The following is a 56,262-nucleotide window of genomic DNA, read 5'->3' as shown; positions in this document are numbered from 1 at the left end:
AAGGCTTTAACGACCTGTACGGGCACGGCGACGGTGATATCTGCATTCGGCGGGTCGCTGAATGCCTGATCGCCGGAACGCGCCGCGACCGTGATATCTGCGTGCGATATGGTGGCGAGGAGTTCGCCTGTATCCTTCACGCGACCAGCCTGCCAGGTGCGATCCATATCGCCGAGAAAATGCGGCAGGACGTGCAGGAGATGATGATCCCGCATTCCGGGTCCGAAATATCGGATTGGCTGTCGATCAGCGTCGGTCTGGTCAGCGGACGCGTCGGGCTGGATTTGCCGATGACCCAATGGCTGGAGCAGGCCGATCAGCAACTTTACCAAAGCAAGCATGGCGGTCGCAATCGCGTGACAGGCAGAGAACTGGCCGGTCGCTGATGCATGTGCCAGCCAGAACGCAGGCGCGCAGCGGCCCGCCTTTTGCGGTTTGGGCGAAGGCTGATCCTAAGCTCAGGTTTCAGCAAACTGCCTTGTGAGGATCGGGGCGCTTGGTTGCGTCGCCAACGATTTATGAGCCGAGCTGATATGCAGCACGCGCGCCAACCTTGCGGAGAGCTCGACGACGGCTGCGCAGAACGGATATTCTGATGAAACTGAAAGCCTCGGTTTCGCGACGGAATTGGCAATTCGGTGCCGCGGGGCACGGGCAGATACGCTGATATTCGCTGCGGCCGCGGGAAGAAGCGTGATCGAATTAGACATTCCGGCATGGCAATCGCGCATCGCGCTCGCTGTGGCGAAAATTCGCGGATCTGCCCGCGCGATCTCTTCACGAATGTGATGGAGCGTAAACGCGGCTTGGAATGCATCGGGGTGGCGCGGTATCTTCTGGCGAGCGCACTGGGCTGCGATATCCGCCGGTCCTCGGAACATTCTATTTGCTCACTGAAGGAAACTGAGTATAAATAACCGAACGGTCGGTCAAACAAACGCCAGAATTGGGCGTTGCCGGCCATGTTGGGGGGAGCCATGATTGACGCCTTTATCTGCGACGCGATTCGGACGCCGATCGGGCGGTATGGCGGGGCGTTGTCTCAGGTCCGCGCCGACGATCTGGCGGCGATTCCGCTGGCGGCACTGGTCGATCGCAACCCCGGTGTCGATTGGGCCAGCGTCGATGACCTGATCTATGGCTGCGCCAATCAGGCGGGCGAGGATAACCGGAATGTGGGCCGCATGGCGGCGCTTTTGGCCGGACTGCCCGTCGATGTGCCGGGAACGACGATCAACCGCTTGTGTGGATCGGGCATGGATGCAGTCGGCATGGCGGCGCGGGCGATCAAGGCAGGCGATTGCGATCTGGTGATTGCGGGCGGGGTCGAAAGCATGAGCCGCGCGCCTTTTGTCATGCCGAAGGCCGAAACCGCCTTTTCGCGCAGCAATGCGGTTTACGACACGACCATCGGCTGGCGCTTCGTGAATCCGAAGATGAAGGCGCAATATGGCATCGATTCCATGCCGCAGACTGCCGACAACGTGGCAGAGGATTTTGGCATCAGCCGCGAAGATCAGGACGCCTTTGCCGCGCGCAGCCAGGACCGCTGGCAGGCGGCGCAGGAAGCCGGTCGCTTTGCCGATGAGATAGTGCCGGTCAGCATCCCGCAGAAAAAGGGTGAGGCGGTTGTCGTCGATACAGATGAACACCCCCGTCCGGGCACAACGGCAGATAAGCTGGCGAAACTGAAGGGTGTGAACGGGGCAGAGAAAACCGTGACGGCGGGCAATGCGTCTGGCGTGAATGACGGGGCCTGCGCGTTGCTGATTGCCAGCAAGGAGGCGGCAGAAAAGAACGGGCTGACGCCCAAAGCCCGCATTATCGCCATGTGCGCCGCGGGGGTCGAGCCGCGGATCATGGGCATCGGCCCCGCGCCTGCCGCGAAGAAGGTGCTGGCGCGCGCCGGTCTGACCATCGACCAGATGGACGTGATTGAATTGAACGAGGCTTTCGCATCACAGGGGCTGGCCACGCTGCGCGAGCTTGGACTTCCCGACGATGCCCCCCATCTTAACCCGAATGGCGGGGCGATCGCGCTTGGGCATCCGCTCGGGATGTCGGGCGCACGGCTGGTCACGACGGCGATGTATGAACTGCAGCGCACCGGCGGCAGATATGCGCTATGCTGCATGTGTGTCGGCGTCGGTCAGGGCATCGCCATCATTATCGAACGCGTCTGAGGAGGAACTGCCATGTATGCACAGCTCGTCAAATCCGAAGGCACCTCTCGCGAGGACATGTCGCCCGAGGAGATCGCCTTTCAGGGGCGCATCGACCGGAACGAGAAGATCGAACCGAAGGAATGGATGCCCGAGGGCTATCGCAAGACGCTGATCCGCCAGATCGGCCAGCACGCGCATTCCGAAATCGTCGGCCAGCTGCCCGAAGGCAACTGGATCACGCGCGCCCCCACGCTGGAACGCAAGCAGATCCTGCTGGCCAAGGTGCAGGACGAGGCGGGGCACGGGCTGTATCTTTATTGCGCTGCCGAAACGCTTGGCGTCAGCCGTGACGAGTTGCTGGAGCGGCTGCATTCGGGCGATATGAAATATTCGTCGATCTTTAACTATCCGACGCTGACATGGGCCGATATGGGCGCGGTCGGCTGGCTGGTCGATGGGGCGGCGATCATGAACCAGGTGCCGTTGCAGCGGACCAGCTATGGCCCCTATAGCCGCGCGATGATCCGCATCTGCAAGGAGGAAAGTTTCCACCAGCGGCAGGGTTACGCGATCATGATGAAGATGGCGAATGGCACGCCCGCGCAGAAGAAGATGGCGCAGGATGCGCTGAACCGGCTGTGGTATCCCTCGCTGATGATGTTCGGGCCGTCCGACAAGGACAGCGTTCACTCCGCGCAGTCGATGGCGTGGAAGATCAAGATGAACACCAATGACGAGCTGCGCCAGAAATTTGTCGATCAGACCGTCCCGCAGGCCGAATATCTGGGCCTGACCGTCCCCGACCCGGACCTGAAATGGAACGAGGAAAAGGGCGGCTATGATTTCAGTGAACCCGACTGGGACGAGTTCTATCAGGTGCTGAAGGGCAATGGCCCCTGCAACAAGGAACGCCTGGGCGCGCGGGTCAAGGCGTGGGAAGACGGGGCGTGGTATCGCGATGCGATGGTCGCGCATGCGAAGAAGAAGGCCTCGCGCCGCCCGGTTGCGGCGGAATAGGCCGATGCCCCGGCTGAACCATGTCGCGCTGACCGTATCGGACCGGGAAGCTTCGGCCCGGTTTTATGGCGTGTATTTCGGCCTGAGCAACCGCGTGCATGACGATCCGCATCTGCTTATCCTTGCCGATGACAGCGGCGCCTTGCTGGCGCTGAGCGTGGGCGAGGTGCCGCAGGACCTGCCGCGCACGAACCACTTTGGCAGTCTGGTGGATTCGATCGCTGAAATCGACGCCATGCGCGACCGCTTTCGCGCCGATGGTGTGACGGAAACGGAATACAGCGCCGAAGGTCCGGCGCGCGTGCAGGTGCTGGACCCCGACGGATACCGGGTCGAGCTTTACGCCTATTGATTCATGCCCGGCGGGCTCGACCCGCGGGAAGGGAGGAACAGATGTCCAGCGAATGGCCCCTTTGGGAAGTCTTTATCCGTGGTCAGCACGGGCTGAACCACCGCCATGTCGGCAGCCTGCATGCGCCCGATGCCGAGGTCGCGATCAAGCATGCGCGCGATGTTTACACGCGCCGGAACGAGGGTGTGTCGATCTGGGTGGTGAAATCGGTCTATATCGCGGCGTCGAGCCCATCCGACAAGGGACCCCTGTTCGAGCCGTCGAATGACAAGGTTTACCGCCACCCAACCTTCTACGACATTCCCGATGAGATAGGGCATATGTGATGCCGTCGCTTCCCGATATCATGACCCCGAATGCCGAGGAATTGGCGAAACAGGATGGTGGCAAGGGCGGCCATGCGCCGCTGCCCGACGCCGATCAGGACGCGTTTTTCGAGTTTCTCCTGCGGATGGGCGATAACGCCCTGATCCTTGGCCACAGGAATTCCGAATGGTGCGGGCATGGACCGCAGCTTGAGGAAGACATTGCGATGTCGAACATCGCGCTCGATTTGATCGGGCAGACGGCGCTTTGGCTGGGGCTCGCAGCAGAGGTTGAGGGCAAGGGGCGCAGCGCCGACGATCTGGCTTATCTTCGCGACGTCTGGGATTTTCGCAATCTGCTGCTGGTCGAACGCCCGAACGGCGATTTTGGCGCCACGCTGATGCGGCAGTTCCTGTTCGACGCCTTCCATTTCCATCTGCTGCAGGCGCTGACCGGATCGGCCGATCCGCGCGTCGCCGAAATTGCGGCGAAATCGCTGAAAGAGGTCAGCTATCACCTTGAACGCTCGGCCGAACAGGTGATCGCGCTTGGCGACGGGACCGAGGAAAGCCGAAAGCGGATGCAGGCGGCGCTGGATGACCAGTGGTCCTATGCGCTGGAAATGTTCTTGGGCGACGCGACCGATGTGACCATGGCCGCGTCGGGGATTGCCCCCGATCCCGCCGGTCTGCGTCAGGCCTGGGACGACACCGTCCTGCCGGTGCTGGCCGAGGCGACGCTGGACGTGCCGGACAGCACATTCGCGCATAAAGGTGGCAAGCAGGGCACGCATACCGAACATCTGGGCTATATCCTGGCCGAGATGCAGTTTCTGCAGCGCGCCTATCCGGGGGCAGAGTGGTAACATGCGTCCCGCCGTCTCGACCATATGGGACTGGCTGGCCGAAGTCCCCGACCCGGAGATTCCGGTGATCTCGCTGACCGATCTGGGCATCATCCGCGATGTCGAGTGGCAGGGCGAAACGCTGGTGGTGACGGTCACGCCGACCTATTCGGGCTGTCCGGCGACGGCGGTCATCAACCTTGATATCGAAAACCACCTGCTGTCCAAAGGGGTCGAGCATGTCATGCTGCGCCGCCAGCTGACGCCCGCATGGACGACCGACTGGATCACCGATCAGGGCCGCGACAAGCTGCGCGATTACGGCATCGCGCCGCCCATTGACGGCACGGCGCCCGATGGCGATGTGATGGCGCGTGTCACCTCGCTGACGGGGCGGGGAAACATGGCGGTGCCATGCCCGCGCTGCAATTCCAACGACACGCGGCGGGTCAGCCAGTTCGGTTCGACCCCCTGCAAGGCCAGCTGGGTCTGCAACGCCTGTCTTGAACCCTTCGATTACTTCAAATGCCATTAGAGGAACCGTCATGGCTCGATTCCTTCCGCTTCAGGTCACCGATATCCGCCGCGACACCCGCGATGCGGTGGTGGTGACGCTGCAACCGCGCCCCGAGGATGCGGGCGCGTTCGATTTTACCCAAGGGCAGTATCTTACCTTCCGCCGCGATTTCGATGGTGAAGAGTTGCGCCGGTCCTATTCCATCTGCGCGGGTCGCGACGATGGCGCGCTGCGCGTCGGCATCAAGCGCGTCGATGGAGGTGCGTTTTCGACATGGGCGAATGAGGAACTGGCTGCCGGGATGGAACTGGACGCCATGGCCCCGATGGGGCGGTTTCACACCGAATTGGATGGTGGGGCGTCGAAGCACTACGTCGGCGTCGCTGCGGGTTCGGGGATCACGCCGGTCCTGTCGATTATCAAGACCACGCTGGCGCGCGAGCCGAAAAGCCGCTTCACGCTGATCTATGCCAACCGTTCGGTCAATTCGATCATGTTTCGCGAGGAACTCGACGATCTGAAGAACCTCTATCTTGGGCGGCTGTCGGTCATCCATATCCTGAAATCCGAAGGGCAGGAGATCGACCTGTTCACCGGCCGCATCGATGCCGAAAAGATGCAGGCGCTGTTCGATAACTGGATCGATCCGGCCAGCATCGACACGGCGTTTATCTGCGGGCCGGAAGGGCTGATGCTGACCGTGGCTGACAGTTTGCGCAAGGCGGGGCTGGATGATGGGCAGATCAAGTTTGAACTGTTTGCGTCCAGCCAGCCGGGCAGGGCGAAGAAGAAGGCGGTCAGCAAGGACGCAGCGCAGGCGGGCGATATGACCGAAGTCGTGGTGACGCTGGATGGTGCGACCCGGACGTTCCGGATGCCAAAGCAGGACGAAAACCTGCTGGATGCCGCGTTGGCCGCCGATATGGACGTGCCCTATGCCTGCAAGGCCGGGGTCTGTTCGACCTGCCGTGCCAAGGTGCTGGAAGGAGAGGCCGAAATGGCCATCAACCACGCGCTGGAAGATTACGAGGTCGCGCAGGGTTATGTGTTGACCTGCCAATGCTATCCGCTGACCGACCGCATCGTCGTCAGCTATGACGAATAGGGGGCGGTCATGGATATGAAGATCGAGGAGTATCTGGCGCAGGGCGGCAAGCTCACCTCTCCCGGCAATGTCCCGCCGCGCTATCGTGGGGAATTGCTGCGGCTGATGGCGTCATTCGTGGACAGTGAACTGGCGGGCGCTGCGGGCTTTGCCGATACGATCAATGATGCGCCCGGCATCAAGAACCGGATCGCGGCGGCAAAGATCACGCAGGAAAAGCTGGATCATGCGGGCCGCGTGCTGGGGGTGATGGGCGAATTCGGCGGCGATATGGCCGCCTATGATCGCAGCCATGACTGGGCTGCGCGCATGGATCGCGATGCCGATCTGTCGGCGGCGCGGCATGGCGACGACATGCGGCTGTCGGTCTTCCACTATCCCCTGCAGGGCTATGTCGATGCCGTTGTGCTGAATGTGCTGATGGGGCTGGCGACCGTTGTGCAACTGGATGAGATGAAGCGCGTCAGCTATGCGCCGCTGGCCGATACCTTCCGCGAGATCGCGCCCCGCGAGGCACGCCATGTCGAGTTGGGCCTGAACGGTCTGCGCCAGATTATCGAAAGCGATGACGGACGCGCGCAGGTGCAGGACGCCATTGCCTATTGGATGCCCAAGGTCGATGCGACCTTCGGGCAGTCGGCGTCCCAACGCTTTGACACGCAGGCGCGCTTTGGCCTGCGCCATACCACGAATGACAAACTGCGCGAGCTTTGGGCGCAGCGGGTGAATGACCTGCTGCTGCCGATGGGGCTGGCCTGAAAGGACATGCGATGAATGTGCAAACCCCTCGACTGCTGCAGTCTTATGTCTGCGGCGAATGGCGCAATGGGTCGAAAGACGGCAAGGAACTGCTGAATGCCGCGACCGGCGAGGTGGTGGCGCTGATCGACGCATCGGGCCTCGATCACGCCGCCGCGCTGGAATACGGGCGCGAAATGGGCGGTCGCGCGCTGCGCGATCTGACGGTCCACCAACGCGCGCTGATGCTGAAGGAAATCGGCCTGAAGCTGATGGAGATGAAAGAGGATTTCTATACCGAAAGCCTCTGGACCGGGGCCACGCGCGCGGATGGCTGGGTCGATATCGAAGGCGGTATCGGCACGCTTCTGACGTTGGCATCGAAAGCGCGGCGTGAATTGCCGAATGCGAAAGTCATTCCCGACGGCGCGGTTGAGCCGCTGTCGAAGGATAGCACATTCTCGGGCCAGCATATCCTGACGCCGCTGCAGGGCGTGGCGGTGCATATCAACGCCTTCAACTTCCCGATCTGGGGGATGCTGGAAAAGATCGCGCCGACCCTGATCGCGGGGATGCCGACCATCGTGAAGCCGGCCAGCCAGACCGCATATCTGACCGAACTGATGGTGCGGCGGATCATCGACATGGGCATTCTGCCCGATGGGGCGCTGCAACTGGTCAGCGGATCGGCGGGCGATCTTCTGGACCATGTGACCTGCCAGGATGTGGTGACGTTTACCGGGTCAGCCTCGACCGGGCGGATGCTGAAAACCTCGCCCGCGATCGTTGAAAATTCGGTGCGGTTTACAATGGAGGCGGACAGCCTGAATGCCTCGGTTCTTGGGCCGGATGCCGGGCCGGGGACAGAGGAGTTCGATCTTTTTGTGCGCGAGGTGCTGCGCGAGATGACCACCAAGGCCGGGCAGAAATGCACGGCCATTCGCCGCGCTATCGTTCCCGCCGATTATGTCGATGCGGTGATAAAGGCATTGGGCGACAGGCTGGCGAAGAATGTCGCGGGCGATCCTGCGGTTGAAGGCACGCGCATGGGGCCGCTGGCCAGTCTGGATCAGCGCGACGAGGTTCGCGACCGGATCGCCGATCTGAAAGGATCGTCGCGGATCGTGCTGGGTGACCCGGATGATGTGCGCGTGGCCTCGGGAGACGCGAAGAAGGGGGCGTTCATCAACCCGGTGGTGCTGCTGGCGGACGACCCGGCGCAGGCGGCGGCAAACGATGTCGAGGCATTTGGCCCGGTCGTGACGCTGATGCCTTACGCGGACATTGATGAAGCGGTGGCGCTGACCCATCGCGGCAAAGGGTCGTTGGTGGCCTCGGTCTTTACAGACAGCAAGGACGTGGCGGAGGAGATGGTGATCGGCATGGCGCCTATGCATGGCCGGGTGCTGATCGGCAACCGGCGTTCGGCGAAATCCTCGACCGGGCACGGCTCGCCATTGGCGCCACTGGTTCATGGCGGGCCGGGACGTGCCGGCGGCGGCGAGGAATTGGGCGGCATGCGCGCGGTCAAGCATTACATGCAGCGCACGGCGGTTCAGGGCGCGCCGCATCTTCTGTCCGCCGTGACCGACATCTGGTCCGAAGGCGCGGATACCCGCGCCGATAAACACCCGTTCCGCAAATCGGTAGCAGAGTTGCAGATCGGTGATCAGATCGTCACCGAGGCGCGCGAAGTGACGGAATCGGATGTGGAGCATTTCGCCCATTTCACCGGCGACACCTTCTATGCCCATATGAACAGCGAGGCGGCGCAGGCAAACCCGTTCTTCGACGACCGCGTGGCGCATGGCTATCTGATCGCGTCCTTCGCGGCGGGGCTTTTCGTCGATCCCGATCCGGGTCCGGTGCTGGCGAATTACGGTGTCGACAACCTGCGGTTCCTGACGCCGGTCTATTTCGGCGACACGCTGCAGGTCCGGCTGACCTGCAAGGAAATCAATCCACGCGAAAACGCCGAACATGCCGAGGTCCGCTGGGACTGCCGCGTGACCAACCAGAAGGACGAGGTTGTCGCGCAATATGATGTGCTGACCATGGTGGCGAAGGATTGGCCCTAGGTCCCGGCTAATGAAAAAGGCCCCGCCGAAGCGGGGCCTTTTCTGTTGCGAGTGTTGCGATCAGTCGTTGCTGGAACCCATGAACTGCAGCAGGAACATGAACAGGTTCAGGAAGTCCAGATACAGGTTCAGGGCGCCAAGGATGGCCGCCTTGCCCAGAAACTCCCGGTTCGAGTCACGGAGCTGCAGATAGGTGTTCTTGATCTGCTGCGTGTCATAGGCGGTCAGACCCGCAAAGATCAGAACGCCGATCACCGAGATCGCGAACTGCATCGCGCCCGACTGAAGGAAGATGTTCACGATCGAGGCGACGATCAGCCCGATCAGGCCCATCATCAGGAACGTGCCCATCCCCGACAGGTCGCGCTTCGTGGTATAACCGTAAAGCGAAAGCCCGGCGAAGGCTGCTGCGGTCGCAAAGAAGGTCGATGCGATCGACGTGCCGGTATAGCGCAGGAAGATCCAGCTGATCGACATGCCCATCAGCGCGGCGAAGCCGTAGAAAATCAGCGTCGCGGCCTGCGTGGAAAGCCGGTAAACGGCGGCACCGAAGGCGAATACCACCAGCAGCGGGGCGAACATCAGCACCCATTTCAGCGGCGACATGTAAACGGCGCGGCCAAGCTCGGTCAGTTGGCCGTTCTGGACGGCGAGCATGTTCAGTCCGAGTGCGAAGAAGGCAGTCACGGCCATGCCCGTTGCCATGATTCCATAGACCTTCGACATGTAATCGCGAAGACCGACATCAATATCGGCGCGGGTCGCGGCACCCGTCCGGGCCTGGGCCTGACGTAGGGTGTCGTTTTCAGCCATCAAACTCTCCATCTCTGGCGTGGTGGTGCGGGATGCACCTGCCGTTGGACAATATTGGCTTGCGGAGGGGAAAATTCAACAAGAACCGGGAAAAATCGGACTGCTTTCGCGCATCTGTGTATCAGCGCGTCATGGCGCCGCCGACCTGAGTTTACCGCGAGGTTAAGAATGCCCGTAGAAGGTGAGTCGCGCCGCCCCGATGCAATTGAACGGGTCTTGGCGACCAAATTGCCACAAGGCGGCTCGATCGCGGCTCGCCCGGAGCGAGAAAAACGGCAGCATTTCGAACCGATTCGCCCGATAAACCCGATCTGGTGCCAAAAAAATGGCTGAAATCCGCCAACTGCCCGATTGAGACATATTAGATGAATGGTATTACCTGTCCTTTTCGACAACTCTAGCGTGTCGAACTTATTTCGCAGTCGTCAGTTTGATTTCCAAGAGTGTATTACTCGCAAAGATTGAGTGAGGTTATGTTATGAAGCACGAAGTTGATGTGCATGTGGGCACACGTATCCGCCATCGCCGCTGGCTTATCGGGATGACACAGCAGCAGTTGGCGGATCAGGTGGGTATCAAGTTCCAACAGATCCAGAAGTATGAAACCGGCGCGAACCGAGTCTCAGCCTCACGGCTTTGGGATATCGCCAAGGCCCTCGATGTGCCGGTCAGTTTCTTCTTTGAAGGGCTTTCGGACGGTCGCGCCGAATCCAGCGTTGACGAGGATGTTCTCGCCAACAAGGAAGCGCTGCAACTGATCCGCGCCTATTATGCCATGCCCGAAGCGCAACGCCGTCAGATTTTTGAGCTGGCGCGCGTTCTGTCACACGCCGCCTGATCCGGCGGTTGTTCGCCCCGATCTTTCCGCGCTAAGACCGCGTGGACATGATCGGGGTGGGCTATGGACAAAAACGATATCTTTGAGACGGCGGCCCTGATGGCCGACGCGGCACGTCTGCGGACCATGCCGCTGTTTCGAAGTGCGGGCCTGACACCGGACAACAAGCTTTCCGACGGTTTCGACCCCGTGACCGAGGCCGACCGCGAAAGCGAACGCGCGATGCGCGCGATACTGGCTGAGCGGAGGCCGGATGACGCCATTCTGGGCGAAGAATTCGGTATGTCCGATGGCAGCACCGGGCTGACCTGGGTTCTTGATCCGATTGACGGAACCCGTGCCTTCATTTCCGGGGCGCCAAGCTGGGGCACGCTGATCGGGCTGACCGATGACGCTGGCCCCGTTTATGGGATCATTGACCAGCCCTTTACCGGCGAACGCTTCGAAGGCGGGTTAGGTCGGGCGCGCGTGCTTACCGCCGCTGGCGAACGCCCGCTTGGCGTCAGGCGCGGGGTCGGACTTGCGCAGGCGACGCTTCTTTCGACCTTCCCGGAAATCGGCACGGCGGAGGAGCGCGCAGCCTTCGAACGTGTCGCTGCGCAGGTCAGGTTAACGCGCTATGGCCTTGATTGTTATGGCTATGCGCTGCTCGCGCTTGGGCAGGTAGATCTTGTGATCGAAGCGGGCTTGCACGCCTATGATATTGTCGCACCGATCGCAGTGGTGGAGGCCGCCGGCGGCATCGTAACGGATTGGCAGGGCGGTCCCGCGCATCGCGGCGGGCGTGTCATTGCCGCCGCAACGCGCGAACTTCATGCCGAAGCCCTGGAATTTTTGCGGGGTGATCGCGTTGCCGACGCGCCGGCGCTTGACTAAGATCGCGGCGTCGCGGCCAATCGCCCCATAATCACGATCAGTCTAATTGAAGGGGGTGTCCATGCAGGACGAACCGAAGCGCTCTGACCTGCCCGAAGACGAGCAGGCCCCGTCCGCAGACATCCCAGAGGCAGAACAGGCCACGCCCGAACCCGCCGAGGAAGAGGATGAATTTGTCCCCTCTCGGGAACTGATCGACCAGATCCGAGAGGCGATCGACGAGGAAGACCCCGCGCGGCTCGACGAATTGCTGGAGCCGATGCACGCCGCAGACATCGCCGACGTGATCGAGAACCTGTCTGCGGCGCGGCGACGGACCTTCATGTCGCTCTGGTCGGGCGAGATCGACGGCGACATCCTTTCCGAAATCGACGAATCGATTCGTGACGAGATCGTCGAGTTGATGCCGAAATCGGCGCTTGCCGATGCTGTCCGCGAGATGGACAGCGACGACATCGTCGAACTGATCGAGGAACTGGACGAGCCGGAACAGCAGAAGGTTCTGGACGCGCTTGACGAATCCGACCGCGCGGCGGTCGAGCAGTCGCTGACCTATCCCGAATATTCAGCCGGCCGGATGATGCAGTCCGAGGTCGTGACCGCGCCCGAACACTGGACCGTGGGCGAGACCATCGACTATCTGCGCAACGAGGATGAGCATCTTCCCGACCAGTTCTACCATGTGATCCTGGTCGATCCGCGCCGCCACCCTGTGGGGTATGTCGCGCTTGGCCGCCTGCTGTCGGCGCGCCGTGCGACGCCGATGCGTGACATCACCGAAGACAGCTTTCGCCCCATCGACGCCTTCGCGAACGAGGCGGACGTGGCTTATGCGTTCAATCAGTATCACCTGATCTCGACCCCGGTGGTGGACGAGCATGACCGGCTTGTCGGCGTCATCACGATAGATGACGCAATGGAGGTTCTGGATGATGAGCACGAAGAAGATATCCTGCGACTTGCAGGGGTTGGCGACGAAAGCTCGATCTCAGACACGGTGGTCGAAACCCTTTGGCAAAGGCTTCCCTGGCTCGGCGTGAACCTTGCCACAGCGATTCTGGCATCATTCGTGATTGCGATGTTCGAGGCGACGATCTCGCAGATCGTAGCGCTTGCGGTGCTGATGCCGATCGTCGCCTCGATGGGGGGCAATGCGGGAACCCAGACGCTGACGGTCGCGGTGCGCGCGCTGGCAACGAAAAGCCTGACCGGGTCCAATGTCTGGCGCGTCGTCGCACGAGAGGCGGTGGTTGGTGTGTTGAACGGGCTGTGCTTTGCCGTCGTCATGGGCGTGGTCGCCTGGATCTGGTTCGACGGAATCAATCTGGCCGGCGTGATCGCGATTGCGATGGTCGTGAACCTGTTTGTCGCGGCACTTGCGGGCATTCTCGTGCCTTTGACTCTGGAACGGGTCGGGGCCGACCCGGCGCTCGCATCCGGCACCTTTGTCACAACCGTAACCGACGTAGTTGGTTTCTTTGCCTTTCTTGGGCTGGCGCAGATGGTATTGCTGTAGCCAGCCAAAGGCGCACAACCGGAAATTGCAGGCGTTAATCAAATACTCCTTGATCTGAGCAGGTCTTTGGCTCAGGTTGGGTCTTACAGACCCCATAACACAAAATCTGGTGGCTCCGTCTATGGCCATTGGGAAATCGCGGGCGACCGGCAGGGTTAGACGGGACAGGCACATCCCGTCCGCAAGACGCGGGCGGGATGCTTCAATTGCAACGCATCAGAGTTTCAGCGCATCCGCGATCTCGTCCAAAACGGCCGGGTCTTCGATGGTGGCGGGCATCCTGTAATCCTTCCCGTCGGCGATGTCGGCCATTGTGGCGCGCAGGATCTTGCCGGAGCGGGTCTTGGGCAGTCGATCCACCACGATGGCGCGTCTGAAGGCGGCGACGGGTCCGATTTCATCACGCACCATCGCGACCACATCGCGCTCTACCTGTTCGGGCGGATTCCGGCTGCCTTTCTTCAGGCACAGGAAGCCGACCGGCGCCTGGCCCTTCAGCGCATCGGACACGCCGATGACGGCACATTCGGCAACATCCGGATGACGCGCCAACACCTCCTCCATCGCGCCGGTGGACAGGCGGTGGCCGGCGACGTTGATGACATCATCCGTGCGGGCCATGATGTAAAGATAGCCGTCTTCATCCAGATATCCTGCATCGCCGGTTTCGTAATATCCGGGAAAGCGCGACAGATAGGATTTGCGAAAACGGTCTTCGGCGTTCCACAGGCCCGACAGCGTGCCGGGGGGCAAGGGCAGCTTGATTGTAATCGCGCCGAGCGTGCCCGCAGCGACCGGGTTGCCGCCTTCATCCAGCACCTGCACGTCATAGCCCGGCATCGGCACGGTCGGACTGCCCAGCTTGACAGGCATTTCTTCGATCCCCAGCGGGTTCGCGGCGATGGCCCAGCCGGTTTCGGTCTGCCACCAATGGTCGATCACGGGCACGCCAAGATGTTCCTGCGCCCATTTGATCGTTTCGGGGTCCGCGCGTTCGCCGGCCAGAAACAGCGCCTGAAGATCATGCAGCTTGTAGCGGCGGATATATTCGCCGTCAGGGTCCTCTCGCCGGATCGCGCGGATCGCGGTGGGCGCGGTAAAGAAGCTTTTGATGCGATTGTTCTGGATCGTGCGCCAGAACACCCCGGCATGAGGGGTGCCGATGGGTTTGCCTTCGAACACCACGGTCTGCGCGCCCACGATCAGCGGGCCATAGCAGATATAGCTGTGACCGACGACCCAACCGACGTCGGACGCGGCCCAGAAGCGGTCGCCAGCCCCGATCCCGTAGATGTTTTCCATTGACCAGGCGAGCGCGACCAGATGCCCGGCCGTGGGGCGCACGACCCCCTTTGGCTGCCCTGTCGTGCCAGAGGTGTAAAGGATATAGGCGGGGTGATTGCCTTCGACGGGCACGCAATCGACCGGCTCGACCCCGTATTGGAAGCCGTACCAGCTGACATCGCGGCCCTCGATCAGGTTCGCGACCTCTTCCTCGCGCTGAAAGATGACGCAGAAATCGGGCTTGTGCTTCGCCTGCTCGATGGCGCGGTCAAGCAGCGGTTTGTAGTGTACGACGCGGCCCGGCTCCAATCCCGCTGAGGCCGCGATGATCGCCTTGGGCTGCGCGTCGTCGATGCGCACGGCCAGCTCGTTCGCTGCGAAGCCGCCGAAGACGACGGAATGAATTGCACCAAGACGGGCGCAGGCCAGCATCGCCTCGACCGCCTGCGGGATCATCGGCATGTAGATGATGACGCGGTCGCCCTTTTCGATGCCCTTTGCGCGCAGCGCGCCGGCAAGCGTGGCGACGCGGTTTTGCAATTCGGCAAAGGTGATGCCCTTGGTCGCATTGGTGATCGGGCTGTCGTGATAGATCGCGATCTGGTCGCCGCGCCCGGCCTTCACATGGCGGTCAACGCAATTCCAGCAGGTATTGACCAGACCGTCCGAGAACCATTCATAGATCGGCGCGTTTTCGTCAAACAGCGCCTTCGAGGGGGGGCTGACCCAGTCGATTGCCCCTGCCGCGTTCATCCAGAAGCCTTCGGGATCGTCCTTCCAGCTGTCGTAAACCTTCTGATAGCCCATCGCCGTTCCTCCCCGCCGTGAAGGTTAAGCGGGAAGGGGCGTTCCGGCAATCGCGCGCGGCGCCGGTATTAGCGGTAATGCGCCACCGGCGTTCCGGCGACGGCGGACATGTTCAGCAGCCCGCGCGCGGTGATCGATGGCGTGACGATATGGGCCTTGTTTCCCATCCCCATCAGGATGGGTCCGACCTCCAGCCCGTTTGCCTTGTGCTTCAGGATGTTGCGCACGCCCGATGCCGCATCTGTCCCCGCGAAGATCAGCACGTTCGCCGCACCTTCCAGCTTCGAGGCCGGGAAGATGCGCGCACGGATCGTCGGGTCGAGCGCCGAATCGATATGCATCTCGCCGTCGAAATTGAAATCGACCTCGCGCGATTGCAGGATCGACATTGCGGCGCGCATGCGCTTTCCGGAATCGGTATCGAGGTTACCGAACTGCGAATGGCTGCACAGCGCGACATGCGGGATCAGGCCGAAGCGGCGGACATGGCGGGCGGCACCGATGGTCGCGAGCGCGATCTGTTCGGGTGTGGGGTAGTTGTGGACCTGCGTATCCGCGATGAACAGCGGCCCGTCCTCAAGAATCATCATCGACAATGCGCCATGAGGGTAAAGACCATCCCGGCCAAGAACTTGTTCGATATAATTCAGGTGCCAGCTATATTGCCCGAACGTCCCGCAGATCAGGCTGTCGCCTTCCGCGCGGTGGACCATGACGGCACCGATTGCCGTCGTATTCGTGCGCATGATGGCACGGGCGAGATCCGGCGTCACGCCGCGCCGCGCCATAAGGTCGTGATAGGTTTCCCAATATTCGCGATAGCGGGAATCGCTTTCCGGGTTCACGATCTCGAAATCCTTGTCGGGCCGGATCGGCAGGCCGGCACGCTCGGCGCGTGCGGCGATGACCTCGGGGCGACCGATCAGGATGGGAACATCGGTGGTTTCTTCCAGCATCGCGTTGGCGGCGCGCAGCACCCGTTCGTCTTCGCCTTCGGCAAAGACGATGCGGCGGCTGGCGGTCGCCGCTGCCTCGAAAACCGGCCGCATGATAAGCGCCGAACGGAAGACCGAACCGTCAAGCTTGCGCTTGTAGGCATTCAGATCCTCGATCGGACGCGTCGCGACGCCGCTTTCCATCGCGGCCTTTGCGACCGCGGTCGACACCACACCGATCAGTCGCGGGTCGAAGGGTTTCGGGATCAGGTATTCCGGCCCGAAGGTCAGCTTCTCGCCGCGATAGGCCGCCGCGGCTTCGGCGGCGGTCGTTGCGCGGGCGAGAGCGGCGATGCCTTCGATGCAGGCAAGCTGCATCTCGTCATTGATCTGCGTCGCGCCGACATCCAGCGCGCCCCTGAAGATAAACGGGAAACACAGGACGTTGTTCACCTGATTGGGAAAATCGCTGCGGCCCGTCGCGATCACGGCATCGGGCGCGACTTCCAGTGCCTCTTCCGGCATGATTTCGGGTGTGGGGTTGGCGAGCGCGAAGATGACCGGGCGCGGCGCCATTTTCGCGACCATTTCCTTTTTCAGCACGCCGGGGCCGGACAGGCCAAGGAACAGGTCCGCGCCGTCGATGACCTGATCCAGCGTGCGCAGGTCGGATTGCTGCGCATAGGCGGCCTTTTGCGGATTCATATCCTCTGCCCGTCCCTCGTATACGAGGCCGTGAATATCGCAGAGCCAGACATTCTCGCGTTTGACGCCCAATTTCAGCAGCATGTTCAGGCAAGCAATCCCTGCCGCCCCGCCGCCGGTCGAGACGATCTTGATATCCTCGAATTTCTTGCCGACGACGCGCAGCGCATTGGTCGCGGCAGCGCCGACCACGATGGCGGTGCCGTGCTGATCGTCGTGAAAGACGGGAATGTTCATCTTCTCGCGGCAGAGCTTTTCGACGATGAAACATTCCGGGGCCTTGATGTCTTCAAGGTTGATCGCGCCAAAGCTGGGTTCAAGGCTTTGCACGATGGCTGCCAGCTTTTCCGGATCGGATTCGGCGATTTCCAGATCGAAGCAGTCGATATTGGCGAATTTCTTGAACAGGACGGCCTTGCCTTCCATCACGGGCTTCGATGCGAGGGGGCCGATATTGCCAAGGCCCAGCACCGCCGTCCCGTTCGACACGACCGCGACAAGGTTGCCGCGCGCGGTATACCGGGCAGCATCCGCGGGGTTTTCCTTGATCTCCAGACAGGCTTCAGCGACGCCGGGGCTGTAGGCACGCGACAGGTCGCGGCCATTGGCCAGGGGCTTGGTCGCGCGCACCTCCAGCTTACCGGGTCTTGGGAATTCGTGATATTCCAGCGCCGATGTGCGCGCCTTGTCCTGCCGCTGCTCTTCCATGGGGTCCCTCACTCGCTTGCGCGTTGTCCCTGCCGCACCGCGTGGCGCGCCTTATCGTTCAGCGTTAAACCAGTTCGGCATCTGACCACAAGCGCCGCAGAACCCGCGTGAAGCTTGCATCCGCCACGCGCCGGGTTCAGAGTCGCGCGAACCGATGAACGGAGGCCGGAATGTCACTTCTCGATGCTGCGCGCGAGGTCCGCGAGGCCGCTTATGCACCTTATTCCAATTTCAAGGTGGGTGCAGCAGTTCGCGGCGCATCCGGCGCAATCTATCGCGGATGTAATGTAGAAAATGTGGCCTATCCCGAAGGCACTTGCGCCGAGGCGGGCGCGATTGCCGCGATGGTCGCCGCCGGAGAGACAGAACTGGTCGAGGTCGCCGTCATTGCCGGTTCAACCGAGCCGGTGCCGCCTTGCGGCGGGTGCCGGCAGAAGCTGGCAGAATTCGGGCGCGGCGAAACGCCGGTGCTGCTTGCGACGACCGCGGGCGGGACACTGGAAACGACGATCGGCGATTTGCTGCCGGGCCGTTTCGACACGAGCCATATGGAAGGCAGCAAGGCGTGAGTGCAGACGGCGCGGATCAAGTTGGCCGCGACCTTCGCCCATTGATCGCGCGGCTTCGGGACGGGGGCGATCTGGACGATGAAGGCGCGCGTGCGATTGCCCGTGGTCTGTCCGATGGCAGCATGTCCGATGCGCAGGCGGGTGCCTTCGCAATGGCGGTCCTGCTGCGCGGCCTTTCGGGTGCAGGGCGCACGGCCCTGACACGCGCGATGCGCGATTCCGGTGATGTGCTTCAGTGGGAGCTTCCGGGCCCGGTCGTCGACAAACATTCGACGGGCGGTGTCGGCGACGTTGTCTCGCTTGTGCTCGCACCTGTGCTTGCTGCCTGCGGGGCCTATGTGCCAATGATCTCCGGGCGCGGTCTGGGTCATACCGGCGGAACGCTTGACAAGCTGGAGGCAATACCGGGTTTTCGCTGCGATCTGACAGAGCCGGAATTTCGCGATGTTGTCGCCAATGTGGGCTGCGCGATTGTTGCGGCATCGGGCGATCTCGCGCCCGCGGATCGCAGGCTTTACGCGGTTCGTGACGAGGCCGCATCGGTCGAATCCATCGATCTCATTACCGCCTCGATCCTGTCGAAGAAGCTGGCTGCGGGGCTGGACGCGCTTGTGCTGGACGTAAAGTGCGGCTCTGGCGCCTTCATGGGCGCACAGGCCGAGGCCGAGGCGCTGGCGGTTTCGCTTGTCGAAACGGCAGAGGCGGCGGGCTGCCGGACATCCGCGCTGATTACGGATATGGACCAGCCGCTGGCCCGCGCCGCAGGCAACGCGCTGGAGGTGATGCAGGCGATTGAATGCCTGAAAGGCGCACCATCGGCCCTGCGCGATCTGGTTCTGCGTTTGTCGGCCGAGGCGGTTCGGCTGACGGGCACCAGCGATCCGATGCAGCGTGTCACCGAGGTTCTGGAGTCGGGTCGCGCGGCAGAGGTCTTTGCGCAAATGGTCGCAGCACAAGGCGGCCCGAAGGATCTGCTTGACCGGCCTGGGCAGCATTTGGCCGCCGCCCCGGTCATCCGCCCGGTGCCAGCGCCGGAAGGTTTCGTCGAAGCGATCGACACCGCAGCACTTGGCCGCGCGATCATCTCGCTTGGCGGGGGCAGGATAAAGGCGGGGCAGAAAATCGACCACCGCGTCGGGCTTTCTGCCCTTCGCAGGCGGGGCGAGCGAAGCGAGGGGCAACTCGCAATCGTTCATGCCGCCAGCGAAGCTGCCGCTGATGCCGCTATCGCATCGGTGCGTGCGGCCTATCGTCTGTCCGATAACGCCCCCGCGCCGACGCGCCTTGTTCTCGCGCATGTCGATACAGAAGAAGAAAGCACTGCATCAGAATGAAAAGCGATGTTCACAACATGCCCCGAGCTTTCCTTGTCGTGATGGATTCCGTCGGCATCGGCGGCGCGCCCGATGCCGAGCGGTTTTTCAATGACGGAAGGCCGGATACCGGCGCAAATACCGTGCTGCATATCGCTGAACGCCAGGGGCTTGCGCTGCCGAACCTCGACCGGCTGGGTCTTGGCGCGGCGATCCGGTTGGCATCAGGCGCTGACGCGCCGGGCCTGGCTGCCGAGCCGGAGGGTCTGTGGGGTGCGGCGACCGAAATCTCTCCGGGCAAGGACACCCCGTCCGGCCATTGGGAAATCGCTGGCGTTCCGGTTCCGTGGGACTGGCACTATTTCCCCGACCGCCAGCCCGCTTTCCCGCCGGAACTGACCGCGCGTGTCTGCGAGTTGGCAGGGACGCAGGGTATCCTTGGCAACAAGCATTCGTCCGGCACCGTCATCCTCGACGAATTGGGAGCGGAGCATCTTCGCACCGGCTGGCCGATCTGCTACACCTCCGCAGACAGCGTCTTTCAGATCGCCGCGCATCAGGAGGCGTTCGGCCTCGACCGGCTGCTGAAGCTTTGCGAAGACCTTGCGCCGACTCTGCACGAGATGCGCGTCGGCAGGGTCATCGCGCGGCCGTTTACCGGGACGCCGGGCAATTTTACCCGCACCGCAAACCGCCGCGACTATGCCATCGCCCCACCCGCCGAAACGATCCTCGACATTGCCGCAAACGCTGGGCGCGACACACACGCAATCGGCAAGATCGGCGATATCTTCAGCCATCGCGGGATCGGCAAACTGCATAAGGGCAAGTCGGACGCCGAACTGGCCGGGCATCTGCTTCACCTGCTGGACGAGGCGTCGCCAGGCAGTCTTACCTTCGCCAATTTCGTCGAGTTCGACAGCCTTTACGGCCACCGTCGCGATGTAAAGGGATATGGCGCGCAGCTTGAATGGTTCGACGGTATTGTCGGGCAGGCGCTTGATCGCCTGCAGCCCGGCGACCTGATCCTGTTCACCGCAGATCACGGCAACGACCCGTCGTGGATCGGCACGGATCACACGCGAGAGCGCGTGCCCGTGCTCGGCTACGGGCTGCCGAAGCGTGGTATCGGGAATGTCGGCTTTTCCGATATCGGGGCCAGCGTGCTGGCACATCTCGGCCTCGATGCGCCGGGTCACGGCAAAAGTTTTCTCTGACCTTCTTCTCTGGACCGAAATCTCATGAACGACCTCAAGAAAATCGAACTGCATCTGCATCTTGAAGGTGCCGCGCCGCCAGCCTTCATCCGTGGCCTTGCCTCCGAAAAAGGCGTTGATCTCGAACCGATTTTCGATGCGCGTGGCAACTATGCCTATCGCGACTTCAATGATTTTCTGCGCGTATATGAGGCGGCGACCTCGGTAATTACCACACCCGAAGATTACGCGCGGCTGTTGCGCGAAGTCCTGCAGAACTGCGCCGAACAAGGCGCGATTTATGCCGAATTGTTCGTTTCGCCGGAATTCTGCGGCGGCGGCGATCTGTCAGCGTGGCGTGACTTCCTTGCCGCGATGACTGAAACCGCGCGGCAGATGTCGGCCCAAGGCATCGACAGTCGCGCCATAGTGACGCCGATTCGCCATTTCGGTCCCGAACGTGCGCGAAAATCGGCAATCTGCGCCGCTGAAACGGGCAGCGCAGACGGCACGGGATGGGTCACGGCGCTGGGCATGGGCGGCGCAGAGGCGGTCGGCAAACCTCAGGACTTCGCGTGGAGCTTCGACTGCGCACGCGAGGCGGGCCTCGGCCTGACCTGCCACGCGGGCGAATGGGGCGGCCCGCAATCCATACGCGATGCCCTGTCGCTTGGCGTCAGCCGGATCGGCCACGGCGTGCGCGCTGTCGAGGATGACGGACTTGTTCGCGATCTGGCGGAAAGCGGCGTGGTTCTGGAGGTTTGTCCGGGTTCAAATATTGCCCTGGGCATATATCCCGACTGGCGCGCCCATCCGATCGCGCGGCTTGCGGATGCGGGCGTCAAGGTCACGGTTTCGACCGATGATCCCCCCTTCTTTCACACGACGCTTAACCATGAATATGAACGCCTCGCCGATGCATTCGGATGGGGCGAACCCGAATTTGCCGAGCTGAATCGCACCGCCGCCGACGCGGCCTTTTGCGACACTGCCACCCGCGAAAGGCTGCGCGCTGCTTTCGCCTGAAGGCTGGACAGCCGCGCAGCAGCCCTGTACCGCCCAAGGAAATCAATCGCTATCGGAGCGACAATATGACCAGCCCGCATTTGACAGTTGTCGATCACCCGCTCGTGCAGCACAAGCTGACGCTGATGCGCAAGAAAGAAACTTCGACGGCCGGGTTCCGTCAATTGCTGCGCGAAATCAGCCTGCTTCTCGCCTATGAGGTGACGCGCGAGCTTCCCCTGACGCGCCAGCCTATCGAGACACCGTTGCAGCGGATGGAGGCGCCGACGCTGGAAGGCAAGAAGCTTGCGCTCGTTTCGATCCTGCGCGCGGGAAACGGCCTTATGGACGGTATTCTGGAGCTTATTCCCTCGGCGCGCGTCGGTTTTGTCGGGCTGTATCGCGATCCAGAGACGCTTCAACCCGTGCAGTATTACTCGAAACTTCCAAGCGGGCTGGAGGATCGGATGACCATTGTTGTGGACCCGATGCTGGCCACCGGTAATTCCTCTGCCGCCGCGATCGACCTTATCAAGGCGGCCGGCGCGAAGAATATCCGTTTTCTGTGCCTTCTTGCCGCGCCTGAAGGCGTTGCGCGCATGGCCGAAGCGCATCCCGATGTGCCAATCGTAACCGCTTCGCTGGACGAAAAGCTTGATTCCCACGGGTATATCGTCCCCGGTCTGGGCGATGCAGGCGACAGGATGTTCGGGACCAAGTGACCCGTTAACGGGATCGAAACCGACGCTGCGCTAGAACGGTCGAAACGACTGATTCGGCGGTGCGATGCTGCGATTGTTCAATATATTGCTGTTCTGTGGTGTGGGCCTTTGCCTCGCAGGGCCTGTGCGCAGCGAACCGGCGGAATTGCCACCACGCGATTTCACTGGCGCGCAGTATATCGACAGCGAGGGATGCGTATTTTTGCGCGACGGCTTCGGATGGACGGCGCGTCTGGACGACCAGGGCGCGGTCTTATGTGGCTTTCCGCCAAGCTTTGCTGCACGGCAGGGCGGAAGTGCCGGGCTGCACGCGCCAAATCCATCTGTCCAGACACTGGAACGAGAGCTGACGGTTTCCGTTATTGCGGCAGAGGGACTGGCCGATCCTGCAAAGGGCACTGCGACTGACGCGTCCATCACCGCGCGCCCGATAAAAGCACCCGATCTCGCGAATGGGACAGATCGGAAGGATGTGCTGGGTGACGAGATCGTGCGTGCCGTAAAGGCGCAGCCGGTGCTGGCATATCGCATGGCGTTGCCGACATCGCCGGGCGGTCGGCTTTGTGATCTGCTGGGAATGTCGCGGGCGGCGCGACCGTTGCCCGGCTTCGCTGACGATCCGACCGGCGGCTATTGCGCGGGCGGGATGGTGCGCGCCGCGCGTAGCCCTGCGGGGCCTGACGACACGCTGCGCGGGGCACCGCGTGCCATTCCGGTTGCCCCAATGCGGATCGGCAATCCGGTCGCGGCGCAGCCTGGAAAGGCGGCGGGCAAGAACAGCGTTGCGGCGGCGGCTGCCCCGGTAAAGCCGGTGCGCCCTGTGGGGGGCGGACAGCGCCGCGATACGGTCGCGTCGCAACCGGCGACGAAGCCGCCCGTCGCAACATCCCGTCCAGAGGTGCCGGCAAGCGCCCGCTATGTCCAGATCGGCCTGTTCAACCGCGACGGCGTGATTGCAGCTATCGCGGCGCTTCGCGCGATGGGCTATCCAGTCGCGAGACAGGTTCAAGCGGACAAAGACGGTCGCCGGATCATTCTCGCCGGTCCGTTTACGTCACGAGAGCGCCTGATCGCGGCGCTCGACCGTCTTCGTCAGGCCGGATATCCCGAGGTCGCCGCCCGCTGAGGCTGCATGCCCTCTCGGGTCAGATCGCGATTTCGCGTCTGCGCCGAAGCTCCAGCCAGCTATGCGCGAGAATGGCGATTACGTAGAAGCCAGCGACCGAGGCGACCAATCCGCCGATCCCGGCGCGGCCAAGCATGACAAGAAGAAGCGGCGTGCCAAGCAGATTGCCCAGATTGCCCATCTGCGCCATCAGGCCGTTCGCCATAGCCCTGTCTTCCAGGCTTTCGTTCAACGCCGGTACGGCCGCAAAGCTCGACCCCTGAATCAGCCCAAGCGACGCGTAAAGGCCGATAGCCGGCAGGATCGGGCCGGCAAAGAACATCATCGCAGCCATAAGCGCCGCTGCCGCGAACCCGAATTGTGTCACGCGAATGGCGGGCAGGCTGCGCAGCAGGAACGGCACCGCCAGCAGGCAGGTCGCAATTCCGACAAGCGGCAGCACCGTCATCATCGTCTCGCGCTGGCTTACCGGCAGCAGCGCCGGCAGTATCGACAGCAGCGACACGAAGGTCAGCGTATAGAACAGCCAGCCGATGCCGGGCGCGGCGATCCGCGCGGACCCGTATGCCCGCAGCTGCGCCCGCAGAAAATCCTGAAGCGAAAGCGCCGGAGGCGGATTGTCCCCGAGGTGAGGGCGCGGCAGAACCACCGCCAGCAGCAGGGAGCAGGCGAGCATGTAAAAACCGTGAAACCGGAAAAGCGCCGGCAGGCCGTTCGCCTCGACCAGCGGCATTCCCAGCCAGGCGGTCAGGGCGTAGGCGACGCCGAAGAATGTTGACCAAAGCGTCATGACGAAATTGCGCAAGGGCTGGGGCGTCATCTGTGCGATCAGGGTCGGCGCGGCGACGACGATGAGAAGGTGCGAAACCCCCTCGATCACGCGGCTGGCCAGCAGTGGCGCAAGTGTGCCCATCATGGATTGCAAAAGCGAAATCACGGCACCCAGAAGCAGCGCTGCCAGCATCGCCCGGCGCAGACCGATCCGCGCGACAAGCCCCCCGGCGATCATCCCGAACACCGCGCCGATCAGACTTACCAGCGACAGAAGCAGCCCGAGAGACGCGCCCGCATCCGGGAAGCGTTCGATGATCTCGCTGAACGGGACACCGATTTTCGCGAATTGGCCCGCGGCACCAAGTCCCGAGAGCCAAAGCAGAAGGACCGACGCCGCGATGCGCGCGGGTGAATGATCTGACGACATGCGCCAGAGTTAACGCGCCGCGCCGCACAGCACCATCGCAAATCGTCAGCTTTCAGAGCTCGCATTCAGATGCCGGCGCAGCACTTTGGCGAAGGCCGCGATCTTGTTCTGCCGGAACGCCGTCGCAGGGCTGAGGACGGTGATCGGTCGGGCGTCCGGCGCATAATCGTCCAGCACGCTGACAAGGCTTCCATCCGCCAGATGCCGCGTCAGGAATATATCGGGCGCGCGGACCAGCCCGTGGCCGACAACCGCCTGCCGCGTGGTGACGGCGGCGCTGTTGACCGCCAGCACGCCCTGCATTGCGATAACGATGGGCTGGCCGTTCTCGTTGAATTCCCAGCGGTCAGGCAGCTTCGAATTCAGATCAAGTATCGCGTGGTGCGCTGAAAGATCGCTCGGGTGGTCCGGTATGCCATGTCGCGCCAGATAATCCGGGCTGGCGGCGACACGAATTCTGGTGTCGCCGATCCGCTGCATCCGCAGGGTCGAATCGCGCGGAATGCCGATGCGAATGGCAAGATCGAAGCCACCTGCGGCCAGATCGGTCAATTCGTCGGAAAGATGCAACTCGATCCGCATGCCGGGATGCTCTGCCAGAAAGTCGCGCACCGCATCGGCCACGCAAAGCTCTCCCAGCGTTGTGCCGCAGGTGATGCGCAGCCGCCCCGAAAGCCCGCCCGCCGGATGATCGAACGCAGCATCCGCTTCCTCCAGAGCCGCAAGAACCTTGCGGGCCAGCGGCAGATAGGTTTCGCCTGCCTCGGTCAGCGAGACGGCGCGGGTGTTGCGATAAAGCAGATCGTGGCCGATGCGCGCTTCCAGCCGCGCGACCAGTTTTCCGGCCTGTTTGTTCGATATTCCCAGCCGCTGTGCAGCCGCCGTGAAAGAGCCGGTTTCCACCACCGCCAGAAAGGCGCGTGTCGGATCGGTGAGATCCATGATTATACCCCGAAATGGCGACAGTATTTCGCGATTTATGCCCATTCTGGTGAAGGTGATAAACCGCTATCTGCATCTGCAATCAAACCTTGAACGAGAAATCCGATGAACAATGCACTCAGATCCTTTGGCTTCGGCACTGACGCGGCGGCGGCGAATGCGGCGCTTTTGCTGCGCGTGACGCTCGGCATCCTGTTTCTGGCCCATGCCGGACTTAAGATTTTCGTATTCACCCCGGCCGGTGCCGCAGGCTATTTTTCCTCGCTTGGTCTTCCGGCTGCGCTTGCTTATCTGACGATCGCGGCAGAGCTTCTGGGCGGTCTGGCGCTGATCGTTGGCTTCCAGACAAGTCTCGTATCGCTTCTGCTGGTGCCGGTTCTGCTTGGCGCGGCTATTCTTGCGCATGGTCCGAACGGGTTCTGGTTCAATAATGCGGGCGGCGGGTGGGAGTATCCTGCATTCTGGGCGCTCGCTTTGCTCGTTCAGTCGCTTCTGGGTGGGGGCAATCTTGCAGTGACAGAGGACTGATTCATGACCCATGCTGCCAGCAAACCAGTGGCGCATGCCACCGATGCCCCGATCTTCGTGGACCGCGTTGCATTGCGGGTGCGCGATCTGGACCGGGTCGGCGATTTCTACCAGCGCGCGATCGGGCTTGACCGCGTGTCGGGCGATGGCGAAACACTGCGTCTGGGTCGGGGCGGGAAGGTGCTGCTTGAGCTGCGCAGCGACCCTGCGGCGCGGTCCTATCCTGCCGCTGCCGGCCTGTTTCACACGGCCTTTCTTCTTCCCACACGCGCTGAACTCGGGGGCTGGTTGCGCCACGCCGCGCAACTTAACCTGCGGATCGAAGGTGCCGCAGATCATCTGGTCAGCGAGGCGGTGTATCTGAGCGACCCCGAGGGAAACGGGATCGAGATCTATGCCGACCGCCCGCGCGAGATGTGGGAACGCGATGGCGCCACGGTTCGCATGGCAAATGCGCGGCTTGATATTCCCGGTCTGATGCAAATCGCCAGCGAATGGCGCGGTGCGCCTGAGGGCACTGTGATCGGCCATGTTCACCTTCAGGTCGGCCAGATCCCCGAGGCGGAGCGCTTTTACGCAGGAACGCTGGGTCTGGACCTGTCATCGAGAATGCCGTCCGCCAGCTTCTATGCGAGCGGCGGCTATCATCACCATATTGCCACGAATACATGGAACAGCCGCGATTCCGGACCTCGCAGCGCCGACAGTGCCGGACTGGCGGAACTGGTCCTGAGCGTGACGCCCGAACGCGCAGCTGTGCTGGGGCAAAGCGAATTCGACGATCCCTGGAACAACCGCATCCGCATCGAGGAACGTCGTTAGGTTCGCGGTGGTTCAATGTCCACCGTCGGTGTCGGCGGTGACTTCGGCCGTGTCGTGCTTCTGCGTTATCGGCTGCCGAAAAGTTGCGACAGGCCGCCCCAGATCAGGCGAAGCGACAGCAGAACCAGAATGATGTCGAGCGCGAGCCGGAAGCGTTTGTCGTCCAGACGGTTCAGCATGGACTTGCCGGCGATCGTCCCAAGAAACCCCGCCACGATCATCGCAATCACGAAGCCCCACCAGGCCGAGAACGCGAAGCCAAGCAACCCGAAGGCAATTGTCTTGACCCCGTGCTGAACGGTCATCAGTGCCGCATGGGTGGCGACATGATCGTGACGGGGCAGCTTCTGCGATTTGGTAAAGGTGGCCACGAACAGACCAGTTGCGCCGAAAAACATGGTCAGGAAGCTGGAGATTGCACCGACGGTCAGCGGCCAGTCGCGCACCCCGCTTGGCGGGCGCGCGAGCACCGACCACAGCACGAAGCTGCCGACGCCGATCTGGACCCATTCGGGGGGCAAGTTTACCACCACCGCGCCGCCGAGTGCTGCCCCGATCACCGAGCCTATGGTGAACGCCGGAAGTGCCGGCCAGAAGATGTGCCGGAAGGTAATCAGCGCCCGCCCGAGGTTCGAGCCGATCTGGATCACCCCATGCGTCGGGATCAGCGCCGCCGGCGGCACAAGGGTCGCCATGATTGCAAGCAGCATGCCACCGCCGCCAATTCCGAATGCGACCGTGATGAACGATCCCGCGAAGCTGGCGACAAGAAGCGTTGCAAAGACCGCGTGGTTCATCCCCTCGGGCATCAGGGTGCCGACTAATTCCTGCATTGGCTTGGCCCCTGAACATTGTAGGTTACACGCGTCAGGTGAAAGGTGACGGTATGCGCGTCGATTATCTTGGGCTGGAGGCGTTTGTGGCCATTGCCGAATACGGCTCGTTCCAGCGCGCGGCGCGTGCGCTGAACCTGTCGCAGGCCGCGCTGAGCCATCGCTTGCGCAAGGTCGAGGAGGATCTGGGATTTGCGCTGCTGATCCGCACCAGCCGCGAAGTCTCGCTGACCGCGAACGGGCAGGGCCTGCTTCCGGATGCGCGCAGGCTTCTGAAATCGCTTCAGGAAACATACGAGTCGGCGCGTGCGGGCGCGTCGCGGCAATCTCAGCGTTTCGCGATTGCCTGCGTGCCGACGATCGCCCATTCGGTCTTGCCGGATGTGCTTGGCGCGCTGGCGCGTGACTGGCCGGGAACCGGGTTCAAGGTGCTTGATGTGCCGGTGGCCGGTATTTCGGAAATCGTGCGCGGCGGGCAGGCCGAATTCGGTCTGACAATCGTTTCGGCAGAACTGTCCGATCTGCGCGTCCGCCCGCTTGCGGATGAGGACTATCACCTTTTTCTGCGCCGGGATTCGGCACTTGCCAGAAAGGGTGTCGCGCATCTTTCGGATATAGAGGGCGCGCGGATGGCGCGAATTTCTACGCAGTCCAAGAACCGGCAGTTGCTGGATGTGGCCTTTGGCGATCTGCGCGACAGGCTGCACTGGTTCTATGAAGTGCAGAGCGCGGGTCTCGCGATGCGGCTGGTGGCCGAGGGGATGGCCATGACGATCCTGCCGGCATCGGCAATCGCGATGGCGCCAGCGTCGCTGACGTCGATCCCGTTCGGGGATGTCCGGCTGCAACGCACGATTGGCGTTGTTTCGCGGCGCGGCATCCCGCAATCCGACAATGCCGTCGATCTGCTTGCCCGGATAGAGGCTGCGCTGGTGGCGCGCTTCCGGCCGCATCTCACGCTCGACCCCGACCTTCAGTCCAGACCTCGGGATTAATCATCGCCGAGGGCTGGCCACGCGCATAGGCATTCACGATGTCGAAAATCTCGGCGAACTGGCTGTTCAGTTCCTCTGCGGTAATGAAGCCGATATGGGGCGTCGGAATGACATTGGGGTGAGAGATCAGCGGGTCGTCCGCGCTCTCTACCGGCTCGTCGGCGAAGACATCCAGCGCGGCGCGCCCGACACGTCCCGCCTCAAGCGCGCGCAGGATCGCACCATCTTCGATCAGCCCGGCGCGCGAGGTGTTCACCAGAACCGAGCCCGGCTGCATCGCCATCAGGTCGGCCTGCGTGATCTCGGCCTTTGTGGCGGGAAGCAGGCGCTTGTGGATGCTGACGATATCCGAGGTCGCAAAGAAATCCGCGCGGGTCGCCGGGACAGTCTCTCCATCGGCAATGGCGCGCGCGCGCCCTGCCTCGGATGCCCACCATTGCACCGTCATTCCGAAGGCGCGTGCATAATCGGCGACCTTTCCGGCAATGCCGCCATACCCGTAAAGTCCCAAGACCTTGCCTGCGGCACCGCGCCCGAGTGGCGCACCGCCCTGCCAGTTTCCGGCGCGGGCCGAGGCGATCTGTTCGGGAAAGTAGCGCAGCGCCGAAAGCGCATGCAGGAAGGCGAGTTCTGCCGTTGGGGTCGAAGGGCCGTCCTTCGTCATCTTCGATGCGAAAAGAATGCCCGCGGCGCTGAGGGCCTGAACATCGACATGACCGTGCTGGCCGCGCATGGCGATCAGGCGCGGACCCGTCAGCCGTTCGACCAGCGATGCTGTCACGGGCGTTCGGTCCCGGAACAGAACCACCGCATCCGCGTCTGCCAGCCGCGCGGCAAGAGCTGTTTCGTCGGTAACGCGATCATTCCAGATCGTGACCTGATGGTCGGACAGAAGCGACATGCATGGCAGATCGCGCAGCGTATCATACCAGTCGTCAAGGACATGAACCCTCATAGCAGCGCCTCGATATCGACGGGTCTTTCGGTTCCACAATGCCCGCCCGGATGGGCGCGCCGGATCACAGGCGAGGCGATCTTGTCAGACACCGGGAAGTCCCAGACCGCCGCGCCTCCGGTCCGCGCGAATTTCGCGACCTGCGCCGGAAGGTCGGAAAGATCGGTGATCCGTTCGCCCGCTATCCCGAAGCCGCGCGCAATGGCACCAAGATCGACGCGACCGAAGACCGCACCGTCATCGGGCAGCCCCTCGTCGCGGAGCTTGTGGATCTCGGAGCCATAGGCGCCGTCGTTCAGCGCGCAGATCAGAATATTCATGCCGTGGCGGCGGATCGTCTCCAGTTCCTGCACATGCATCAGAAGCGAACCATCGCCGTCGAACATGACCACCGTGTCGCCGGGCCGCGCGGCCGCAACGCCCATCGCATACGAGATCCCGTTTCCGATGGCGCCGAATTCGCGGATTGTCAGGAAGTGCGAATGAGGACGCTTCATATGCGCAAAGAAGAATGAGCAGTGGCCCGAGGAGTTGACCATCTGCCATTCTGCGGGCAGCGCGGCGTCAAGTTCCGCGACGACATCGCGCGGGTCCAGAAGCCCCGGCTCTGGCGGAAAATCGGCGGTGTCGGGCACCATGTCGGCGATTGCCGCCTTCAGCCTGTCGTTGCGCCAGCCGGGCGACGGGGCGACGGCAAGGTGGAGCGCCTCTGCCGAAAGCTTTGCGTCGCCGCGAAGGTGACTGGTGGCCGGGATCATTCCCTGACTGACGGCACGGGGGGCCAGGTCGATCTGGACGATCTCGGCCCCGGCGAAAAGCTTGCCCTTGTCCAGATTGTGCTGGGTCAGGCGACAGCCAACCGCAAGCACCAGATCGGCTTGCTGGAAAAGCGCGCGGGCAAGGGTGCTGGAAAAGCCGCCTGCCACGCCAAGGGAATAGGGATGACCGTGAAAAAGGCCGCGCGCGGGCAGGGTGGTCGCCAGCAACGCGCCGAGCCTGTCGGCAAGGGCCGCGCAGGCTGGACCCGCCCCGGCAGCAACCGCACCCAGACCGGCCATGACCACGACACGGCGCGCCTGCCCAATCCGCCCCGCCAGATCAGCGATTGCGGCGGGGTTGGCCGGCATCGGTGCAAGCTGCGGCATGATCCTGGTTGACGGCGGGGACTGTTTCAGGGGCGCGTCGAGCATTTGTGCCTGAAGATCGAACGGCACGCCCAGAACGACCGGTCGGCGCTCTTCACGCGCCTGAACAAAGGCGTCGCGGATCTCCTCGGTCATGCGGGGGATGTGATGCAGTCGGCGATAGGCGCTGCCGGTGGCAGTGACGAACGGGGCCTGGTCGATCTCCTGATTATACCACGCCGCCCCAAGGGGGGATTCACCCGCGAAGATCACCAGCGGTATGCCGGCGCGCACGGCGGCGGGCAGTGCCGTCATCACCTGCGTCAGTCCGGGGCCGCAGGTCACCGTCGCGACACCGGTCTGTCCGGTCTTGCGGGCAAAGGCGCTTGCGGCCGCGATGGCGCAATGTTCGTGGCGGACATAGACCATTTCGACGCCGCGCCCTGCAAGCGCAGTGGCCCAGTTCATGTTCGCATCGCCCAGAAGCGCGAAACATGTGCCAACGCCTTCCGCGACGAAGCTGTCGGCAAGGCTTTCATAGACGTGATGTGCCATTGCGGTTGCTCCTTCAAGGCTCCGTCAGGGTCGGCAGTCGGCGGTTCGGTCGCGCAGGCTAGCGCGTGCCGTCCCAGATCGTGGTCGGAACCATCACCTCGCCGCGCGCAATCAATCGTGCGGTCCGCACCAGCCCGGCAGAGCGGATGTCGATCCCGCCCTCTGCCGGGCCGAAATCGACAAGCACCTCGAACGTGCCGCTTGCATGTTCTATGGCGACGGTGACGGGGGCGGGGGTGCCTTCCAGCCCGTCGCTCAACCCGTCGGCGACCGTTCCGGGCAGGATTGCGCAGGCGGCGATGCATTGCGCGCCGGTCACGGCCATGGACGGATGCGTTGACCACGGCATGAAGTAGCGCGCCGTGATCGAGCCGCCATGGGCGGGTTTCGCCAGCAGCGTGATCTTCGGGGCGACGGATTTCGAGACATCGCCAAGGCCCATCAGAGCACCGGCCTTCAGGCGGATCGGCTCTACCTTGTCGAAGAAGGCACGGTTCGCGTCCAGTTCGGACTGCGTTTCATAGCCGGTCAGCCCGAAATCCTCGGCTCGTGCGAACATCACCGGCATCGCGACGTCCATGCAGGTGACCTCGATCCCGTCGATCTCGTCGCGCAGATTGCCGGTCGGCAGCAGCGCGCCCGTGACCGAACCGACCGTTTCCATGAAATCGAGCCTGATGGGCGCGGCGCTGCCCGGCACCCCGGCGATTTCGAAATCGCCTTCATAGGTGACGCGCCCGCCCGGTGTCTGGACAAGCGCATTGACCACCGCGCCCGTGTTCACGGCATGGATGCGAACCTGCGTTTCGCCGTCCTGAGCCGCGACAAGCCCCATCTCGATCGCCGCAGGGCCGACACCGACAAGGATATTGCCGCAGGTCGGGCGGTAATCGACCTCTCTCTTTTCCACTGCGACCTGTGCGAAAAAATAGTCGATGTCGCAATCCTCGCGGGCCGAGCGCGAGAGCATGGCGACTTTCGTCGTCACGGCATTGCCCCCGCCCACGCCGTCTATGTTCAGCGGATGCCCTGCGCCGACCACGGCCATCAGCACGTCCGACAGGGTCGCTTCGTCATCCGGCAGATCGCTTCGGCGGAAATAGGGGCCGCGCGAGGTGCCGCCCCTGATGAAGTGATAGGGTATCGCAGTCTGTGTCATTTGCGTGTCCGTCGGATGATGTCAGGTCAGTGGCCAGGGCAGCTCGTAAAGCGTCTGCAGATAGCCTGGCGGCAGGTCGCGCCCCAGCACCGCGGCAAGCCCGCAAATGAAGGCCAGACCGATGGCGGTGGCCAGCACCGTCCGTTGCCAGTTGAATCGGCCCCGCACGCGGAAGAAGGCCAGCAGGAAGATCAGCAGCGCGATGAACAACCCAAATACGAAGGTCAGCGCAACCAACGCACCGAACCAGACCAGCGTGGACCACAGCCCATGCGGTGCCTCGCCCTCCTCTCCGGTTTCGAGATCGATGAACACATCGTCATCGGCAGGGGCGCGAAGCATCCTCAGCCCCAGAAGCAGCGCACCGGCAAGCGTTACCAGCCCGATGGTCAGCGGGAAGATGCGATCCTGAAAGCGGCTGACGCCCCAGGCATCAATGCAGGACACCGCAAGATAGAGCGTCACCGCGCCAAGGAAGATCGCCGGTGCGGTCTTGGTGCCTGTCGGGGCGTCGATGTTTTCGCGGATGTTCTTTGATGCGCGGATGCCGACGACGACGGATACGACCGTCAGGATCAGCAACCCGATGGTGATCGGGGACAGCAGATAGTCCCAGCCCGCTTCGGCCGATCGGCGGAACCGCGCGCCGGCAATCTGGAACGCCTGATTAACGAAAATTTCAGTCTGGTTCGACAGCACGAAACCGATCAGGAATGCCGGTCTCGAAAAGTCGAAACGGCGCAGCAGGATGCCGAAGATACCGATGCCCACCAATGTCGCCAGATCCAGCGCCGACTGGCGCGACTGGAAGGCAGCAAAGGCAATGATCATGAACAGGTATGGCGCGATGACCGTGAAGCGGATCGTGGTCATGCGGGCGATGTATTTCGACAGCACGATGCACAGACCCGCGCCGATGACGTTCGCGAGCGCCAGCGACCACACGATGGTGTAGGTGATATCAAGGTTGTTGCGCACCATCTGCGGCCCCGGCGTCATGTTCAGAAGCGCCAGCCCGCCGAGAAAGATCGCCATGGACCCGGAACCGGGTATGCCGAAGATCAGCGTCGGTACCAGGCCGCCGCCCTCTTTGGCGTTGTTGGAACTTTCCGGTGCGATCACGCCGCGGATGTCGCCCTTTCCGAATTCGGAACGGTCCTTTGCCGTCTGTACGGCAGAACCATAAGCCAGCCAGTCAACGACCGATCCGCCAAGGCCGGGAATGACGCCGACAAGCACGCCGATGACGGCACAGCGCAGCGACAACCATTTGTTCTGCCACCAGTCCTTGACGCCCTGTGCCCAGCCATCGCCAAGCGAACCGCCTTCCGCGATCGGGCGGTCATGGCGCAGAAGCGAGACGATTTCGGGTATTGCGTAGATGCCCAGACCGACGATGACCAGTTGGAAGCCATCCATCAGGTAGGGCATGTCATAGGTGGACATGCGCAGGCTGCCGCCCGCCGGCGCAGAGCCGATGGTGCCGACCATCACGCCCAGACCTGCCGCGACAATGCCCTTCAGCGGCACGCGCCCGGCAAGGATCGCAACCATCGACAGGCCAAGGATGGTAATCATCAGCATCTCTGGCAGGCCGAAGGCCAGGATCAGCGGCCGCGCGATCAGGATGAAGAAGGTCAGCACGATAGCGCCGAACAACCCCCCGAACAGCGATGAGGCAAAGGCCGCCGACAGCGCGCGTGCCGCGTGCCCCTGTTTGGCCAGCGGAAAGCCGTCCAGCACCGTCGCCTGGCTGGCCGAGGAACCCGGAATGCCCAGCAGGACCGAAGAAAACGTGTCAGAGGTCGGAATAACGGCGATAAGGCCGATCATCAGTGCAAGACCGGCAACCGGGTCCATCCCGTAAAGGAACGGCAGCACCAGCGCGAGGCCCGCAATCCCGCCAAGCCCCGGCAGCACGCCGATCGACAGGCCAAGAAGTACGCCACCCACCAGATACATGATCTGCGTCGGGTGGAAGATCAGCGCGAACGCTGCGCCCAGTTGTGGCAAGGCTTGTGCGAAACTGTCCATCATGACCTCCGCTGAAGATTAAGTTCGTTGCCCCGCCCGGTCGCGGGCGAGGCGCAGGACTGCGCATCGGCGTCAGTCCATCGTGATGCCGTAATCTTCCTTCAGCCAATCCAGCACGTATTGCTTTGCCTCTGGCGTGATCGTCGTCGCCTGCTCGGTCGCCTCGATTGCCGCAGCGCCGGTCATCTGTGGATAGGCGCCCAGAACTTCCTCGGCGCTTTCGGCGAAGCCTTCGGCATTGACCACCTGCTCAATCGCCGCGGTGTAGGCATCGACAACCTCTTGCGGTGCGGAACTCGGCAAGAAGATTGTTTTCTGGTTCGCGAAGCCGGCGACGAAGAAGGCCTTGTAGGCATCCCAGACGACACCCTCGGTCGGGCAGTCTGCGGTCGCCTCGCAGACTTCCTTGAAGCTTGGCAGGTCGGGGAATGTCGGGTCGCGGACGATATTGCCGTCATTATCCAGCGCGCCCCAGGTGAAGATCGGCACGGCCAGACCGTCATCGACAAGCGGCTGAACATTCGCCAGATATGCCGACGAGGTCTGATAGTCGATATTCGCCTCGCCGCGTTCAAACATCAGGCGCCCGTCACCGCGCCCCTCGACGCCGAACACGGGATCGACCGTCATGCCCAGCATCTTGAACGCCAGAAGCGGCACCAGATCCAGCGTCGTGGCCCCCTGGCTGCCGTACAGATAAGCCTCGTCCTTCAGGTCATCCATGTCGCCGTCGAACCGCTCTCCCAGGTCGGGCGGCAGATAGACGACGCCACCCGTGGCCGAAGCGAGGACCGGCTTCCATTCCTTGTATTCATAGCGCACGCGGGGGTCGCCCAGAAGATAGGGGAACTTGGTCGAGCCGGAATCCCCGAAGATCAGCGTGCCGTCGCCCTTGTCCTGCTGGCCCTGAAACCAGTTCGCGCCCTCGGTCGAACCGGCGCCGGGCCGATAGCGGACGACCATAGTGGGCGCGCCGGGCAGCGCCTTCGAGAGCAGTGGCACATAGAAATTCGCCCATTGCGAGGAGCCGCCTGATTCCGAGAATGGAATAACATATTCGACTGTCTTGCCTTCCAGCGACTGCGCACCGGCGGTGGTGCCCATCGCGGCTGCCATGATCGCGGCCAGAGCGGTCGTGTGATGATAGTTCATGAATTCCTCCCTTTGCTGTTCCCTGCCGCTGTCGCCGCAAGGAACGACATCGCTGACGCAACGTCGTCAAGCGGAGGATGTCAGCCGTTCAATTATAAATCAAACGCATTAATCTGAACGTTAAATGAATTTTTCTAATCCTTCTCGGCTTTCTCGCCACGCAGCCCCATTGCCGAAGCAAAGATCGGCGCGCCAAGGATCACCAGCGTCAGGCGGGCAAGGTGATGGACGACGACGAAGCCAAGATCGGCGCCCGCAACGATCGCCAGCACCGCCATTTCCGCCTGCCCGCCCGGTGCGTAGGACAGGAAGCCCTCCACCGGCGACGCAAAGCCGAGCTGGACGACGATCTCCGTCACGGCGAAGGTCAGGAAGGCGAGGATGACCACGAACGCCATTCCCGAAAGAACGAAGCGGCGAAGTTCGTGCAGCGTCACCCCGACATAGCCCACGCCGATGCCCATGCCGATGAAGAACTGCGCGACAAGGATCGCTTCGCGTGGCGGGCGGTGTTCGATCACGCCGGACAGGGACAGGATCGCGGTCAGGATCATGGGTCCAAGAATGGCTGCCCCGAACAGTCCGATCCGTTCGGCGATTTTCCAGCCACCGATCGCCGCGAAGGCCATCAGAAGCAGTTCGCGCACCGGCATTTCGGACGCCGGTGCGCCGATGGGCTGCACCAGCGGGCGGTCGAACAGATAGACAAGCACCGCAGGCACGATAGTCACGATGACAAGCACACGCGTTGCATGGATCAGTGAAAGCGCGCGCACATCGCCCCCGGCCTCTTTCCCGAAAACGACCATGTCCTGAAGACCGCCCGGCATCGCGGCGAAATAGGACGTGGCCAGATCGAACCCGCAGATGCGATGGAAATAAGGGACGCCGATCGCGCCGATCACAAGGATATAGAGCGGAACGAAGGCAACGGAGCCGGCCATCTGCGGAAGCTGATGAATAACCTGCGGTGTGATTGATGCACCGACCGCAACGCCCAGAATGGTCCGCGCGGCCGAGGAAACCGGCGGCACGCCCTGCAACGGTGCCCCGAAAAGCGCGGCCAGCAGGCAAGCGAACATCGGGCCGAACAGAAACGGCAGCGGCAGGCCAAGTCTGGAAAATACGAAGGTGCCCGCTGCGGCCAGCACAAGCGTGCCGAGGCGGCGGCGGGTGAAGATTTTCGATGATCGGGTTATGACTTGACGCATTTGTATCCACTAGTATACCGATGGATGCAGGATGAAAACAGAAAAATCTAAAACCCGTATAGCAGCGCAGCCGGTTCCCGCATTGCATGGTCAGAGCGTTTACGAGCGTCTGTGCGAGGAAATCCGGGCCGGCACGCTGCCGCCCGGCAGTCGCCTGCGAGAGACAGAGATCGCCGACAGGCTGGCCGTCAGCCGCACCCCCGTCCGCGAGGCGATCCGGAGGCTGGAGGCGGAAGGGCTGGTCGATCATCAGCCGCGCAGCGGGGCCGCGGTCCGCAAGCTCGACTATGCAGAGCTGATGGAGCTTTACGAGATGCGCATGGTGATGGAGGGCACGGCGGCGCGTCTGGCCGCGCGCGCGGCATCTCCTGTCGAGCTTGAGGAGTTGCGCGTCATCAATGACGAAATGCGCGCTGCGACCGCAGAGCCCGACCGCGTCATCGCGCTGAACCGGCAATTCCACAAGCTTCTGTTCGACGCCGCGCGCAACCGGTTCCTGTTACGCTCGATGGCGACGGTGGAAAACACGCTGCTTATCCTTGGCGCGTCCAGCATGTCCGTGCCCGAGCGGGCGCGCGAAGCGGTCGACGAACATCAGGATGTGATCGACGCCCTTCTGAATCGCGACGGTGCCGCGGCAGAGGCCGCGATGCGCCGCCATATGGAGCGCGCGCAATATGCGCGGCTGCGCACGCTGCGCAGGGCCGGGGCGGGCGAATGATGAAGCCGTCATCCGATCCGCTACGGTTGCAGTCGCACGAATGGGATATCGTGATTGCGGGCGGCGGAAATGCCGCGCTTTGTGCTGCGATCGAGGGTGCCGAGGCAGGCGCGAAGGTGCTGATCCTGGAAGCCGCGCCCGAGGTCTATCGCGGCGGTAATTCACGGCACACGCGCAATTTCCGCTGCATGCATCACGGACCGCTCGGCCCGCTGGTCGGCACCTATGACGAGGACGAATTCTGGCAGGATCTTCTTCGCGTCACCAAGGGCGAAACCGACGAGGATCTTGCGCGCCACTGCATCCGAATGTCCGCCGAATGCCTGCCCTGGATGCAGGCGCATGGCGTCCGCTTTCAGCCCTCGCTCGCCGGGACGCTGTCGCTGGACCGCACGAATGCTTTTTTCCTTGGGGGTGGCAAGGCGCTTGTGAATGCCTATTACCTGACCGCGCAGGACCTGGGCGTGACCGTCGCCTATGATGCCCAGGTGCGCCATGTCGCAATAGACGGCAAACGCGCCACACATCTGGAAGTCGAAATCGCCGGGCAGCGCATCGACATTGCTGCGAAGGCTTTTGTGCTGGCTGCTGGCGGATTTCAGGCCGATCTGGACTGGCTGGCCCGCGCCTGGGGACCGGCGGCGCGGAATTTCCTGATCCGTGGCACGCCCTATAATCGCGGGGTGGTGCTGAAGGACATGCAGGACCAGGATGCGCAGATGGTGGGCGATCCGACGCAATGTCACGCCGTTGCCATTGACGGGCGGGCGCCGAAATATGACGGCGGTATCGTCACGCGACTGGATTGCGTTCCGTTTTCCATCGTCGTCAACAAGGACGCCAAGCGTTTCTATGACGAGGGCGAGGATGTCTGGCCCAAGCGCTATGCCATCTGGGGCAGGCTGGTGGCTGCCCAACCGGATCAGGTCGCCTATTCGATCATCGACAGCCGGTCGATCGACCTGTTCATGCCTTCGGTCTATCCGCCCGTTGCAGCCGACTCCATTGGGGAACTTGCTGTCAAGCTGGGCCTGCCCGCCGCGGAACTGGCCGAGACCGTCGCAGGTTTCAACGCGGCCTGTCGCCCCGGTCGGTTTCATCCGCAGGAACTGGACGGCGTGGCGACCGAGGGGCTGGAGCCGGCCAAGACGAACTGGGCACGTCCCATCGCCGAGCCGCCCTTCTACGCCTATGCGCTGCGTCCCGGCGTGACCTTCACCTATCTGGGCCTGAAAGTGGACAGAACCGCCCGTGTGTCGGGCCCAGACGGTCCCTACGACAATATCTGGAGCGCGGGCGAGATGATGGCAGGCTCGATCCTCGGTCAGGGCTATATGGCCGGGACCGGCATGACCATCGGCACGGTGTTCGGACGCATCGCGGGGCAGGAGGCCGCAAAGCATGTCGCTTGACGTATCCCTTCAGACCGATCCGGGTGCGATTTCCGACGACCCGGTGATCGAGGCGCGCCGCCAGATCGAAATCTGCAATGCCTGCCGCTATTGCGAGGGCTTCTGCTCGGTCTTTCCGGCAATCACCCGCGACAAGGTTTTCACCGATGGTGACGTCACCCAGCTTGCCAATCTGTGCCACAACTGCCGGGGCTGCTATTATGCCTGCCAGTACACCGCGCCGCACGAATTCGACCTGAATCTGCCTGCCGCTCTGGCAGCCGCCCGCGTCGAAAGCTGGGAGCGTTTTGCATGGCCCGCCGGCCTCGCGCACCTGTTCCAGACGCGGGGCGAAGCGCTTGCGGTGGCACTTGTCGCGGGCTGCGCCTTGCTTTTCGCGCTGATCGCGATGCTGCCGGGCGAAGGCGCGGGCTTTTATGCATGGCTCAGCCACGGCGCGATGGTGGCGATCTTCCTGCCGGCCTTTCTGCTGCCGCTGCTGGCGATCGCGCTCGGGCTGCGGCGCTATTGGCAAGAGGTCGGGGGCCGCCCTGTTGCCGTCGCTGATCTGGTGGCCGCCTTCGGATCGGCGGCGCGGTTGAAAAACCTGTCCGGCGGGCAAGGGCAGGGCTGCAATTTCGAGAAGGAGGATCGTTACAGCGACGCGCGACGCCACGCCCATCACGCGGTCATGTACGGCTTTCTTCTGTGCTTTGCCGCGACCTGTGTCGCCACGATACTGCATTACGGCTTCGCCATGAAGGCGCCATACGGGTTCTGGTCGCTGCCGAAACTGCTGGGTGTACCGGGCGGGGTCCTGCTGGTTCTGGGATGCGCGGGGATGCTGGCGCTCAGGTCGCGGGCCGATCCGGCGCTTGGTGCGCCGGGGCGTTCGTCGGCGGAACGCGCGTTTATCTGGCTTCTGGGATTTGTGGGCCTGACAGGCTTGCTGCTTTACGCGCTGCGTGACACGTGGCTGACCGGCCCGATGCTGGCCTTGCATCTTGGCAGCGTGTTGGCGTTCTTTCTGCTGACGCCCTATTCCAAGATGGCACATGGCTTCTATCGCCTGGCGGCGCTTGTCCGCGAGGCCCAGATCGTCAGGACAAGCGCCGCTGCGGATCGTTCTGAAGCGTGATATTCTTTCAGGTCACTTGACTTCACCCGGCACTGCGGCAACCTTCGCCAATCCCATTTTCCATCCAGGTGCAGACTGCCCGATGACCTCCGGTGACGACCTTGAAAAGACGCGACCGCCTCGCCGGACGCTTCGCACCGAAAGCCCGGCGGAGCTGTTCGCCCAGATCGAGCGCCTGCCCGAACTGGTCAAGCCGCGCCCCCGGCCCGAGGAGGACGGCCTTCAATTCCTGACCCGCCTGCGCGGATCGACGACGCCCGAGGAAGCTGTGACCTACGTTGCCTTCGCGGCGCTGCCGATCTCGGCGGTTGGCTGGGGCTATGAATGCCTGCGTATGATGGCCGAACATCTTGACGGTGCTGAACGGCCGATGATGCACCTGATTTCCGACTGGCTGAACGATCCGACCACATCGCGCCGACATGTCATCATGCGGCAAGCGCTGTGGGCGCCGGTGCGCAATCCCTCAGTGCTGCTCGGTCTGGCAGTGGGTTGGGCGGCTGGCGGGCCGGCGCCGAACGATCCTGAACCGTCACCGCCGCACAAGGCCCCGGTCGCGATCAACAGCGCGGTTCTGTCCTGTCTCGCCCGCACGCAGCTTCGCCAGCGGCCGGTTTTCCTGGCGCGCTTTCTTGACATGGCCGAGGCGCTTTTCCGCGCCTATTGATGTAACATGACCCTCACCCTTCAGATCGAGAATTTCAGCGTCCTTGACGACGGCGGACCGGTGAGCATTGATGTGCCGGAGGCCGGGCTGCAGGTCGGGCGAAGTTCGGGCATGGGTTGGGTGCTGCCCGATGCGAGCCGTCATATTTCGGGGCATCATTTCGACATTTACCATCAGCACGGGACCTGGTGGCTGCATGACCGTTCGACGAACGGAACCTTTCTGCAGGGCCATCGGCACCGGCTTGACGGACCGCACGGCCTTCAGCACGGGGATCGTTTTCAGGTCGGCCAATACATCATCGTCGCCCTGACCGAGACGAAGGCGGCGGGCGGCCGGATGGCACCCGGTTCGCTGCCTGCATATGACGTTGACCGCCCGTCATCGCACTCGCTTGCCGATGACGACCCGTGGGCAGTTCCCGGCGGGTTCGAGCCGATAGATCCCTCGCCGGCAGAGCGCGGCGCGCGGATGGCCGATTTCGCCGATGATTTCGTGGCATTTCCGGCAGCAGGCACGTCCGCAAAGCACGAAACAGGCGATCCGTCCGCCCATGATGCGCGCCCGGAACGCGCCGGGATGCCTGCTGATCCACCTGCGGCCGAGGCTGCGCCGCGACGCGACAGCGCGGGGCGGTCGACGCCGTTCGGCGCGTCACTGCCGCCGGCGCCCTCGCACGCCTTTCCGCAAGCGTCCTCGCAGGCACCATCACCGGTTGCCCCCGCGCCGAAAGACAAGCCCGCAGCGGCGGATGCGGCCTCGGACGCTGCGCCACCGCCCGCGCGCCCGCAGGCAGAACCTGCCGCCTTCCTGCGCGCCTTCTGTCGCGGCGCGGGTCTGCCTGCGGAGCTCGCCGCCGATATTGATGCAGAGGCGTTGGGCGAGGCTCTTGGCACAAGCATGGCGGTGACAACTGCCCGCCTGATGGGTGCGCTGCGCGACCGCGCCGCTGCACGTCATTTCACCCGTGCCGGCGAACGCACCATGCGCGGCGCAAGCGACAACAATCCGCTGAAATTCCTGCCGACGCCCGAGCAGGCGCTTGAGGCTGCGTTCCTGCGACCCCGTGCTGGGTTTCTGACCGGCGCGCGCGTCTATGACGACGCGCTTGGCGATTTGACGCAGCATCAGACGGCCCTGTTCGCGGCGCTTCAGCCGGCGCTTGCCGAATTGATGCAGGATCTTGACCCGAGCCGGATCGAAGCCGAGGCAAAGGGCCGCGCAGGGATTGCCGGTCAGCGCAAATCGCGCGCCTGGGACAGCTATGTCGAACGCTGGGACGCGAAGGCCGCGCATGAAAACGGCATTCTGGACGAATTCATCAGGCTTTTCGCCGATGCCTACCGTGCCGCCCACGGCCATGCCTTGCCGGGAGGCGCGGGTCTTGATACGCGAGAGGCGGGCAGGGAAAGCGGATCAGGCTGAGCGCGCATTTCGTTTTCCGCGCAGTGTTTTTGCGGTTGAGGGAGATTTTTGAATGAAGTTCGATTGGCTCACCGATCCGACCGAAACCCTTCCCCCCTGTGGCCCCGATCTCGAACGTGCCGATGACGATGAGTTTGTCGATTATTATTTCGAGGCGGAAGGACGCCTGCCGGAACGCTATTTCACGCCCGGCCTCGCCGATGATGGCAGCGAGGATCGCATTTTCGATCCCCGATCGGTCAATTTTGCACGCGAAGGCAAGCAGATCGGCGAATTGCTACGGCGTTCGCGCGATTTGCGCCTGACCAGCCTTCTTGCGCGCTTCGCGATCCTTTCCGGCCGCCTTCCCGACTTTGCTGATGCGCTGGAGGCGACGGCGTCGATCCTGCAGGCCTGGCCGGATGAGGCGCATCCGGCGGTAGCAGGCAGCGTTGCCGAACGGCGCGGCGCGATCGAGGCGCTGAACACCCAGCCGACGGTCGTGATGCCGCTGCTGCATCTGCCGCTGCTGCCGACGGGCGATGTGACCCTGCGCCGCCACATGGTCGCGACGGGACGGGCAGATGCGCGGTCTTCGGAAGAAGGGCTGGATGGATCGACCGATGTGCTTGGCCCGCTGCGCAGCGACGCCAATCACAGTCAGCTTGTGCGCGTGCAGGCCGATCTTGGCCGCGCCGCAGGGGCGCTGCATCTGATCGCGCGACTGGCCGCGACGCATCACGCCTCGCCCTTCACGCCGGATCTGGCTGCAGTACGCACGGCGATTTCCGATATGCAGTCGATGATTGCGAAGGCGCGCCCTGATCTGCCTGCCTGGGTCGAAGATGACGCCGACGCAGCCCTGTCGCCCACCGAGGCACAGGCCGATCACGTCCCCGCCGAAGCTGACCCGGCAGCAGAGCCTGCGCCGCAAATGACCCCTACGCCGGTCCGGGCGGCTGATGCGCCCGTGATTGCGGACCGCGCAGCCGCGCTTGCTGCCCTGATCGCTGCCGAAACGTGGCTCGCCCAGAAAGAGCCGTCCTCGCCGTCACTTCTGCTTGTCGCGCAGGCGCGTCTGCTTGTCGGGGTGCCGCTTGTGCAAGCCCTGGAAACGCTGCTGCCTGCCGAAGCGGGGCGGGCGATGCTGAATATCGGCCAGGGCACGCGCTTCGCGCTGCCGATGGAACGGCTGAAAACACTCAGTTCGGCCGCGCCCGAAAGTCAGGAGGCCGAACCGGCTGCGGGCACCACGCCACCAGCGATTGCTGATCGCCGTGCCCTTGCGGCTTGCCTGATCGGCATCGAAGCTTATTATGCAGCCAATGAACCGGCTAGCCCCGTGCCCTTGCTGCTTGTGAAGGCGCGTGACATGCTGACAAAGCGTTTCGACGCCATTGTTGCGGAACTTATTGCGGCACCAGCGCCGCAGGGGGAACAGCAATAGCGTCTTTGGATTGACAGAGTAGTAAAAATTGCGTTCGTTAACGCAGTCTGAAGGACCGAGTATAATGGCATCTGATAAATCGACCGATTTCCTGAAACGTAACCGCCCGCCGCGGGTGAATATTTCCTACGAAGATCCTTACGATTCCGAAAAAATGGTCGAGCTGCCCTTTGTTCTTGGGGTTATGTCCGACCTGTCTGGCAATGCGTCCGAGGTCGAAAAGGCCCCGATGGAAGACCGCGAATTCGTGGATGTGACCGCCGCGACGCTGGACGATTATATGAAGAGCATCGCACCGGGGCTTTCCTTCAATGTCGAAAACAAGGTCGGCGGCGATGGCCGGCTTGGCGTGCAACTGAATTTCGAATCGATGGACGATTTCGACCCTGCTGCGGTGGCAACCCAGATCCCGGCCCTGAAGAAGCTGCTTGAGGCGCGCCAGCATCTTGCGAACCTTCAGCGCTACATGAACTCCAAGCCGAAGGCTCAGGACCAGATCCGCAAGCTTCTGAACGATCCTGAACTGATGGCCGCGCTTGCCGAGCGCGACAAGGACGCCGCGCCCGAGGAGGATAGCTGAGCATGGCACAGGAAAATCAGGCGCAGGTCGCTGGTGGCGCCGCGCTGAACGAGCTTGACGAATTCTCGGATATCCTCAAGCAGACGATCAAGCCACGCACCGAAGTCGCCGCAAAAGAGGTTGATAACGCTGTCGTCGCGCTGGTTCGCGAAGCCCTGGACGATCAGACGCTGATCGCCGAGGACGTGATCGACACGATCGACGCCATGCTTTCGAAGCTGGACCAGAAGCTGAGCGAGCAGATGAACGCCGTGATCCATCACGAGGATTTCCAGAAGCTGGAATCGGCGTGGCGCGGGCTGGCCTACACGGTCAACAATTCGGAAACCGATGCATCGTTGCGCGTGAAGGCGATGAACGTGTCGAAGAAAGAGCTGCAGCAGATGATGCGGCGCTATCCCGGCGCGAAATGGGACAAGTCGCCGCTGAACCAGCGGATCTACGAATCCGAGTTCGGCACATTGGGCGGCAAGCCATTTGGCGCGCTTATCGGTGACTACTATTTCGATCACAGCACTGCCGATGTCGCCCTTCTGCGCGATATGGGCAAAATCGCGGCTGCCGCCCACGCACCTTTCATTTCGGCCGCTGCGCCGGAATTGCTGGGCATGGACAGCTGGAACGAAATGTCCACACCGCCGGATCTGTCGGAAATTTTCGACACGCCCGACTACGCGGCGTGGAACGGTCTGCGCGATTCTGAAAACTCCCGGTATGTCGCACTGACATTGCCGCGGGTTCTGTCGCGTGAACCTTATGGCCAGAATTCGAACTCGGTAGTTGAGGAATTCAACTTCGAGGAAGAAACTGATGGCCATTCCGGCACGCAATACGCGTGGATGAATGCGGCTCATGCGATGGCGGTCAATATAAACCGTGCGCATAAAGAGTTTGGCTGGACAGTGCATATTCGCGGTGTTCAGTCGGGCGGCGAGGTTCTTAACCTGCCGACGCATAACTTCGAAACCGGGGACGGGCTGAAAGACCTGAAATGCCCGACCGAGGTTTCGATAACCGACCGGCGGGAAGCAGAGCTTTCCAAAGCCGGGCTCATCGGTTTGATTCATCGTAAACATACTGACAAGGCTGCGTTTATCGGTGCTCAGACGCTGTATCGCCCGAAGAAATACGTCGACGAACAGGCGACGGCTTCGGACAATATGTCGTCGCGCCTGCCCTATATCTTCGCAGTGTCACGCTTCAGTCACTATTTGAAGTGTATGGTCCGCGACAAGATCGGGCAAAGCCCCGATCGCTTGCAGCTTCAGACACAGTTGCAGAGTTGGGTTAACAAGTATGTTTCTGGTAATCCCGAAAGCGCCAGCGAACGCGAGAAGGCAAAAAAACCTCTTGCAGGTGCGAAGGTGGAAGTGGTGGAAGACGAGGAGAATCCCGGCTATTACATGGGCAAGTTCTACCTTAAGCCGCATTTTCAGCTTGAAGGGATGGACGTCGGGATGTCTCTCGTCTCGAAACTGCCGAAGGGCAAGTGATTGCCCTTTGTTTTAACTGTCTGAAGTGACGCCATATTAGAGGAGTTAGGTTAACATGGCTGTCGATATTTTTCTGAAATTGTCCAACAATATCAAGGGCGAATCGCAGGACTCGACTCATCGTAACGAGATCGACGTTCTGGCCTGGGATTGGGCACTGACCCAGTCGGGCACGACCCATATTGGTTCTGGCGGCGGCGGCGGCAAGGTCAACGTCAAGGATATTACCCTGACCAAATATGTTGATCTGGCATCGAACGATCTTATCAAGCGCTGCACCAACGGCGAGCATATCGAAAATGGCGAGCTGATCGTGCGCAAGTCCGGCGGCAATGCGCCCGTCGAATACTTCCGCATCAAGATGGAAAACATCATGATCACCAGCTATACCACTGGTGGATCGAAAGATGGCCTCGACCGGATTCAGGAAACGCTGACCCTGAACTTCCGCAAGTTCGAAGTCGCATACACCCTGCAGGAAGAATCGGGTGCCGCTGGCGCCGAAACCCTGGCCGGTTGGGATATCGCCGAAAACAAGGAGTGGAACGCCTAAGCGTTTCGCCTTTTCGGAAGGGACGGGGCTGGCGCATTCCGTGCCGGCCCTGTTTCATGTCCGCCGGGAGAATCGTGCCCGATTTTGTGGTGAGTTGATTTGAGGATATCGGCGGAGGACCAGTGCAGCGCTACCGCAAGATTTCCAATGACGATCCGACGCGCAGCGGTTTGCGCGAAATGTCGTTGATGCATGTATTCCGCGCCTCGGCCGCGCGTCGTGACAGCCGTGATCCCGATCACCATTATCAGGACGGAGAGCGGGATCTGACACTGCGCAGCCAGAAGCGCCGCGACGGGACAGACGAGGCTGCCTTGCGCCATAATATCGCGCTGGATGTCGCGAGCCTGATGAACACGATCCGGCTGGACGTCGTCGTCGGCATGGACGAAACGCCCCGCGTTGCTAGATCGGTGGTGAATTTCGGCTTTCAGGACATGGACAGCCTTTGGCGCAACCACCGCACCCCGCAGGATCTCGCCAATGCCATCCGCGAGACACTGATCGCGAATGAACCACGCCTTCGCCCCTCGACGATCGAAATACGGATTGACGAATCCGGTCCTGGGATAGATCAGCGCCTGCAGTTCGAGATTTCGGCCGAAATGATTTCGAACCCGTCCGATATTCCGTTGCAATTCTATGCAGAAGTCGATCCTGCCATCGGCAAGATTGCACTGAAACGCATGCAGGGCGATTCATGAAGAAGTCATTCCGCGACGCCTACGAGCGCGAACTCGATATCCTTTATGAGCGGACGGCAGAGTTCGCGGACGAATATCCGGGCCTAGCTGACCGTCTTGGCGGCTTGCTGCGCGACAATATCGATCCGACCGTCGCGGGCTTGCTGGAAGGCACCGCGTTCATGGCGGCGCGCGTCCAGTTGAAGCTCGACGAGGAGTTCCGCGGCTTCACGACCGAATTGCTTGAACAGATATTTCCCGATGCGCTGGCGCCGGTGCCAAGCTGCATGCTTGTTCAGGCGCAGCATCCCGAAAGCCCGCCACCTGATCTGGGCGTTGCGCGTTACCGCCGCGGCGCAACGATGGAGGCGCCGTTTCGCGATGCCGACAAGCGCATTGTCTGCCGCTTCTCGCTTGCCGCACCGCTGGAGGTCGTGCCGCTGGATATATCCGGGCTGACCTATCACGACAGGACCGGGCCAATCGGCGGTCTTGGGCAGGACCCCGATCAGAACACCCGCGCGGCGTTGCAGATTGACCTTCAACACATCACCGGCAAGCCACTTTCGACCCTGGATTGCGGACGTATCGGTTTCCATCTGACCGCAGATATGGCGCTTGCCTCGGCGCTTTACGAACAGATCCACTGCGGCGTGACGAGAGCGTCCTTGCGTTATCTTGCGCCCAACGGCGATCCGGTTTTTATCCGTCTGCGTCCGGACCAGATCGACCAGATCGGCTTCGAGCAGGACGAATTGCTGTTCGACCGCGACAGTCGCATGTTCGAAGGCTTTGCCATTTTGCGGGATTTTTTCGCATTTCCGCGCAAGTTCATGGGGTTTCGTCTTGTCGGGCTGAACACCGTGCTCAGCCAGATAAAAAGTGCCGAGGCGCAACTGGTGATCGAATTTGACCGCAGCGACGCCGATATTGCGCGTCAGCTTCGTCCGCAGGATGTGCGGCTGAACTGTGCGCCGGCGGTCAATCTGTTCGAAGAACGCTCCAACCAGATCCGCCTGGGCGATCAGCGGCACGAATATGTTGTCACCCCGGATAGCGCACGTCTGACGCAGATCGAGGTTCATCGCATTCTCGATGTGCATGCAAGCTCGGGCACGTCGCAGGACCGGGTCGAGGTGCATCCGCTTTACGCTCTGCCCCCGAATGCGCAGTCGGCGCGCTCGGTCTATTACTATACCGCCCGCCGCAAACCTCGCCGGCTGACCACGACCGAACGGCGCAACGGACTTCGCACCGATTATCGCGGCACCGAGACTTTCATCTCGCTTTACGAACCACCTGTCAGCGAGACGGCGAAGCGCGCGCAGCGTCTGCATGTGCGGACATTGTGTTCCAACCGGCATCTGCCGATGTCGCTGCCATTGGCGCGCAGCGACGACCTGCACATGGATGATGACCAGAAGCTTCGGCTGCGCTGTGTGAACGGCCCGACGCCGCCCCGCGAGGCGATGACCGAGACCGAGGCGCAGGGTCCGCATCGCACGCAGCAGGGCGATGTCTATTGGCGACTGATTTCCTACCTGTCGCTGAACCATTTCGGACTGGACGACCGCTTCGGCCGCGATGGTGCCGCGAGCCTGCGCGAGATACTGTCGCTTTTCGCGGATCTTTCCGACAATATCAGCCAGGCGCAGATAGCCGGTATCACTGAACTGAAAACCCGGCCGGTCACGCGCTCGATCCGCCGACCGGAGGGCTTCTTTCCGGCACGCGGTCTGGAAGTCAGCATCACATTTGATGAAAGCGCCTTCGAAGGCGCGGGTATCGTTCCGCTGGCGGCGGTGCTTGATCGGTTCCTTGCGGAATATGTAAGCATCAACAGCTTTTCGCAGACGGTGACGATCAGCAAGCAGCGCGGTGTCCTGCGACGCTGGCCGCCGCGCACCGGGCGCGGCCCGTTGATATGAGCGGGCAGGGCGGTTTTCTGGCCCTTCTTCGCCGGTTGGAGCGGGAAAGCCCGCACCGGCCCCGGATCGGCCGTTCCGGCCATCTGGCCGAGGAAATTGTCGATCTTGGTCAGGACCCCCGGCTTGAATTCGCGCTGACCGAATTCCTGCATGAAGGGGATCAGTCAGATCAGTCCCATGACAGCCTCGGGCGCATCCGCCTGCGCCCTCAGTTTCTGGGGATGTTCGGCCCTTTCGGCGCGTTGCCGCTGAACAGCACCGAGGAGGTGCAGCGCTGGCAGCACGACGGACAGGACGGATTTGTGCGCTTCGCCGATCTGTTTTCGGCACGCTTCCTGCAGCTTTTTTTCCGGGCGTGGTCTGACAGCCACGCCATCAGCCAGCATGACCGTCCTGACGAGGACCGCTTCGGGCGTTATATCGCGGCCGTTTCGGGGACGGGCAGCCCGGCATTCGTTCATCACGACGACTTCCCCGATATTGCCCGCCTGCCGATGGTTTCGACCTTTGGGGGACGGGTGCGAAGTGCAGTCAGGTTGCGCCAGATGCTGGAATATTATTTCGGCCTCGCGACCGAGATCGAGGAGCATGTCCCCTCCTGGCTGGAATTCGAGCCTGACGAACTCAGCGGGCTCGGGTCGAGCGGCAGTTTGGGCCAGAACACCTATCTGGGAAGCCGCGTACGCTCTGTCAGCGAAAAGATCTGCCTGCATCTCGATTTGCCGGATGCGGAGCGCTACAGCCGTTTTCTGCCCGGTGGTGAGGAACATCGGATGCTGACGAACCTTGTGTTCTGGTATCTGGGCCGCAGCTACGAGGTTGAGCTGGCATTGCGACTGCCCCCATCGAAAATACCTGCGGCGACGCTGGGGAAAACCGTCGCGATCGGTTGGCTGGCAGCGCTCAGCCCGCCGCGCGGTGACGATGACAGCCCGGTCGAAGTCGCCCGCTTTCAGATCGACCCCGAATCCGCACGACCAAAGGGAACCGCATGACTGCTATTACGATTGAAAAATTTGCCGGCAAGATGAACCGCGTGGGCTATGACGCCTTCCTGCAGGCGATGCGTCAGGCGCGCGGGGACGGGAACCGCAATGTCGAACTCAGCCATTGGCTGTTTCATGCGATCTCGAACCAGAATTGCGATATCTCGGTTACGCTGCGCGAACTGAAGCTGGACCGGGGCCGGGTGCTGAAGGATCTGGGTCAGGCGATGGACCGGCTGCAGAAGAACGTGACCGAAACGCCCGGCATTTCCGAACGGCTGTCGGACGCGCTGAACCACGCCTGGACCTACGCGACGCTGTTTTTTGGTGAAACCCAGATCCGCACGGGCCATCTGCTGGTCGCACTGCTGAATGATGCGGCCCTGCGGCGCGAGATCGAGAGCTATTCCGATGTGTTCGAGGAAATCTTTGCCGATCAGATCGGGAAAGAGGCGCGGACGCTGTGGGCGGATTCCGAAGAAGAAGACATGCGCCCGATGGATGGATCGGGCCTTGTCGCGCCCGGATCGGGGCGCGAGGCGGGCGGGGCAACAACCGCGCTTGGCCGATTCTCGGTCGATATGACGGCGCAGGCGGCGGAAGGTAAGATGGACCCGGTTGTCGGGCGCGATGACGAAATCCGCCAGATCGTCGATGTGCTGATGCGCCGCCGCCAGAACAACCCGATCCTGACCGGCGAGGCAGGCGTGGGCAAGACCGCCGTCGTCGAAGGCTTCGCGCAGAAACTGGCCGCGAACGAGGTGCCGCCGACGCTGCAGGGGATGCGGCTGCACATGCTGGATATCGGTGCCATGCAGGCCGGGGCCAGCATGAAGGGCGAATTCGAACAGCGGTTGCGCTCTGTGATTGACGAGGTGCAGGCAAGTGCGACCCCGATCATTCTTTTCATTGATGAAGCACACACGCTGATCGGCGCGGGCGGGGCGGCTGGCACCGGCGATGCCGCGAACCTGCTGAAGCCTGCACTGGCGCGCGGCACGCTTCGCACCATCGGTGCGACGACATGGGCCGAATATCGCAACTATTTCGAAAAAGACCCGGCCCTGACCCGGCGTTTCCAGCCGGTCACGGTCGATGAACCCTCGATCGAAACCGCCTGCTACATGATGCGCGGACTGCTTGGCCCGATGGAGGCGCATCACAAGGTGCGTATCTCGGATGAGGCGGTCGAGGCGGCGGTGAAACTGTCGGCGCGCTATCTGCCTGCGCGGCAATTGCCTGACAAGGCGGTGTCGCTGCTGGATACGGCCTGCGCGCGTGTCGCCGTCAGCCAATCGGCGGTGCCCGCGCGTCTGGCCGACCTGCGAGCGGACATTGCGGCGCTCGATACCGAAATCGCCGCAAAGGAAGCCGAGCGTGAACTGGGTGCCACGGATGAGGCGCGTCTGATCGAGGCGCAGGAAAAGCGCGACAAGCTGAAGGCCGATCTGACCGGTGTCGAGGCCGCTTACGAAAGCGAAAAGGGGCTGGTCGAGGGCATTCTGGACCTGCGCCGTTCCATCGCAGAGGCAGAGGGCGAGGATTTTGACGAAGCCGCTGCCCGCGCTGATCTGACTGCGAAGATGGGCGAGTTGGGCGCAATCCATCCTGACGAGCGTATGATCTGGCCGCATGTGGACGATCAGGCGGTGGCATCGGTCATCAGCGACTGGACCGGCATTCCGGCGGGCCGCATGGTCGCCGATGAATTGCAGGCGGTGTTGGGTCTGGCCGATCACCTGAAGGAACGCGTGATCGGGCAGGATCAGGGTTTGCAGATGATTGCCCGCCGTGTGGAAACCGCGCGCGCCGGCCTGTCCAACCCCGAAAAGCCCATCGGCGTATTCATGCTGTGCGGCCCCTCGGGCGTCGGTAAAACCGAAACCGCGCTGGCGCTGGCGGAATCTCTGTACGGCGGCGAACAGAACGTCATCACCATCAACATGTCCGAGTTTCAGGAAGCTCATTCGGTCAGCCTGCTGAAAGGCGCACCCCCCGGTTATGTCGGCTATGGCGAGGGAGGGCGCCTGACCGAAGCCGTGCGCCGCAAGCCTTATTCTGTGGTGCTGCTTGACGAGATGGAAAAGGCCCACCCGGACGTGCATGAGCTGTTCTTCCAGGTGTTTGACAAGGGCCGGATGGAAGACGGCAATGGCCGGCCGATCAATTTTCGCAATACGCTGATCCTGATGACCTCCAACGTCGGCACTGGCACCATCATGGCGCTTGCCCCCGATGGTGAGATCACCGATCCCGAAACCATGGAGGCCTCGCTGAAGGAAGAACTGCTGGGCACCTTCCCGCCCGCGCTTCTGGGCCGGATCGTCACAATCCCCTATGTGCCGCTGTCGGCAGAGGTTCTGGGAGGGATCACGAGGCTGAAGCTTGGCGCGGTCGCGCGGCGGATGCGCGATTCGCACGGCACCCGGCTGATCTGGGACGACGCGGTGATCGACCATATCGTCAGCCAGTGCCGCGATCCCGACAGCGGCGGGCGGATGATCGACAATATCATCACCAACTCGATCCTGCCGGATTTGTCACGGCAGGTTCTGGCGCGTATGGTTGGCGCAGAGGAAATGTCTGACGTTGTCATTCGGGTCGCGGATGGCGGTTTCGATTACGAGTTTGCAGAGGAAGGTTAAGAAATGACGGATCAGATTGATTGGGTTCTTGTAGAGGGCGCAGAATCGGCACGGTTGGGTGCAATCGGGTTTTTGGGCGACGAATTGTCCGTCATCGCCCTGTTCGGGCCCGATGACAGCCCCGAGGCCGTTCTTCTGGCTGCCCGTAAACGGCCCGAGATCATCCGCCGCGATGCCGCCATAAGCCAGCTTTCGCGCCGCGTCAGTGCAGAATTCTCTCGTCCCTCGGTCCCGGATCAGGACTGGTGGGAACATCTTCAATCCGCCCCGCGCCTGCGCGCGCCCAACGGGGCATCCCTGCTGCGCCCGGGCGAGATCGTGCGCGTGCTGACACGGCTTTCCAGTGCCGACGCAGTAAAGGCAGCGCTGAAGACGGCCTGAGCGCCTATCGCACATCAATGCTGGTGATGCCGATAAGCGCGCTCTGCCCGATTTCGGTATAAAGCGCATCGAAGAAAGGACCGGCGGCATCGCCGGCCCGCTCTGCCACCGTGCGCACACGGCCCGGCGTCGCAATCGCGATCAGAAGCTGGCGCGTATCGCGCGGCGCGTTGATGCGTGCGACCGGGACGTCAAAGCGTGTAATTCTGGACGAGCTTAGAAGAAAACGGCGCAGATCTTGGACGACGCCGTTTTCATCGACCAGCAGAAGCGTATGGACATAGCCCATGCCGTTGGTGATCCGCCCGCGAACCGACCCGCCTGTGACAACACTTTCCGCATCGACCTGCAACCCGAGCGCAAAGACCGGATAGCGCTGATCGCGGCGCACGAACGCCACCGCCGGACATTGGCGACTGTCGAGAAGTAACGTCTGCTGTGCGATCTCGCCCTCGATCCCCGAGGTAAGCCGCTGCATCAGCGCCGAGATATTGCGGTCGTCATCCGACAAAAGGTTCAGCGAAAGCTGACCGTCGCCCTGCATGACTGGAAGTGCCAGCAGACAGGGATCGGAAAGCTGCTGCCTGATGCGCTCGACAAGCTGAAGCAGGCGGGGGTCCGGGGCCGGGGCCTCGGTATCCGGCGACTGGATCGGCAGCGTTTCGGGATCATCCGGTGCCGCCACAGCCCCATCTGCCTGCGGATCCGAAATGGTTTCCGACGGCGGTTGCGAACCTGAAAGCAGCTCGTCCGGGGTGCTGGCTATGACGTCAGATGCGGGCGTCGTCACGGATGTTTCGGGCGAAACGTCCGGATCAGGGGGATCGGTGACGAGGCTTGCGGCATCGGCAGCGTTCGTCAGCGTTTCGGTCGGGACTTGGGGCAGGTCCGGAAGGTCGGGCGTTGTCAGCGTCGTGACCTCGATTGCGGGCGGCGCTTCTGCCGGGTCGGGCAGAAGGAAATGAAGGCTTGGCTGAAACAACACATATCCGGCGGCCGCAATATGCAGCGCGAGCGAAAAACCAGAGGCCTGCGCCCATTTCCAGCCATCGCTTTGTGCGCCGATCATGGCGTGACCCGTTCATTCAGCGTCACCAGCCGAAGATCGTAATCGGCTAGGACAGGATCGTTCAGCGCATCGACCAGCAGACTCGCCGGCGCGTCGCGGTCGATCATCAGATGCAGCACCTGTCCAGCCCCTCCGGTCATCGCGGCCGGCAGCAACTCTGGCGAAATAGGCTGGCCGTCCAGAAGCCACTCGCCATCGGCATCCACCAGAAGGATCGGCGAAGGAAGCTGTTCAAGCGGCAGGTCGGTCGTTTGTGACAGGTCGATGCCCGGCTGCGGGCGTGCTGCCTGACCCACGATGATGAAGAAGAACAGCAGCAGCAGAACGATGTTCACAATCGACAGAGACGTGTCGATATGCGCGCGTTCGGTGCGACGAGCCGGCAGGTTCAGCGCCATGCCTTAAAGCCCCCCATTCGCGATCTGGACGGAGGTGATGCCATGCGCAGCCAGCGTTTGCAGCACCGTAACGAGGCGCTGAACCGACACATCGCGGCGCAGGACGACCAGCACATCGTCAGTGCCCTGCGCCAGAAGCGCTGCCGCCAGTGCATCCAGACGGTCCGGTGAAAAAAGCTGGCCGCTGGCGCGGATCGCACCGTCGGCGTCAAGGGTCCAGACGGCTGTGGTGCGGATATCGGTGATCTGGCCCGGCCCGGCCTCTGTTTCGGGGGTGCCGGCGGGCGTGTTGCTGCCGCCGCTGACGGCGCCGGTGCGGACGTCGATCATCGAATAGGGCGCGATATTCGCGGACAGCATGAAGAAAATCAGAAGCTGAAACATGACGTCAGCCAGCGATGTCATCGAGAAACGATATCGCCGGTTTCGCCGGGGCAGGACAAGTCCGCGCCGCTTTTGACCGCCAGCCGCCACCATGCGTCAGGCGCGCGTCTGGCCGACGCGGCCATGAATGGCTGACGAGATCACCATTTCGATCGTCTGACGCTCATCATCAATACGCCCCTCCAGCCAGGCAGCGATGAAATAGGCGACAAGCGCAATGGCGAGCCCTGCGGCTGTGGTGGTCAGGGCCGTCCAGATCCCCGAAGCAAGAAGCCTTGGATCGGCGGCAGCCTGACTGGCTGCGAGGTTGCCGAAGGCGTCGATCATCCCGATCACCGTGCCAAGCAGCCCCAGCATCGGTGCCATCTGCACGACCGCTTCAAGAAGGCGCATCCTGTTGCCCATCCGGGTCAGCTCGACAAGCGCTGCCTGACGGGCCAGTTCCTCGCCATAGAACGGGTCGGACGGACGTGCCCTCAGCCCCGACATCGCTGCCCTGAGCACGCGCGCGAGGACGGAATTGCTGGCCGTCGCCTTGCGCTGCGCTTCGTCGGGGCGGCCGTTCAGCCAGTCGTCAAGGATCGCCTCTGCTTCGCGGTGGCGGCCAAGACCCATGCGGCGGAACTGGGTGATCTTGAAGATGGCGACGGTCACGGTCAGGACCGAGAGCGCTGCGAGAGCGACGAAGACCAGCCAGGTCGTCGCGGGAAGAGACTGAAACATACCGGAAGCCATGAGAGCGGTCAGAGTCCGAATTCGATATCGCTGCGGTTCTGGGTGGCAAGCTTGCCAAGGCAGGCGTCACGCATGTCGGCGCCGCCCTCTGCCGTGCATTCGGCGACATCGTTCACGACGATCCGCCCGATATTCTCGCAGCCGCCATTCGGTATCTCGAACACCGCCACCTTTGTCTTTCCAGCAGTCAATGCGCCGAAATCGAGGATCGGCAGGGACTGGACTACGCCCTCGGAATTGAAGATCGCCACCTGCCAGGCCGCACGGCCAAGGCCCTCGGCCAGACGGTTGGTCGTGACGACCGTCAGCCGGCATCCGCCGGCATCGGTATCGGCAAGCTCGTTCAGCTCCAGCAGGATGCTGTCCATGGTATTCGCTGTACCGGCGTCCTGCGCTAATGCTCCGTGCGTAGCCACGATTGCAGACAGAACAGCGGCACCCGCCATGTTCAGGGGGTTTGCGCGAGGCATAAGAATTCCTTTCAGCGATAGACCCCGATCTGGGGAAGGTTCAGGAATCTGGACACCAGAGACGGGGCAGCATCGAAAGCCGGGCCGCTTTCGGCTATTGCGGTGCTATGCGCCTGAACTGCCGTCAGGCGCGTCGCCTCCGA

Annotated in this window: 55 protein-coding genes (2 of these 55 cut by a window edge); 36 read left to right on the top strand and 19 right to left on the bottom strand. The window is 62.4% G+C overall.

The features are described from left to right. A protein-coding gene (locus tag FQV27_RS05190; RefSeq protein ID WP_147096736.1) for a diguanylate cyclase crosses the window boundary here: on the top strand, positions 1-386 show its end. It extends 535 nt beyond the left edge of the window; 386 of the gene's 921 nt are visible here — the last part of the coding sequence; the start codon falls outside the window, past its left edge; its stop codon occupies positions 384-386. Between the two features lie 72 nt (positions 387-458). Here the strand turns inward: FQV27_RS05190 and FQV27_RS05185 are convergent, their stop codons facing one another. Then, complete coding sequence (locus FQV27_RS05185) at positions 459-881, bottom strand: hypothetical protein (RefSeq protein WP_147096735.1); 423 nt, start codon at positions 879-881, stop codon at positions 459-461. A 99-nt stretch (positions 882-980) separates the two neighbouring features. On the opposite strand from FQV27_RS05185, the gene pcaF reads away from it, so the two are divergent. The 9 genes from pcaF to paaZ are packed head-to-tail and all read left to right on the top strand — an operon-like array spanning position 981 to position 9,122. After that, complete coding sequence (gene pcaF / locus FQV27_RS05180; RefSeq protein ID WP_147096863.1) at positions 981-2,183, top strand: 3-oxoadipyl-CoA thiolase; 1,203 nt, start codon at positions 981-983, stop codon at positions 2,181-2,183. Positions 2,184-2,195: 12 nt separating this feature from the next. Next, a complete protein-coding gene (gene paaA, locus FQV27_RS05175; RefSeq protein WP_147096734.1) occupies positions 2,196-3,182 on the top strand; it encodes a 1,2-phenylacetyl-CoA epoxidase subunit PaaA in 987 nt (328 codons plus the stop codon). Positions 3,183-3,186: 4 nt separating this feature from the next. Continuing rightward, positions 3,187-3,534, top strand: coding sequence for a VOC family protein (locus tag FQV27_RS05170; protein ID WP_186827215.1), 348 nt, complete (start codon positions 3,187-3,189; stop codon positions 3,532-3,534). A 41-nt stretch (positions 3,535-3,575) separates the two neighbouring features. Continuing rightward, on the top strand, positions 3,576-3,860 hold the full coding sequence (gene paaB, locus FQV27_RS05165) for a 1,2-phenylacetyl-CoA epoxidase subunit PaaB (protein WP_147096732.1): 285 nt from the start codon (positions 3,576-3,578) through the stop codon (positions 3,858-3,860). Continuing rightward, positions 3,860-4,705, top strand: coding sequence for a 1,2-phenylacetyl-CoA epoxidase subunit PaaC (gene paaC / locus FQV27_RS05160; protein ID WP_147096731.1), 846 nt, complete (start codon positions 3,860-3,862; stop codon positions 4,703-4,705). Before paaB ends, paaC begins: the two co-directional genes overlap by 1 nt. A gap of 1 nt (position 4,706) precedes the next feature. After that, complete coding sequence (paaD, locus tag FQV27_RS05155; RefSeq protein ID WP_147096730.1) at positions 4,707-5,219, top strand: 1,2-phenylacetyl-CoA epoxidase subunit PaaD; 513 nt, start codon at positions 4,707-4,709, stop codon at positions 5,217-5,219. Positions 5,220-5,229: 10 nt separating this feature from the next. Next, positions 5,230-6,306: a 1,2-phenylacetyl-CoA epoxidase subunit PaaE gene (gene paaE / locus FQV27_RS05150; RefSeq protein WP_147096729.1), complete on the top strand. Its 1,077-nt coding sequence runs from the start codon at positions 5,230-5,232 to the stop codon at positions 6,304-6,306. A 9-nt stretch (positions 6,307-6,315) separates the two neighbouring features. Next, on the top strand, positions 6,316-7,065 hold the full coding sequence (locus tag FQV27_RS05145) for a Phenylacetic acid catabolic protein (protein ID WP_377768708.1): 750 nt from the start codon (positions 6,316-6,318) through the stop codon (positions 7,063-7,065). 11 nt (positions 7,066-7,076) lie between these two features. Beyond that, a complete protein-coding gene (gene paaZ, locus FQV27_RS05140) occupies positions 7,077-9,122 on the top strand; it encodes a phenylacetic acid degradation bifunctional protein PaaZ (protein WP_147096728.1) in 2,046 nt (681 codons plus the stop codon). A 60-nt stretch (positions 9,123-9,182) separates the two neighbouring features. Here paaZ and FQV27_RS05135 read toward each other — a convergent pair whose 3' ends face one another. Beyond that, entirely contained in the window at positions 9,183-9,935 is a 753-nt protein-coding gene (locus tag FQV27_RS05135) for a Bax inhibitor-1/YccA family protein (RefSeq protein WP_147096727.1), read from the bottom strand. 478 nt (positions 9,936-10,413) lie between these two features. On the opposite strand from FQV27_RS05135, the gene FQV27_RS05130 reads away from it, so the two are divergent. From FQV27_RS05130 to mgtE, 3 genes are all read left to right on the top strand, one after another. Next, entirely contained in the window at positions 10,414-10,773 is a 360-nt protein-coding gene (locus FQV27_RS05130; RefSeq protein ID WP_147096726.1) for a helix-turn-helix domain-containing protein, read from the top strand. 63 nt (positions 10,774-10,836) lie between these two features. Beyond that, complete coding sequence (hisN, locus tag FQV27_RS05125; RefSeq protein ID WP_147096725.1) at positions 10,837-11,649, top strand: histidinol-phosphatase; 813 nt, start codon at positions 10,837-10,839, stop codon at positions 11,647-11,649. A gap of 61 nt (positions 11,650-11,710) precedes the next feature. Further along, positions 11,711-13,165 carry a magnesium transporter gene (mgtE, locus tag FQV27_RS05120; protein ID WP_147096724.1) on the top strand — a complete coding sequence of 485 codons (1,455 nt, stop codon included), beginning with the start codon at positions 11,711-11,713 and terminating at the stop codon, positions 13,163-13,165. 216 nt (positions 13,166-13,381) lie between these two features. Here the strand turns inward: mgtE and FQV27_RS05115 are convergent, their stop codons facing one another. After that, positions 13,382-15,256 carry a propionyl-CoA synthetase gene (locus FQV27_RS05115; protein WP_147096723.1) on the bottom strand — a complete coding sequence of 625 codons (1,875 nt, stop codon included), beginning with the start codon at positions 15,254-15,256 and terminating at the stop codon, positions 13,382-13,384. Between the two features lie 68 nt (positions 15,257-15,324). Beyond that, positions 15,325-17,604: an NADP-dependent malic enzyme gene (locus tag FQV27_RS05110; RefSeq protein ID WP_147096722.1), complete on the bottom strand. Its 2,280-nt coding sequence runs from the start codon at positions 17,602-17,604 to the stop codon at positions 15,325-15,327. 170 nt (positions 17,605-17,774) lie between these two features. On the opposite strand from FQV27_RS05110, the gene FQV27_RS05105 reads away from it, so the two are divergent. The 6 genes from FQV27_RS05105 to FQV27_RS05080 all read left to right on the top strand — a co-directional run bounded on the left by FQV27_RS05105 (position 17,775) and on the right by FQV27_RS05080 (position 23,535). Then, complete coding sequence (locus tag FQV27_RS05105; RefSeq protein ID WP_147096721.1) at positions 17,775-18,173, top strand: cytidine deaminase; 399 nt, start codon at positions 17,775-17,777, stop codon at positions 18,171-18,173. Beyond that, positions 18,170-19,507, top strand: a complete 1,338-nt coding sequence (locus FQV27_RS05100; protein WP_147096720.1) for a thymidine phosphorylase — start codon at positions 18,170-18,172, stop codon at positions 19,505-19,507. The genes FQV27_RS05105 and FQV27_RS05100 overlap by 4 nt, the downstream gene beginning before the upstream one ends. 17 nt (positions 19,508-19,524) lie before the next feature. Then, positions 19,525-20,703: a phosphopentomutase gene (locus tag FQV27_RS05095; protein WP_147096861.1), complete on the top strand. Its 1,179-nt coding sequence runs from the start codon at positions 19,525-19,527 to the stop codon at positions 20,701-20,703. A gap of 24 nt (positions 20,704-20,727) precedes the next feature. Beyond that, entirely contained in the window at positions 20,728-21,708 is a 981-nt protein-coding gene (locus FQV27_RS05090) for an adenosine deaminase (protein ID WP_147096719.1), read from the top strand. Positions 21,709-21,773: 65 nt separating this feature from the next. Continuing rightward, positions 21,774-22,409 carry a uracil phosphoribosyltransferase gene (gene upp / locus FQV27_RS05085; RefSeq protein WP_147096718.1) on the top strand — a complete coding sequence of 212 codons (636 nt, stop codon included), beginning with the start codon at positions 21,774-21,776 and terminating at the stop codon, positions 22,407-22,409. Positions 22,410-22,533: 124 nt separating this feature from the next. Continuing rightward, a complete protein-coding gene (locus FQV27_RS05080) occupies positions 22,534-23,535 on the top strand; it encodes an SPOR domain-containing protein (RefSeq protein ID WP_186827214.1) in 1,002 nt (333 codons plus the stop codon). Between the two features lie 19 nt (positions 23,536-23,554). On the opposite strand, the gene FQV27_RS05075 is transcribed toward FQV27_RS05080, so the two are convergent. Both FQV27_RS05075 and FQV27_RS05070 read right to left on the bottom strand, forming a co-directional pair. Beyond that, on the bottom strand, positions 23,555-24,736 hold the full coding sequence (locus tag FQV27_RS05075; RefSeq protein ID WP_147096716.1) for an MFS transporter: 1,182 nt from the start codon (positions 24,734-24,736) through the stop codon (positions 23,555-23,557). Between the two features lie 45 nt (positions 24,737-24,781). Then, positions 24,782-25,678 (bottom strand): LysR family transcriptional regulator, encoded by an 897-nt coding sequence (locus FQV27_RS05070; RefSeq protein WP_186827213.1) that lies wholly within the window; start codon positions 25,676-25,678, stop codon positions 24,782-24,784. Positions 25,679-25,783: 105 nt separating this feature from the next. Between FQV27_RS05070 and FQV27_RS05065 the strand changes: the two genes are divergently transcribed. Both FQV27_RS05065 and FQV27_RS05060 read left to right on the top strand, forming a co-directional pair. Beyond that, a complete protein-coding gene (locus FQV27_RS05065; protein ID WP_147096714.1) occupies positions 25,784-26,206 on the top strand; it encodes a DoxX family protein in 423 nt (140 codons plus the stop codon). Between the two features lie 3 nt (positions 26,207-26,209). Continuing rightward, positions 26,210-27,028: a VOC family protein gene (locus tag FQV27_RS05060; RefSeq protein ID WP_147096713.1), complete on the top strand. Its 819-nt coding sequence runs from the start codon at positions 26,210-26,212 to the stop codon at positions 27,026-27,028. A gap of 65 nt (positions 27,029-27,093) precedes the next feature. On the opposite strand, the gene FQV27_RS05055 is transcribed toward FQV27_RS05060, so the two are convergent. Beyond that, entirely contained in the window at positions 27,094-27,861 is a 768-nt protein-coding gene (locus FQV27_RS05055) for a sulfite exporter TauE/SafE family protein (RefSeq protein ID WP_246132996.1), read from the bottom strand. A 53-nt stretch (positions 27,862-27,914) separates the two neighbouring features. Here FQV27_RS05055 and FQV27_RS05050 point away from each other — a divergent pair, with 53 nt between their 5' ends. Further along, the gene (locus tag FQV27_RS05050) at positions 27,915-28,856 is read left to right on the top strand and encodes a LysR family transcriptional regulator (protein WP_147096712.1); all 942 of its coding nucleotides are present in this window, start codon (positions 27,915-27,917) and stop codon (positions 28,854-28,856) included. Here the strand turns inward: FQV27_RS05050 and FQV27_RS05045 are convergent. The 6 genes from FQV27_RS05045 to FQV27_RS05020 form a co-directional block, all read right to left on the bottom strand. Next, positions 28,816-29,811, bottom strand: coding sequence for an NAD(P)-dependent oxidoreductase (locus FQV27_RS05045; RefSeq protein WP_147096711.1), 996 nt, complete (start codon positions 29,809-29,811; stop codon positions 28,816-28,818). The genes FQV27_RS05050 and FQV27_RS05045 overlap by 41 nt on opposite strands. After that, the gene (locus FQV27_RS05040; protein ID WP_147096710.1) at positions 29,808-31,490 is read right to left on the bottom strand and encodes a thiamine pyrophosphate-binding protein; all 1,683 of its coding nucleotides are present in this window, start codon (positions 31,488-31,490) and stop codon (positions 29,808-29,810) included. The genes FQV27_RS05045 and FQV27_RS05040 overlap by 4 nt, the downstream gene beginning before the upstream one ends. Positions 31,491-31,548: 58 nt before the next feature. Continuing rightward, the gene (locus FQV27_RS05035; protein ID WP_147096709.1) at positions 31,549-32,649 is read right to left on the bottom strand and encodes a 4-oxalomesaconate tautomerase; all 1,101 of its coding nucleotides are present in this window, start codon (positions 32,647-32,649) and stop codon (positions 31,549-31,551) included. 21 nt (positions 32,650-32,670) lie between these two features. Beyond that, positions 32,671-34,683 carry a tripartite tricarboxylate transporter permease gene (locus FQV27_RS05030; protein WP_147096708.1) on the bottom strand — a complete coding sequence of 671 codons (2,013 nt, stop codon included), beginning with the start codon at positions 34,681-34,683 and terminating at the stop codon, positions 32,671-32,673. A 72-nt stretch (positions 34,684-34,755) separates the two neighbouring features. Next, positions 34,756-35,835 carry a type 2 periplasmic-binding domain-containing protein gene (locus tag FQV27_RS05025; RefSeq protein ID WP_147096707.1) on the bottom strand — a complete coding sequence of 360 codons (1,080 nt, stop codon included), beginning with the start codon at positions 35,833-35,835 and terminating at the stop codon, positions 34,756-34,758. A 134-nt stretch (positions 35,836-35,969) separates the two neighbouring features. Next, positions 35,970-37,046, bottom strand: a complete 1,077-nt coding sequence (locus tag FQV27_RS05020) for an AbrB family transcriptional regulator (RefSeq protein WP_147096706.1) — start codon at positions 37,044-37,046, stop codon at positions 35,970-35,972. Positions 37,047-37,077: 31 nt separating this feature from the next. On the opposite strand from FQV27_RS05020, the gene FQV27_RS05015 reads away from it, so the two are divergent. The 14 genes from FQV27_RS05015 (at position 37,078) to FQV27_RS04950 (ending at position 53,063) form a co-directional block, all read left to right on the top strand. Continuing rightward, positions 37,078-37,767, top strand: a complete 690-nt coding sequence (locus tag FQV27_RS05015) for a GntR family transcriptional regulator (RefSeq protein WP_147096705.1) — start codon at positions 37,078-37,080, stop codon at positions 37,765-37,767. Next, the gene (gene tcuA, locus FQV27_RS05010; RefSeq protein WP_281290017.1) at positions 37,764-39,179 is read left to right on the top strand and encodes an FAD-dependent tricarballylate dehydrogenase TcuA; all 1,416 of its coding nucleotides are present in this window, start codon (positions 37,764-37,766) and stop codon (positions 39,177-39,179) included. The genes FQV27_RS05015 and tcuA overlap by 4 nt, the downstream gene beginning before the upstream one ends. Next, the gene (tcuB, locus tag FQV27_RS05005) at positions 39,169-40,296 is read left to right on the top strand and encodes a tricarballylate utilization 4Fe-4S protein TcuB (RefSeq protein WP_147096704.1); all 1,128 of its coding nucleotides are present in this window, start codon (positions 39,169-39,171) and stop codon (positions 40,294-40,296) included. Before tcuA ends, tcuB begins: the two co-directional genes overlap by 11 nt. 82 nt (positions 40,297-40,378) lie before the next feature. Continuing rightward, positions 40,379-40,963: a DUF6931 family protein gene (locus FQV27_RS05000; protein WP_246132995.1), complete on the top strand. Its 585-nt coding sequence runs from the start codon at positions 40,379-40,381 to the stop codon at positions 40,961-40,963. Positions 40,964-40,969: 6 nt separating this feature from the next. Further along, positions 40,970-42,388 carry a type VI secretion system-associated FHA domain protein TagH gene (tagH, locus tag FQV27_RS04995; RefSeq protein WP_147096703.1) on the top strand — a complete coding sequence of 473 codons (1,419 nt, stop codon included), beginning with the start codon at positions 40,970-40,972 and terminating at the stop codon, positions 42,386-42,388. A gap of 52 nt (positions 42,389-42,440) precedes the next feature. Next, positions 42,441-43,814 (top strand): type VI secretion system ImpA family N-terminal domain-containing protein, encoded by a 1,374-nt coding sequence (locus FQV27_RS04990; RefSeq protein ID WP_147096702.1) that lies wholly within the window; start codon positions 42,441-42,443, stop codon positions 43,812-43,814. Positions 43,815-43,878: 64 nt separating this feature from the next. Next, positions 43,879-44,394: a type VI secretion system contractile sheath small subunit gene (tssB, locus tag FQV27_RS04985; protein ID WP_147096701.1), complete on the top strand. Its 516-nt coding sequence runs from the start codon at positions 43,879-43,881 to the stop codon at positions 44,392-44,394. A gap of 2 nt (positions 44,395-44,396) precedes the next feature. After that, positions 44,397-45,887, top strand: a complete 1,491-nt coding sequence (gene tssC, locus FQV27_RS04980; protein ID WP_147096700.1) for a type VI secretion system contractile sheath large subunit — start codon at positions 44,397-44,399, stop codon at positions 45,885-45,887. 55 nt (positions 45,888-45,942) lie between these two features. Continuing rightward, positions 45,943-46,440, top strand: coding sequence for an Hcp family type VI secretion system effector (locus FQV27_RS04975; RefSeq protein ID WP_147096699.1), 498 nt, complete (start codon positions 45,943-45,945; stop codon positions 46,438-46,440). A gap of 122 nt (positions 46,441-46,562) precedes the next feature. After that, positions 46,563-47,144 (top strand): type VI secretion system baseplate subunit TssE, encoded by a 582-nt coding sequence (gene tssE, locus FQV27_RS04970; protein ID WP_147096698.1) that lies wholly within the window; start codon positions 46,563-46,565, stop codon positions 47,142-47,144. After that, a complete protein-coding gene (gene tssF / locus FQV27_RS04965; RefSeq protein ID WP_147096697.1) occupies positions 47,141-49,051 on the top strand; it encodes a type VI secretion system baseplate subunit TssF in 1,911 nt (636 codons plus the stop codon). The genes tssE and tssF overlap by 4 nt, the downstream gene beginning before the upstream one ends. Then, positions 49,048-50,046, top strand: a complete 999-nt coding sequence (gene tssG, locus FQV27_RS04960) for a type VI secretion system baseplate subunit TssG (protein WP_147096696.1) — start codon at positions 49,048-49,050, stop codon at positions 50,044-50,046. The genes tssF and tssG overlap by 4 nt, the downstream gene beginning before the upstream one ends. Next, positions 50,043-52,682 (top strand): type VI secretion system ATPase TssH, encoded by a 2,640-nt coding sequence (gene tssH, locus FQV27_RS04955; RefSeq protein WP_147096695.1) that lies wholly within the window; start codon positions 50,043-50,045, stop codon positions 52,680-52,682. Before tssG ends, tssH begins: the two co-directional genes overlap by 4 nt. A 3-nt stretch (positions 52,683-52,685) precedes the next feature. After that, positions 52,686-53,063, top strand: a complete 378-nt coding sequence (locus tag FQV27_RS04950) for a hypothetical protein (RefSeq protein ID WP_147096694.1) — start codon at positions 52,686-52,688, stop codon at positions 53,061-53,063. A gap of 4 nt (positions 53,064-53,067) precedes the next feature. Here the strand turns inward: FQV27_RS04950 and FQV27_RS04945 are convergent, their stop codons facing one another. From FQV27_RS04945 to FQV27_RS04920, 6 genes are all read right to left on the bottom strand, one after another. After that, a complete protein-coding gene (locus FQV27_RS04945; RefSeq protein ID WP_147096693.1) occupies positions 53,068-54,132 on the bottom strand; it encodes a hypothetical protein in 1,065 nt (354 codons plus the stop codon). Next, positions 54,129-54,530, bottom strand: a complete 402-nt coding sequence (locus FQV27_RS04940) for an ExbD/TolR family protein (RefSeq protein ID WP_147096692.1) — start codon at positions 54,528-54,530, stop codon at positions 54,129-54,131. The genes FQV27_RS04945 and FQV27_RS04940 overlap by 4 nt, the downstream gene beginning before the upstream one ends. Before the next feature lie 3 nt (positions 54,531-54,533). Beyond that, positions 54,534-54,935 carry an ExbD/TolR family protein gene (locus FQV27_RS04935; RefSeq protein WP_281290016.1) on the bottom strand — a complete coding sequence of 134 codons (402 nt, stop codon included), beginning with the start codon at positions 54,933-54,935 and terminating at the stop codon, positions 54,534-54,536. A 75-nt stretch (positions 54,936-55,010) separates the two neighbouring features. Next, positions 55,011-55,637, bottom strand: a complete 627-nt coding sequence (locus FQV27_RS04930; RefSeq protein WP_147096690.1) for a MotA/TolQ/ExbB proton channel family protein — start codon at positions 55,635-55,637, stop codon at positions 55,011-55,013. 20 nt (positions 55,638-55,657) lie between these two features. Further along, positions 55,658-56,017, bottom strand: a complete 360-nt coding sequence (locus FQV27_RS04925; protein WP_147096689.1) for a hypothetical protein — start codon at positions 56,015-56,017, stop codon at positions 55,658-55,660. A gap of 113 nt (positions 56,018-56,130) precedes the next feature. Next, positions 56,131-56,262 carry the 3' end of a hypothetical protein gene (locus FQV27_RS04920; protein ID WP_147096688.1) on the bottom strand. Its footprint extends 318 nt past the window's final position, so the window shows 132 of its 450 coding nt (coding positions 319-450); the start codon falls outside the window, past its right edge; its stop codon occupies positions 56,131-56,133.

The organism is Paracoccus aurantiacus, assembly GCF_007993065.1.
Taxonomy (GTDB): domain Bacteria; phylum Pseudomonadota; class Alphaproteobacteria; order Rhodobacterales; family Rhodobacteraceae; genus Paracoccus; species Paracoccus aurantiacus.
The sequence above is the reverse complement of the archived record's forward strand: the minus strand, read 5'-3'. Positions and strand labels throughout refer to the sequence as shown.

Excerpts from the sequence above, each read along its gene's own strand:
- FQV27_RS05035 (WP_147096709.1), bottom strand. The coding sequence starts at position 32,649 with ATGACACAGACTGCGATACCCTATCACTTCATCAGGGGCGGCACCTCG.
- FQV27_RS05020 (WP_147096706.1), bottom strand. The coding sequence starts at position 37,046 with ATGCGTCAAGTCATAACCCGATCATCGAAAATCTTCACCCGCCGCCGC.
- FQV27_RS04975 (WP_147096699.1), top strand. The coding sequence starts at position 45,943 with ATGGCTGTCGATATTTTTCTGAAATTGTCCAACAATATCAAGGGCGAA.
- FQV27_RS05130 (WP_147096726.1), top strand. The coding sequence starts at position 10,414 with ATGAAGCACGAAGTTGATGTGCATGTGGGCACACGTATCCGCCATCGC.
- FQV27_RS05075 (WP_147096716.1), bottom strand. The coding sequence starts at position 24,736 with ATGTCGTCAGATCATTCACCCGCGCGCATCGCGGCGTCGGTCCTTCTG.
- FQV27_RS05065 (WP_147096714.1), top strand. The coding sequence starts at position 25,784 with ATGAACAATGCACTCAGATCCTTTGGCTTCGGCACTGACGCGGCGGCG.
- paaD (WP_147096730.1), top strand. The coding sequence starts at position 4,707 with ATGCGTCCCGCCGTCTCGACCATATGGGACTGGCTGGCCGAAGTCCCC.
- tssG (WP_147096696.1), top strand. The coding sequence starts at position 49,048 with ATGAGCGGGCAGGGCGGTTTTCTGGCCCTTCTTCGCCGGTTGGAGCGG.
- FQV27_RS04925 (WP_147096689.1), bottom strand. The coding sequence starts at position 56,017 with ATGGACAGCATCCTGCTGGAGCTGAACGAGCTTGCCGATACCGATGCC.
- tagH (WP_147096703.1), top strand. The coding sequence starts at position 40,970 with ATGACCCTCACCCTTCAGATCGAGAATTTCAGCGTCCTTGACGACGGC.
- FQV27_RS05050 (WP_147096712.1), top strand. The coding sequence starts at position 27,915 with ATGCGCGTCGATTATCTTGGGCTGGAGGCGTTTGTGGCCATTGCCGAA.
- FQV27_RS05045 (WP_147096711.1), bottom strand. The coding sequence starts at position 29,811 with ATGAGGGTTCATGTCCTTGACGACTGGTATGATACGCTGCGCGATCTG.
- FQV27_RS05055 (WP_246132996.1), bottom strand. The coding sequence starts at position 27,861 with ATGCAGGAATTAGTCGGCACCCTGATGCCCGAGGGGATGAACCACGCG.
- paaZ (WP_147096728.1), top strand. The coding sequence starts at position 7,077 with ATGAATGTGCAAACCCCTCGACTGCTGCAGTCTTATGTCTGCGGCGAA.
- FQV27_RS04945 (WP_147096693.1), bottom strand. The coding sequence starts at position 54,132 with ATGATCGGCGCACAAAGCGATGGCTGGAAATGGGCGCAGGCCTCTGGT.
- FQV27_RS05030 (WP_147096708.1), bottom strand. The coding sequence starts at position 34,683 with ATGGACAGTTTCGCACAAGCCTTGCCACAACTGGGCGCAGCGTTCGCG.
- tcuB (WP_147096704.1), top strand. The coding sequence starts at position 39,169 with ATGTCGCTTGACGTATCCCTTCAGACCGATCCGGGTGCGATTTCCGAC.
- FQV27_RS05115 (WP_147096723.1), bottom strand. The coding sequence starts at position 15,256 with ATGGGCTATCAGAAGGTTTACGACAGCTGGAAGGACGATCCCGAAGGC.
- FQV27_RS04950 (WP_147096694.1), top strand. The coding sequence starts at position 52,686 with ATGACGGATCAGATTGATTGGGTTCTTGTAGAGGGCGCAGAATCGGCA.
- FQV27_RS05060 (WP_147096713.1), top strand. The coding sequence starts at position 26,210 with ATGACCCATGCTGCCAGCAAACCAGTGGCGCATGCCACCGATGCCCCG.
- FQV27_RS04930 (WP_147096690.1), bottom strand. The coding sequence starts at position 55,637 with ATGTTTCAGTCTCTTCCCGCGACGACCTGGCTGGTCTTCGTCGCTCTC.
- paaC (WP_147096731.1), top strand. The coding sequence starts at position 3,860 with ATGCCGTCGCTTCCCGATATCATGACCCCGAATGCCGAGGAATTGGCG.
- paaB (WP_147096732.1), top strand. The coding sequence starts at position 3,576 with ATGTCCAGCGAATGGCCCCTTTGGGAAGTCTTTATCCGTGGTCAGCAC.
- FQV27_RS04940 (WP_147096692.1), bottom strand. The coding sequence starts at position 54,530 with ATGGCGCTGAACCTGCCGGCTCGTCGCACCGAACGCGCGCATATCGAC.
- FQV27_RS05185 (WP_147096735.1), bottom strand. The coding sequence starts at position 881 with ATGTTCCGAGGACCGGCGGATATCGCAGCCCAGTGCGCTCGCCAGAAG.
- FQV27_RS05040 (WP_147096710.1), bottom strand. The coding sequence starts at position 31,490 with ATGGCACATCACGTCTATGAAAGCCTTGCCGACAGCTTCGTCGCGGAA.
- tcuA (WP_281290017.1), top strand. The coding sequence starts at position 37,764 with ATGATGAAGCCGTCATCCGATCCGCTACGGTTGCAGTCGCACGAATGG.
- FQV27_RS05090 (WP_147096719.1), top strand. The coding sequence starts at position 20,728 with ATGAACGACCTCAAGAAAATCGAACTGCATCTGCATCTTGAAGGTGCC.
- FQV27_RS05135 (WP_147096727.1), bottom strand. The coding sequence starts at position 9,935 with ATGGCTGAAAACGACACCCTACGTCAGGCCCAGGCCCGGACGGGTGCC.
- FQV27_RS05170 (WP_186827215.1), top strand. The coding sequence starts at position 3,187 with ATGCCCCGGCTGAACCATGTCGCGCTGACCGTATCGGACCGGGAAGCT.
- mgtE (WP_147096724.1), top strand. The coding sequence starts at position 11,711 with ATGCAGGACGAACCGAAGCGCTCTGACCTGCCCGAAGACGAGCAGGCC.
- FQV27_RS05000 (WP_246132995.1), top strand. The coding sequence starts at position 40,379 with ATGACCTCCGGTGACGACCTTGAAAAGACGCGACCGCCTCGCCGGACG.
- FQV27_RS05015 (WP_147096705.1), top strand. The coding sequence starts at position 37,078 with ATGAAAACAGAAAAATCTAAAACCCGTATAGCAGCGCAGCCGGTTCCC.
- tssH (WP_147096695.1), top strand. The coding sequence starts at position 50,043 with ATGACTGCTATTACGATTGAAAAATTTGCCGGCAAGATGAACCGCGTG.
- upp (WP_147096718.1), top strand. The coding sequence starts at position 21,774 with ATGACCAGCCCGCATTTGACAGTTGTCGATCACCCGCTCGTGCAGCAC.
- hisN (WP_147096725.1), top strand. The coding sequence starts at position 10,837 with ATGGACAAAAACGATATCTTTGAGACGGCGGCCCTGATGGCCGACGCG.
- FQV27_RS05145 (WP_377768708.1), top strand. The coding sequence starts at position 6,316 with ATGGATATGAAGATCGAGGAGTATCTGGCGCAGGGCGGCAAGCTCACC.
- tssC (WP_147096700.1), top strand. The coding sequence starts at position 44,397 with ATGGCACAGGAAAATCAGGCGCAGGTCGCTGGTGGCGCCGCGCTGAAC.
- FQV27_RS05105 (WP_147096721.1), top strand. The coding sequence starts at position 17,775 with ATGTCACTTCTCGATGCTGCGCGCGAGGTCCGCGAGGCCGCTTATGCA.
- paaA (WP_147096734.1), top strand. The coding sequence starts at position 2,196 with ATGTATGCACAGCTCGTCAAATCCGAAGGCACCTCTCGCGAGGACATG.
- FQV27_RS05070 (WP_186827213.1), bottom strand. The coding sequence starts at position 25,678 with ATGGATCTCACCGATCCGACACGCGCCTTTCTGGCGGTGGTGGAAACC.
- tssB (WP_147096701.1), top strand. The coding sequence starts at position 43,879 with ATGGCATCTGATAAATCGACCGATTTCCTGAAACGTAACCGCCCGCCG.
- FQV27_RS04990 (WP_147096702.1), top strand. The coding sequence starts at position 42,441 with ATGAAGTTCGATTGGCTCACCGATCCGACCGAAACCCTTCCCCCCTGT.
- tssF (WP_147096697.1), top strand. The coding sequence starts at position 47,141 with ATGAAGAAGTCATTCCGCGACGCCTACGAGCGCGAACTCGATATCCTT.
- FQV27_RS04935 (WP_281290016.1), bottom strand. The coding sequence starts at position 54,935 with ATGACATCGCTGGCTGACGTCATGTTTCAGCTTCTGATTTTCTTCATG.
- paaE (WP_147096729.1), top strand. The coding sequence starts at position 5,230 with ATGGCTCGATTCCTTCCGCTTCAGGTCACCGATATCCGCCGCGACACC.
- FQV27_RS05095 (WP_147096861.1), top strand. The coding sequence starts at position 19,525 with ATGCCCCGAGCTTTCCTTGTCGTGATGGATTCCGTCGGCATCGGCGGC.
- FQV27_RS05110 (WP_147096722.1), bottom strand. The coding sequence starts at position 17,604 with ATGGAAGAGCAGCGGCAGGACAAGGCGCGCACATCGGCGCTGGAATAT.
- FQV27_RS05025 (WP_147096707.1), bottom strand. The coding sequence starts at position 35,835 with ATGAACTATCATCACACGACCGCTCTGGCCGCGATCATGGCAGCCGCG.